The 57,671-nt window shown below is 50.5% G+C and carries 55 protein-coding genes and 1 tRNA gene (1 of these 56 cut by a window edge); 24 read left to right on the top strand and 32 right to left on the bottom strand.

Annotated elements, in window-relative coordinates; genetic code table 11:
- On the top strand, window positions 1-182 hold the 3' portion of the coding sequence (locus tag METPAY_RS11785; RefSeq protein WP_048152752.1) for a chloride channel protein. 1,606 nt of this gene lie to the left of the window's left edge; only the last 182 of its 1,788 coding nucleotides appear in the window; the start codon falls outside the window, past its left edge; it ends in the stop codon at window positions 180-182.
- 534 nt (window positions 183-716) lie between these two features.
- Here METPAY_RS11785 and METPAY_RS11780 read toward each other — a convergent pair.
- From METPAY_RS11780 to METPAY_RS11760, 5 genes are all read right to left on the bottom strand, one after another.
- Window positions 717-1,961: a Coenzyme F420 hydrogenase/dehydrogenase, beta subunit C-terminal domain gene (locus tag METPAY_RS11780; RefSeq protein WP_048152751.1), complete on the bottom strand. Its 1,245-nt coding sequence runs from the start codon at window positions 1,959-1,961 to the stop codon at window positions 717-719.
- A 2-nt stretch (window positions 1,962-1,963) separates the two neighbouring features.
- Window positions 1,964-4,018 carry a formate dehydrogenase subunit alpha gene (fdhF, locus tag METPAY_RS11775; RefSeq protein ID WP_048152750.1) on the bottom strand — a complete coding sequence of 685 codons (2,055 nt, stop codon included), beginning with the start codon at window positions 4,016-4,018 and terminating at the stop codon, window positions 1,964-1,966.
- A gap of 270 nt (window positions 4,019-4,288) precedes the next feature.
- A complete protein-coding gene (locus tag METPAY_RS11770; protein WP_048152749.1) occupies window positions 4,289-4,630 on the bottom strand; it encodes a hypothetical protein in 342 nt (113 codons plus the stop codon).
- A gap of 56 nt (window positions 4,631-4,686) precedes the next feature.
- Window positions 4,687-5,199, bottom strand: a complete 513-nt coding sequence (locus METPAY_RS11765; protein ID WP_048152748.1) for a hypothetical protein — start codon at window positions 5,197-5,199, stop codon at window positions 4,687-4,689.
- Between the two features lie 28 nt (window positions 5,200-5,227).
- On the bottom strand, window positions 5,228-6,097 hold the full coding sequence (locus tag METPAY_RS11760; RefSeq protein ID WP_048152747.1) for a formate/nitrite transporter family protein: 870 nt from the start codon (window positions 6,095-6,097) through the stop codon (window positions 5,228-5,230).
- 755 nt (window positions 6,098-6,852) lie between these two features.
- Between METPAY_RS11760 and METPAY_RS11755 the strand changes: the two genes are divergently transcribed.
- Genes METPAY_RS11755 through METPAY_RS11730 form a run of 6 tightly spaced genes read left to right on the top strand, consistent with a single transcriptional unit; the run spans window position 6,853 to window position 13,990 of the window.
- Entirely contained in the window at window positions 6,853-8,811 is a 1,959-nt protein-coding gene (locus METPAY_RS11755) for a proton-conducting transporter transmembrane domain-containing protein (RefSeq protein WP_048152746.1), read from the top strand.
- Window positions 8,808-9,758, top strand: coding sequence for a respiratory chain complex I subunit 1 family protein (locus METPAY_RS11750; protein ID WP_048152745.1), 951 nt, complete (start codon window positions 8,808-8,810; stop codon window positions 9,756-9,758). Before METPAY_RS11755 ends, METPAY_RS11750 begins: the two co-directional genes overlap by 4 nt.
- On the top strand, window positions 9,755-10,444 hold the full coding sequence (locus tag METPAY_RS11745; RefSeq protein WP_048152744.1) for a hydrogenase subunit: 690 nt from the start codon (window positions 9,755-9,757) through the stop codon (window positions 10,442-10,444). Before METPAY_RS11750 ends, METPAY_RS11745 begins: the two co-directional genes overlap by 4 nt.
- Complete coding sequence (locus METPAY_RS11740; RefSeq protein WP_048152743.1) at window positions 10,441-11,916, top strand: proton-conducting transporter transmembrane domain-containing protein; 1,476 nt, start codon at window positions 10,441-10,443, stop codon at window positions 11,914-11,916. Before METPAY_RS11745 ends, METPAY_RS11740 begins: the two co-directional genes overlap by 4 nt.
- Window positions 11,916-13,466 (top strand): hydrogenase large subunit, encoded by a 1,551-nt coding sequence (locus METPAY_RS11735; RefSeq protein WP_048152742.1) that lies wholly within the window; start codon window positions 11,916-11,918, stop codon window positions 13,464-13,466. Before METPAY_RS11740 ends, METPAY_RS11735 begins: the two co-directional genes overlap by 1 nt.
- Before the next feature lie 8 nt (window positions 13,467-13,474).
- Window positions 13,475-13,990, top strand: coding sequence for an NADH-quinone oxidoreductase subunit B family protein (locus tag METPAY_RS11730; protein WP_048152781.1), 516 nt, complete (start codon window positions 13,475-13,477; stop codon window positions 13,988-13,990).
- Window positions 13,991-14,008: 18 nt separating this feature from the next.
- On the opposite strand, the gene METPAY_RS11725 is transcribed toward METPAY_RS11730, so the two are convergent.
- The 3 genes from METPAY_RS11725 to METPAY_RS11715 form a co-directional block, all read right to left on the bottom strand.
- The gene (locus METPAY_RS11725; protein ID WP_048152780.1) at window positions 14,009-14,572 is read right to left on the bottom strand and encodes a carbonic anhydrase; all 564 of its coding nucleotides are present in this window, start codon (window positions 14,570-14,572) and stop codon (window positions 14,009-14,011) included.
- 157 nt (window positions 14,573-14,729) lie between these two features.
- On the bottom strand, window positions 14,730-15,974 hold the full coding sequence (locus tag METPAY_RS11720; RefSeq protein ID WP_048152741.1) for a Coenzyme F420 hydrogenase/dehydrogenase, beta subunit C-terminal domain: 1,245 nt from the start codon (window positions 15,972-15,974) through the stop codon (window positions 14,730-14,732).
- A 2-nt stretch (window positions 15,975-15,976) separates the two neighbouring features.
- Complete coding sequence (locus METPAY_RS11715; protein ID WP_048152740.1) at window positions 15,977-17,536, bottom strand: molybdopterin oxidoreductase family protein; 1,560 nt, start codon at window positions 17,534-17,536, stop codon at window positions 15,977-15,979.
- A gap of 124 nt (window positions 17,537-17,660) precedes the next feature.
- Here METPAY_RS11715 and METPAY_RS11710 point away from each other — a divergent pair, with 124 nt between their 5' ends.
- On the top strand, window positions 17,661-18,194 hold the full coding sequence (locus METPAY_RS11710; protein ID WP_048152739.1) for a hypothetical protein: 534 nt from the start codon (window positions 17,661-17,663) through the stop codon (window positions 18,192-18,194).
- A 66-nt stretch (window positions 18,195-18,260) separates the two neighbouring features.
- On the top strand, window positions 18,261-18,470 hold the full coding sequence (locus METPAY_RS11705; protein WP_013328995.1) for a TOBE domain-containing protein: 210 nt from the start codon (window positions 18,261-18,263) through the stop codon (window positions 18,468-18,470).
- A 466-nt stretch (window positions 18,471-18,936) separates the two neighbouring features.
- On the opposite strand, the gene METPAY_RS11700 is transcribed toward METPAY_RS11705, so the two are convergent.
- The 3 genes from METPAY_RS11700 to METPAY_RS11690 are packed head-to-tail and all read right to left on the bottom strand — an operon-like array spanning window position 18,937 to window position 20,976.
- Window positions 18,937-19,137: a hypothetical protein gene (locus tag METPAY_RS11700; protein WP_048152738.1), complete on the bottom strand. Its 201-nt coding sequence runs from the start codon at window positions 19,135-19,137 to the stop codon at window positions 18,937-18,939.
- Between the two features lie 5 nt (window positions 19,138-19,142).
- Complete coding sequence (locus METPAY_RS11695) at window positions 19,143-20,069, bottom strand: hydantoinase/oxoprolinase family protein (protein WP_048152779.1); 927 nt, start codon at window positions 20,067-20,069, stop codon at window positions 19,143-19,145.
- A 1-nt stretch (window position 20,070) separates the two neighbouring features.
- Window positions 20,071-20,976 carry an ATP-grasp domain-containing protein gene (locus METPAY_RS11690; protein ID WP_084600856.1) on the bottom strand — a complete coding sequence of 302 codons (906 nt, stop codon included), beginning with the start codon at window positions 20,974-20,976 and terminating at the stop codon, window positions 20,071-20,073.
- Window positions 20,977-21,092: 116 nt separating this feature from the next.
- Here METPAY_RS11690 and METPAY_RS11685 point away from each other — a divergent pair, with 116 nt between their 5' ends.
- Both METPAY_RS11685 and METPAY_RS11680 read left to right on the top strand, forming a co-directional pair.
- Window positions 21,093-21,605, top strand: a complete 513-nt coding sequence (locus METPAY_RS11685) for a hypothetical protein (RefSeq protein WP_048152737.1) — start codon at window positions 21,093-21,095, stop codon at window positions 21,603-21,605.
- On the top strand, window positions 21,526-23,604 hold the full coding sequence (locus METPAY_RS11680; RefSeq protein ID WP_084600854.1) for a type B DNA-directed DNA polymerase: 2,079 nt from the start codon (window positions 21,526-21,528) through the stop codon (window positions 23,602-23,604). Before METPAY_RS11685 ends, METPAY_RS11680 begins: the two co-directional genes overlap by 80 nt.
- A 14-nt stretch (window positions 23,605-23,618) precedes the next feature.
- Here METPAY_RS11680 and METPAY_RS11675 read toward each other — a convergent pair whose 3' ends face one another.
- From METPAY_RS11675 to METPAY_RS11665, 3 genes are all read right to left on the bottom strand, one after another.
- Window positions 23,619-25,274, bottom strand: a complete 1,656-nt coding sequence (locus tag METPAY_RS11675) for a bifunctional metallophosphatase/5'-nucleotidase (RefSeq protein ID WP_048152735.1) — start codon at window positions 25,272-25,274, stop codon at window positions 23,619-23,621.
- A gap of 96 nt (window positions 25,275-25,370) precedes the next feature.
- Window positions 25,371-27,041, bottom strand: coding sequence for a bifunctional metallophosphatase/5'-nucleotidase (locus METPAY_RS11670; RefSeq protein ID WP_048152734.1), 1,671 nt, complete (start codon window positions 27,039-27,041; stop codon window positions 25,371-25,373).
- 315 nt (window positions 27,042-27,356) lie between these two features.
- Window positions 27,357-28,580: a CARDB domain-containing protein gene (locus METPAY_RS11665; protein ID WP_169743672.1), complete on the bottom strand. Its 1,224-nt coding sequence runs from the start codon at window positions 28,578-28,580 to the stop codon at window positions 27,357-27,359.
- 183 nt (window positions 28,581-28,763) lie between these two features.
- Between METPAY_RS11665 and surE the strand changes: the two genes are divergently transcribed.
- Complete coding sequence (gene surE / locus METPAY_RS11660) at window positions 28,764-29,546, top strand: 5'/3'-nucleotidase SurE (protein WP_048152732.1); 783 nt, start codon at window positions 28,764-28,766, stop codon at window positions 29,544-29,546.
- A gap of 70 nt (window positions 29,547-29,616) precedes the next feature.
- Here the strand turns inward: surE and METPAY_RS11655 are convergent, their stop codons facing one another.
- From METPAY_RS11655 to METPAY_RS11645, 3 genes are all read right to left on the bottom strand, one after another.
- A complete protein-coding gene (locus METPAY_RS11655) occupies window positions 29,617-31,107 on the bottom strand; it encodes a sensor histidine kinase (protein ID WP_048152731.1) in 1,491 nt (496 codons plus the stop codon).
- Between the two features lie 114 nt (window positions 31,108-31,221).
- The gene (locus METPAY_RS11650) at window positions 31,222-31,698 is read right to left on the bottom strand and encodes a HEAT repeat domain-containing protein (RefSeq protein WP_048152730.1); all 477 of its coding nucleotides are present in this window, start codon (window positions 31,696-31,698) and stop codon (window positions 31,222-31,224) included.
- A gap of 48 nt (window positions 31,699-31,746) precedes the next feature.
- Window positions 31,747-33,051: a condensation domain-containing protein gene (locus METPAY_RS11645; RefSeq protein ID WP_048152729.1), complete on the bottom strand. Its 1,305-nt coding sequence runs from the start codon at window positions 33,049-33,051 to the stop codon at window positions 31,747-31,749.
- Between the two features lie 158 nt (window positions 33,052-33,209).
- Between METPAY_RS11645 and rsgA the strand changes: the two genes are divergently transcribed.
- The 4 genes from rsgA to pyrF all read left to right on the top strand — a co-directional run bounded on the left by rsgA (window position 33,210) and on the right by pyrF (window position 37,148).
- The gene (gene rsgA, locus METPAY_RS11640; RefSeq protein WP_048152727.1) at window positions 33,210-34,307 is read left to right on the top strand and encodes a ribosome small subunit-dependent GTPase A; all 1,098 of its coding nucleotides are present in this window, start codon (window positions 33,210-33,212) and stop codon (window positions 34,305-34,307) included.
- A gap of 51 nt (window positions 34,308-34,358) precedes the next feature.
- Window positions 34,359-35,738, top strand: coding sequence for an MFS transporter (locus tag METPAY_RS11635; RefSeq protein ID WP_048152724.1), 1,380 nt, complete (start codon window positions 34,359-34,361; stop codon window positions 35,736-35,738).
- An 89-nt stretch (window positions 35,739-35,827) separates the two neighbouring features.
- On the top strand, window positions 35,828-36,175 hold the full coding sequence (locus tag METPAY_RS11630; RefSeq protein WP_048152723.1) for a hypothetical protein: 348 nt from the start codon (window positions 35,828-35,830) through the stop codon (window positions 36,173-36,175).
- A gap of 151 nt (window positions 36,176-36,326) precedes the next feature.
- Window positions 36,327-37,148: an orotidine-5'-phosphate decarboxylase gene (pyrF, locus tag METPAY_RS11625; protein ID WP_048152721.1), complete on the top strand. Its 822-nt coding sequence runs from the start codon at window positions 36,327-36,329 to the stop codon at window positions 37,146-37,148.
- 125 nt (window positions 37,149-37,273) lie between these two features.
- Here pyrF and fhcD read toward each other — a convergent pair whose 3' ends face one another.
- On the bottom strand, window positions 37,274-38,182 hold the full coding sequence (fhcD, locus tag METPAY_RS11620) for a formylmethanofuran--tetrahydromethanopterin N-formyltransferase (RefSeq protein ID WP_048152720.1): 909 nt from the start codon (window positions 38,180-38,182) through the stop codon (window positions 37,274-37,276).
- Between the two features lie 4 nt (window positions 38,183-38,186).
- A complete protein-coding gene (locus METPAY_RS11615) occupies window positions 38,187-38,780 on the bottom strand; it encodes a 5-formyltetrahydrofolate cyclo-ligase (protein ID WP_048152719.1) in 594 nt (197 codons plus the stop codon).
- Between the two features lie 259 nt (window positions 38,781-39,039).
- Between METPAY_RS11615 and METPAY_RS11610 the strand changes: the two genes are divergently transcribed.
- Together METPAY_RS11610 and METPAY_RS11605 are read left to right on the top strand one after the other, a co-directional pair.
- Window positions 39,040-39,585: a nucleotidyltransferase domain-containing protein gene (locus METPAY_RS11610; protein ID WP_048152715.1), complete on the top strand. Its 546-nt coding sequence runs from the start codon at window positions 39,040-39,042 to the stop codon at window positions 39,583-39,585.
- On the top strand, window positions 39,582-40,007 hold the full coding sequence (locus tag METPAY_RS11605; protein ID WP_048152713.1) for a HEPN domain-containing protein: 426 nt from the start codon (window positions 39,582-39,584) through the stop codon (window positions 40,005-40,007). The genes METPAY_RS11610 and METPAY_RS11605 overlap by 4 nt, the downstream gene beginning before the upstream one ends.
- Before the next feature lie 22 nt (window positions 40,008-40,029).
- On the opposite strand, the gene METPAY_RS11600 is transcribed toward METPAY_RS11605, so the two are convergent.
- The 6 genes from METPAY_RS11600 to METPAY_RS11575 form a co-directional block, all read right to left on the bottom strand.
- Window positions 40,030-41,148 carry an isocitrate/isopropylmalate dehydrogenase family protein gene (locus tag METPAY_RS11600; protein WP_048152712.1) on the bottom strand — a complete coding sequence of 373 codons (1,119 nt, stop codon included), beginning with the start codon at window positions 41,146-41,148 and terminating at the stop codon, window positions 40,030-40,032.
- Window positions 41,136-41,642, bottom strand: a complete 507-nt coding sequence (locus tag METPAY_RS11595) for a 3-isopropylmalate dehydratase small subunit (RefSeq protein WP_048152711.1) — start codon at window positions 41,640-41,642, stop codon at window positions 41,136-41,138. The genes METPAY_RS11600 and METPAY_RS11595 overlap by 13 nt, the downstream gene beginning before the upstream one ends.
- 2 nt (window positions 41,643-41,644) lie before the next feature.
- Window positions 41,645-42,910 (bottom strand): 3-isopropylmalate dehydratase large subunit, encoded by a 1,266-nt coding sequence (locus METPAY_RS11590; protein WP_048152710.1) that lies wholly within the window; start codon window positions 42,908-42,910, stop codon window positions 41,645-41,647.
- Window positions 42,891-44,426, bottom strand: coding sequence for a 2-isopropylmalate synthase (locus METPAY_RS11585; protein WP_048152708.1), 1,536 nt, complete (start codon window positions 44,424-44,426; stop codon window positions 42,891-42,893). The genes METPAY_RS11590 and METPAY_RS11585 overlap by 20 nt, the downstream gene beginning before the upstream one ends.
- A gap of 164 nt (window positions 44,427-44,590) precedes the next feature.
- Window positions 44,591-45,106 carry a DUF6141 family protein gene (locus METPAY_RS11580; protein ID WP_052418798.1) on the bottom strand — a complete coding sequence of 172 codons (516 nt, stop codon included), beginning with the start codon at window positions 45,104-45,106 and terminating at the stop codon, window positions 44,591-44,593.
- A gap of 138 nt (window positions 45,107-45,244) precedes the next feature.
- Window positions 45,245-45,799 (bottom strand): TATA-box-binding protein, encoded by a 555-nt coding sequence (locus tag METPAY_RS11575; protein WP_048152707.1) that lies wholly within the window; start codon window positions 45,797-45,799, stop codon window positions 45,245-45,247.
- Between the two features lie 208 nt (window positions 45,800-46,007).
- On the opposite strand from METPAY_RS11575, the gene METPAY_RS11570 reads away from it, so the two are divergent.
- The 5 genes from METPAY_RS11570 to METPAY_RS11550 all read left to right on the top strand — a co-directional run bounded on the left by METPAY_RS11570 (window position 46,008) and on the right by METPAY_RS11550 (window position 51,588).
- Complete coding sequence (locus METPAY_RS11570; protein WP_048152706.1) at window positions 46,008-47,876, top strand: AMP-binding protein; 1,869 nt, start codon at window positions 46,008-46,010, stop codon at window positions 47,874-47,876.
- Window positions 47,877-47,961: 85 nt separating this feature from the next.
- Window positions 47,962-49,806: an AMP-binding protein gene (locus tag METPAY_RS11565; protein WP_048152705.1), complete on the top strand. Its 1,845-nt coding sequence runs from the start codon at window positions 47,962-47,964 to the stop codon at window positions 49,804-49,806.
- A gap of 154 nt (window positions 49,807-49,960) precedes the next feature.
- Window positions 49,961-50,045: transfer RNA gene (locus tag METPAY_RS11560), tRNA-Leu, on the top strand.
- 464 nt (window positions 50,046-50,509) lie between these two features.
- Window positions 50,510-50,758, top strand: a complete 249-nt coding sequence (locus METPAY_RS11555; protein WP_048152704.1) for a hypothetical protein — start codon at window positions 50,510-50,512, stop codon at window positions 50,756-50,758.
- Window positions 50,758-51,588: an ArdC family protein gene (locus METPAY_RS11550; protein WP_048152703.1), complete on the top strand. Its 831-nt coding sequence runs from the start codon at window positions 50,758-50,760 to the stop codon at window positions 51,586-51,588. The genes METPAY_RS11555 and METPAY_RS11550 overlap by 1 nt, the downstream gene beginning before the upstream one ends.
- A gap of 385 nt (window positions 51,589-51,973) precedes the next feature.
- On the opposite strand, the gene METPAY_RS11545 is transcribed toward METPAY_RS11550, so the two are convergent.
- On the bottom strand, window positions 51,974-52,852 hold the full coding sequence (locus tag METPAY_RS11545) for a LysR family transcriptional regulator (protein WP_211251534.1): 879 nt from the start codon (window positions 52,850-52,852) through the stop codon (window positions 51,974-51,976).
- 131 nt (window positions 52,853-52,983) lie between these two features.
- Between METPAY_RS11545 and METPAY_RS11540 the strand changes: the two genes are divergently transcribed.
- The gene (locus METPAY_RS11540) at window positions 52,984-53,874 is read left to right on the top strand and encodes a DMT family transporter (RefSeq protein WP_245611643.1); all 891 of its coding nucleotides are present in this window, start codon (window positions 52,984-52,986) and stop codon (window positions 53,872-53,874) included.
- 113 nt (window positions 53,875-53,987) lie between these two features.
- Here the strand turns inward: METPAY_RS11540 and METPAY_RS11535 are convergent, their stop codons facing one another.
- From METPAY_RS11535 to METPAY_RS11520, 6 genes are all read right to left on the bottom strand, one after another.
- Entirely contained in the window at window positions 53,988-55,097 is a 1,110-nt protein-coding gene (locus METPAY_RS11535; RefSeq protein WP_245611642.1) for an ATP-binding protein, read from the bottom strand.
- Window positions 55,021-55,275, bottom strand: coding sequence for an AlbA family DNA-binding domain-containing protein (locus METPAY_RS15545; protein ID WP_245611641.1), 255 nt, complete (start codon window positions 55,273-55,275; stop codon window positions 55,021-55,023). The genes METPAY_RS11535 and METPAY_RS15545 overlap by 77 nt, the downstream gene beginning before the upstream one ends.
- Before the next feature lie 651 nt (window positions 55,276-55,926).
- Window positions 55,927-56,583 carry a peroxiredoxin gene (locus tag METPAY_RS11530; protein WP_048152700.1) on the bottom strand — a complete coding sequence of 219 codons (657 nt, stop codon included), beginning with the start codon at window positions 56,581-56,583 and terminating at the stop codon, window positions 55,927-55,929.
- Between the two features lie 35 nt (window positions 56,584-56,618).
- Window positions 56,619-56,957 (bottom strand): carboxymuconolactone decarboxylase family protein, encoded by a 339-nt coding sequence (locus METPAY_RS11525; RefSeq protein WP_048152699.1) that lies wholly within the window; start codon window positions 56,955-56,957, stop codon window positions 56,619-56,621.
- A 3-nt stretch (window positions 56,958-56,960) separates the two neighbouring features.
- On the bottom strand, window positions 56,961-57,035 hold the full coding sequence (locus METPAY_RS14775) for a hypothetical protein (protein ID WP_084600866.1): 75 nt from the start codon (window positions 57,033-57,035) through the stop codon (window positions 56,961-56,963).
- A 245-nt stretch (window positions 57,036-57,280) separates the two neighbouring features.
- Window positions 57,281-57,671 (bottom strand): hypothetical protein (locus tag METPAY_RS11520; RefSeq protein WP_245611640.1); only part of this gene is annotated, 391 nt, incomplete at its 5' end.

Raw genomic sequence — 57,671 nt, 5'->3', positions numbered from 1 at the left:
TCATGGTTAAGGAACTAATAACCATCAACGCCGGTTCCTCTCTTGAAAAAGCCCTGTCCGTCATGATGTCCAACGCAATTCACCACCTTCCTGTAGTGGACGACAACGATCCTGAGAAACTGGAAGGATTCATTACATCTACTGATATCATGCGGGCTTATACAAAGAGGATGAATAAGTAATTTGGATTCTTTTTTATCAATTCAAGATTTTTTACTCGGTGATTTTTTTCTGGAGGCAACCTTTGCGCAGTTCGCTCCGCATCCGCTCCGTGAACACGCCCTGACCTCAGGGCTTGCGCTATCGCGATAGCCCGGCCTGGACGCTACCCTTTCGGGTAACCTCGGCCGGGGAAAAAAGTCATAATTATGAACCAGTGATCTGAGTCGCAAAGAATTTAAAAAAACAAGTCGGGAAAAGACCTGGAGCCGGAGGGATGCTTGCCCATCCCGACGGCGACCTATCGTCATGAGAGGGAGGGTCACAGGGAGGGGGATACCTCCCCCTCCCTTGTATAACGTCTGTTTTAACACCCCATTCAAGAATTTCAAAAATCAAAACAAAATTCAAAGAAAAAACAATCCTAAATTTGGGTAAAAAAGAGAAGGTGGTTTCCCTTTCCTCCTTCGCTTTATTATGAGCCTTTGTCCTGAGTTTTCGTGTTCTGAGGTTTACCTGAAAAAGTTGTGGAGGATCTTCAGGTAGTTATATTTAGTTTATTCTTTCTGCCCGAAGATGTCGAAGATCTGGTCGGTACCTGTGTCGTTAAGGCGCTTCCTTTCGGCCGGCTCCTCAACAAGTGCAAGCACAGGAAGATCCATGTTGACACCAGGTTCGTAGCCGAACATATCCTGCATCTCAAGCTGGATTGCGTGCATGAAGAGAGCGTTGGGGATATCCATCGCACAGAGCTCTTCGCACTGCCCGCAGTTTATACATGAGTCGGCAATGTGTGTGTAGCGAATCAGGTGGAACATGAAGGGCGGCGGAACCTGTCCCGGCGGAACAAGATGAGGCTTCCTGGTCGAACATTCCACGCAGTAGCAGATCGGGCAGTTCTCTATACACTGGTAGCACTTGATACAGCGGGAGGTCTCGGACATGATATAGTCCAGGCGCTCCTTGCCTTCTCCAAGCTCTCCGAACTGCTTCGCCCTAGACTTGTCGGCGAGTTTATACATCGAGTTCTCGATCTTTGCACGGATGTCGATTCCCGCGGGGTTCGGAGCTGCAGTCTCGATTGCACCTGCACTCTTCGCTTTCGTAACAAGATCCGCACCCTTGTCGGAGCAAATCTCGACGAATGTCGCCTTTCCGGCCTTGTCCCCGATAACTCCCCAGTTACCGCATGCAAGATCGCACTGGCGGGGGACTTTCGTCTTACAGCGCTGGCAGTTGGAACGACGGCCAAATCCTTCCTCTTCGAGCTCGTCGATCGAGATTCCCTTCTCGCCGCCTTCATACTCGATGATGAACTTGCCTTTGTCGATCTCTTCCTTGTGTACGGTGTCGGGGTCGACGTCGTACTTCTCTGCGATCATCCTTCGTCCTACACCGGGGGCGACCGATCCACCGCAGTTCAGACCGATCATGATAACATTGTCGAGATTGATCTGCTGCCTCTTTGCAAGCTCGTACATCGCCTTTGCATCACAGCCCTTGAGCGTGATCGCGATCTTCATGTCGCGTGCACCGTTGAAGTACTTCTTTATGAGCTTCGGGAGGAGGAGAGTTCCGCAGTGAAGCGAACCTGCCGCCTTTGCAATGTCCTCGGGGTCGGTGATGAACACGGGCTTTGCATCGTAGAGATCGACACCTTTTGCAACTGTAAGGACACCGTCGACCATCTTGCTTTCAAGTGCGTACTTCAGGAGCGATGTAACCGCTCCTCCGCATTCGCCGCTCTTCAGGCATTCTGGGTTTGAAGCCCATGCATATATCATATCGCCTTTTGCTGCCATCTTCAGGCCTCCTTCTTCTTAACATTTATAGCACAGGCCTTGTACTCCGGTGTCTTCGAGACAGGGTCATACGGTGTGTTGGTAATCCAGTTCGCCCTGCATTCCCAGAAGTGGAACGGCATGAACATGACACCCTTCTTGATATCCGGCGTCTTTCTTGCAGGCACGTCGACCTCTCCCCTGCGGGAGTATGCAGTGACAATGTCACCGGTCTCGATGCCCATCTCTGCCGCATCCTCTTCGTTTATCTCGATCCATCCTGTCGGGCAGTCCCTGTTCAGACTTTCGCTCCTGCGTGTCATCGTTCCGGACGGCCAGTGCCAGATTGTTGCTCCTGTAGTCAGGATGAACGGGTAATCGGCGTCCGTCTGCTCGGCCGGGGGCCTGTGTTCGATCGGTGCGAATACCGACTTTCCTTCGGGCATGCCGTTGAATGTCTCGCAGTGGAGAACCTTGGTTCCGGGGTGGTCGCATGTCGGACAGGGCCACTGGAGACCTTCCTTCTCGATACGCTCGTAGTTCATACCGCAGTACTGGGGCGTAAGTGCGGCCATTTCGTCGAAGACCTCGGATGCATTCTGCCACGGGAACTTGTCGCCCATTCCCATCTTGGCGGCGAGCTCTGCGATGATCTGCCAGTCATACTTCGACTCGCCGGGACCGTCCTGGGCCTTCCTCCAGCGCTGAACGCGGCGCTCCGTGTTCGTCTGCGTGCCGTCCTTTTCGGCATAGCAGACCGCAGGAAGAACGACATCGGCGTATTCTGCCGTCTCTGTCAGGAAGATATCCTGGACAACGAGGAACTCGATGTTCTTCAGTGCCTTGTCGACGTGTGCGATATCCGGATCTGAGATGATCGGGTTCTCACCCATAAGATACAGGCATTTCAGCTTCTCGGGTTCGTCCGCGAATGTGTCGAGCATTTCGGGGATCGTAAGACCGATCTTTGCCGGCATCTTGCAGCCCCATGCATCCTCGAACTTCTTTACGGCTGCCTCGTCGGTAACCTTCTGGTAACCGGGAAATACGTTCGGGAGTGCACCCATATCACAGGCGCCCTGGACATTGTTCTGTCCTCTCAGAGGGTTGACACCTGTGCCGGGTTTGCCCATGTTTCCTGTGAGCATCTGGAGGAAACCGACAGAACGGACGTTGTCGACGCCGACGGTGTGCTGTGTGATACCAAGCGTGTATACTGCTGTTGTCTTCTCCGCTTCGTGTATCCACTGGCATGCAGTCTTTATGTCTTCGACCGGAACGCCGGTGATCTTCGAGACGTTCTCAAGGCTGTACTTCTCCTGCATGACGTTCTTCTTGAACTCTTCATACCCGACGGTTCTCTTCTCGATGAAGTCCTTGTTCTCCCAGCCGTTCTGGATGATATACTGCATCATACCGTTCAGGAGGGCGATATCGGTTCCGGAGTAGTGCTGGATGTGAAGATGAGCCTGCTTGGCGGTGGGAGTTCTGCGTGGATCGCAGACGATAATCTTTGCTCCCTTCTTCTTTGCCTGCATCAGCCTGCGTCCTGCAAGCGGGTGGGCTTCGAAGTTGTTGCTGCCTATGATGAACGCACAGTTCGTATCGGCGAGATCCGAGACCGAATTCGTCATAGCTCCCGATCCGAAGATCTGGGCGAGTCCCGCAACCGTCGATGCATGGCAGAGCCTTGCACAGTGATCGATGTTAGGAGTCTGCATAACACAGCGCCCGAACTTCTGGAGTGCATAATTGTCCTCGTTGGATGCACGTGCACAGCATATCACAGATGACTGCTCCCCCTTGTACTGTGCAAATTTCTCAGCAACGAGATCAAGTGCCTCATCCCAGGAAGCTTCGACAAATTTGCCGTCTTTCTTGATCATAGGCGTTTTAAGCCGGTCCGGGGCATTTACAAATTCATGGGCATATGACCCTTTCGGGCATACCCTGCCCTCGTTGACGGGAGAGCGCTGGAACGGGGCCGTTCCTACTACTTTTCCGTCAACGACTACCAGGTTGAATGAACATCCCGTACCACAGTAGGGGCAGGTGGTCGGGACATACTTGAAATCCATAGTCATTTGTACCTCTCTACAATAGAGTTTTGAAAAAAAATTGCTTATAAACATTGTTAAATGAACTTATGAAAATCGAATGAATTTCGATTTTTTAGCTTTTGTTAATAATTTTGACAATTTTTAAACAAGTTTACATTTTTTGTTTGTAAATTCAATATCATTAACAGAACTGTATTGTAGTGACTTAAAAAGAGAATTAAGCCCCAAATTCCCCGTGATTTGTATTTGCGCGGCTTTACTGCACTACTTATTTGATATGCAATAGTGTCACTCAGATTGAAATCTCAATACGAACCTCACGGTTACAACCAAAATCGTCAGGGAATAAAGTATCTGCATCAAATAACCGGTGTTGTATTCACTCCACGGATTGAATATTATGACGGCGTACAAGGGTGCAAGAAGAGCCACGATATCTTTCTTCTCGTTGACGAAAGCCATTCCTCCGAGAATGAATGAAGATATGATGCATCCTGCAACACCGAGATATCCCAGAACCGGATTTTCATTAAAGATAAAACCGATAATGATGCCGGCAAAAGAGACCAGGGGCACTACGACCCAAATCTTTTTTTTGGCAGAGAGATCCTGCAATACTGAAGAAACCATAATTAATAATTAAAATTGCATTGAAGTAATTTAAACTGATACAAATTAACCGGAAGTCACTCCGGCTTCTTTTTGCGATCCGTTTTACGTATGATTACCGCATTGATTACGGGATCTCCGACAAGGACATAACGCCTTATGACCTGGCCATATACTTCGACATAGTCCTCGGCATCGACATCTTCTTTCGGTGAAGTGAACATCTTTACAGATATCTCGCCGGTCCTGTCGGCAACAACATACTGCGGCCGGTTCAGGAATTTGAACAACGCTCTTTCAACCACGCCCTCTATCCTCACTACATTTCCGATCGACGAAGGGTTGATCATCTTTATCTTCGTGTTTTTCGCCTCGGCCTCGTATATGGGTTCGAGCCCTGCGTACTGGCTCTGGCTCATATGGTTCAGTCCGATCGGGATCAGAACCAGAATAATGATGGAGACAATGCCCCATATTAAAACGAAATAATCCCTGCTTGCCACAAAGTAAAGGGCAAGAAGAAAGATGAGGATTGCAGCCACAATCAGGCTGACGAAAGAGATCCTCACCCGCGTCCCTTTGATTTTCATCTGAATCAGTATTTATTCTGAAACCTAATTATTTGCTCGCTTCAATCTCTTTCTTGAATGCGTAGTAATACAGGACTCCTACGAAGAACAGTCCGCCTACGATGTTTCCTATGGTTACGATGATGATGTTGTTAGTCCACATCGTGACCCAGTTAAGGCCCTGGATTTTTGCAAGACCTATTGAAGCAGCCTGATCGGCCGTAAGGTAGGGGGCGGTCATTATCCCTGCAGGGATGAAGTACATGTTCGCTACACAGTGCTCGAATCCTGACGATACGAAAGCCATGATCGGGAACCATATTCCGACAATCTTGCCGATCGCATCGTCCGCACAAATTCCAAGAAGAATTGCGAGGTTAACGAGCCAGTTACAACAGATCGCCTTTAGGAATGCAGAGAACATCCCGAAGAAACCTGCATAAGATACTTTTCCGACAGCAATATTGACGGCCGTTAAGCCGAAAACAGTTGCCGTACCCGTGCTTCCAGACCAGCTTGTGAGCGGGCCGTAGGCCATGAAGAACGCGTAGACCAGCGATCCGATCAGGTTTCCGATATAAACCCAGACCCACAAATTCAGGACAGAAGCCCAGCTCACCTTATGGATGAAAGCTGCCATCGGGGCAAACATCGCATCTCCGGTAAAGAGTTCAGCACCGGTAAGAACGATGATAATAAGCCCGACAGGGAAGACAGCACCCAAAACAAGTTTTGCAATACCCGCACCAAGCGTTGCCGAGACTCCCGTCGAACAGACTGTCGCCAGGGCACCTCCTATTGCGATATATGCTCCGGCCATGAATCCGCGGAGGAGCATATTCCATGCAGGCAGGCCTACTTTATACTTGCCTGCATCTCCAGTTTTAGCTACAATAGTAACAGGGGCATGAAATACCATACTATACAACCTCTAAATGCCTTTATCTGCTTCGTGAAACCCATGAACAAATATAGGCAATTAAAATTCATAAAATCTCCATATATAAATCTTTTTAAATTTTTACGTGAAAAATGCGATTTATTTCCAAAAAATGCCTTTTTTTGAAGAGTTTTGATTTTAATTCTAATTTACAAAATTTAAAAGTTAAGTTATATAAGATACCTTTTCATCTGGCACGCATATTGGCAACACGCCTATGAATACCATAGTGATATGCAATTGTGCCTAATAAAAGGGAGATCTGTTTCCAAATCACGTCCGGAATAAACATAAAATAACGGGACTTCAAAATTAGAAAAATGGTATCACTATATAATCCCTGAAAAATTATAGGGGCCGAACAGGATGCCTAAATTTCAAAAGTAAAAGATTAAAATATTATTATATCTTTTAGGGCTGCCGAACGGGAAAGATCTTTTATTTTTTAGTGCGCGTCATTCGTCCGGGAGAAAATTAATTTCACAAGACTGGCCCTTTCGACAGTACACAACACCTGTCTCAAATAGATTTATCTTGTGACAGAAATAATCTACTTTTCAGCAATATTTTTAAATTAACCGGCGTATCCGACAGTAATTATTCTTAACAAACATCAGGGATGAGACACCATATTCAGCCGGATTTTTTTCAGTACAACACTTGAGAAAATTATATTATATCATGCTCATTATCCCGGCATAATGCAGGGGAGTATTTTCAGGGGATCATAAAAGATGGAATCGGAATTAATAATCACAGGTCTGGCTTTTCTGGCTTTGGCCTGTGTCTCTGCGACTATCGCAACATTCGCCGGAGAAGGCAAAGAGTCATTAAACAAATTCTCCTCATTCACGGGGATCTGCGGTTCGCTGCTGACTGCATCGGGGTCTTTTCTGGCTTTTGCAGGAGACAGGGAGATTATTCTCGGCACTTATCCGCTTGCTCCGGGACTCGACCTGTATTTCGGGATAGACAGACTGTCGGGAATTTTCCTTCTCCTGCTTGGAATTGTGTCGTGCGCAGTATCTCTCTATATACTCGGCGACCTGGGAGCAGGAGAAAATAAGAATCTTCAAAACCGCATCAGTACGCGAAACGCCCTGATGTACGGATTCATAATATCCATGGCGCTGGTCCTCATATCGAGGGACATCGTCGGGTTCATACTCAGCTGGGAGCTCATGGCGGTATCCTCGTTTCTTCTTGTAATGTTCGAATACGAGGACAAAAAAACGCAGAGGGCCGGGATGTATTATTTTGCTATGACCCAGCTTTCGACCGTGTTCATAATTTCCGGGTTCCTGGCGCTGGTAAGTGAATCGGGGAGTTATACCTTCAGCGGGATCGCTCCCGTATCGGGAGATCCCGGTAGCCTGATCTTCTGCCTTCTTCTGGTCGGTTTTTCGATAAAGGCCGGTGTGATACCGCTGCACAAATGGCTTCCGTATGCACACCCGGCTGCACCTTCGGCAATATCCGCACTGATGTCCGGCGTAATGCTGAATATTGCGGTCTACGGTCTCCTGAGAATTCTCCTTGACATCACTGAAATCGAGATCTGGTGGGGCGGAGTAATAATCGTGCTCGGCCTGCTTTCCGCCGTTCTCGGAGTCATGTACGCGATGAAGGAATCCGATATAAAAGCACTTCTGGCATACAGCAGCATCGAAAATATCGGGATCATATTCCTCGGAATCGGATTGTTCGTCCTCTTTACCGCCTCCTCCTATGAATTTCTCGGGATGCTCGCACTTGCAGGAGCCATCTTCCATGCATTCAGCCATGGAATCGTCAAGTCGCTCCTGTTCATGACAGCCGGGTCCGTGGTTCATTCCGTTCATACGAGAGATATCGACGAGATGGGAGGGCTCATAAAAAGAATGCCGAAGACAGGTCTCATCTTTTTTGTCGGGGCGATCGCGATATCTGCAATTCCCCCTCTATGCTGTTTCGCCGGGGAACTGATGATATTCGAATCACTGATCTACTCGTTCCAGGAGGTCGGAGCATATATGCGGCTTTTAATCCTGGTAATCCTCTCCCTCTTCGCCCTCACGAGTGCGATGTCAGCCGCATGCTTCGTGAAGGCATTCGGGATCTCCTTCCTGGGGCTCCCACGGTCAAGATGTGCCGAAGAGGCGGAAGAGGTCCATTCCGGAGCGGTAGCCGGCCCCGCGATCCTTGCAGGCGTGTGCATCCTTACCGGAGTGTTCTCCGGGATGATTATGGATTTTGCAGGCTACCCCGGATTCCTTCCGGACATGCTCTCAGTCAGCCTCCTGCTGCTCCTGGTTGTTTTATTGGTCTACGCTTCGCTTAAGACCATTAGGCATCCTTCCGACAGGATCTCGGTGACATGGGACTGCGGAATACGAAGGCCGGCATCACGAATCGAATATACATCCGAGGGATTTTCACAGCCCCTCGTAACAATATTTTCGTCGATGTTCAGGACAAGGCAGTGCCTTGAAAAAGAATATTGCGATTCTGAAGGATGCATCTTCAAATCCGGCACCGGCGGGATCAGGCTCATCCGGTTTTTTGAAGAGTACATATACATCCCTGCCGGACGTGCCGTCGAAAGATTCGCAGAACTCATATCAAGGCACCAGAACGGCAGTCTCGATACATATCTCCTGTACCTTTTCATCACCGTCGTTTCGGTTATAATATACCTGGGGCTGATGCAATGATCACCTTTGAAAGCGTTATCTACTGCCTGTTGAACGCAGGCGTGGTGATTCTACTCGCACCGCTCTTCATGACAGTCGTCAAAAAAGTCAAGGCGAAAATGCAGGGAAGGCAGGGGCCACCGCTGTTCCAGATGTACTACAATATCGCCAAGCTTCTTTCAAAGGAGGCCGTCTACTCGGACACGTCTTCATGGGTAACGCGTGCTGTCCCCGTAGTTTCACTGGCGGTAATGATTCTTGCGGCCCTCTTCGTGCCTGTAATATTCATCCCTGATTCATTCGGGGGAATCGGAAACATAATCCTGTTCCTCTACATCCTGGCGATAGGGCGGTTCATGATCTCCCTTGCCGGACTCGATGCCGGGAGCACCTTCGGCGGGATGGGAAGCTCAAGAGAGATGAGCCTTTCGACCGTAATCGAACCCACGATCATAATCGTAGCGGCGGCACTTGCAACAGTCCTCGGAACGCTCGACATATTCGAGATGTTTGAAAAGACGACCGCACTCGACATTGCAACGATGCCGACCCTCCTCCTGATCTCGATATCCGTGTTCCTTATACTCATTATCGAGACATCACGTGTTCCGGTCGACAATCCCGAAACCCATCTCGAACTCACGATGATTCACGAGGGAATGATCCTCGAATACTCGGGAAGGAACCTCGCACTGATGGAGCTCTCGCATGCAGTCAAACAGGCGGTATACATGGGACTTTTGATCGGGATCATCGTTCCATTCGGGATTCTGGGCAGCGGGGACCTGCTGGTGCCCGGAATTTTTATCGCTGCACTCCTGTTCCTAGGGAAGGGGCTGATCCTTGCGGCGATCATAGGCCTTTTCGAGTCGTCGATGGCCAAAATGCGTTTCTTCAGCATACCCACGCTCTTCATGACCGCATTCTTCTTTTCGGCGCTGACCATCATCATCGAGGTGTTCGCATGATCGACGCAGTCATGTCAGATACGGTCAGGGTAATACTCGTCCTGATACTGATAACAGCGGCGCTGATCATATCCACGAGGACTCTTTCCGCACTTGTCAGGGTATATTCGATACAGTCCCTGCTCATCACGATTTTGGCATGCATTCTCTGGTTTATGACAAGAGAGGACACGCTTCTCCTGATCGCCGCAATCACATTCGCGGCAAAAGTAATTCTTATTCCGTCGTTCATTACAGGAATCCAGAAAAAGATCCATATCAGGAGAGACCTCGAATTCAGCTACCTCAAACCGGCCGGTTCGATTGTCGTGTCGCTGATGCTCATGCTCCTGGTATACGTGGTGTTTTCAGGAGTCTTCGGCAGCTTCGCGACGGAAAACCCCCTCTTCTTCCTGGGTTCGATAGTCGGAGTATCGCTGATGCTGATGGGGATGCTTGTAACATTCAGCCGCAAAAAGACGATCACGAAGGTCATGGGATACCTTTCGATGGAGAACGGAGTGCTCGTATTCGGGTGCTTCGCCACTGAACTCCCCTTCATCGTCGAAGTGATGATCCTCGTAGATCTCATCATCCTCGTAATTCTTACGACAATCCTGACGATAGGAATCGACTCTTCACTCGAGGAGTTCCAGGAACGCCTGGTCAGGTATCACATCTGGCCGTCGGGGGAGGATGAACAATGACCGCCATTCTCTATCTCATCGCGGGAATCATCGCGTTCTCCCTCATAATGATCCTGAAAGGCCACAGATCGAAGAAAGTCATCCTCATCCTTCACTCCGCGGCAAACATCGCGATATCAGGGTACATCATGTTCGCCTGCGCCATCCCGGAGACCTCGGGATTCTTCAGGGTCGACCATCTCTCCGCATTCGAGGCGGGGCTCTCGTCCGTCGTGTTCTTCGCGGCATCCCTCTACGCGGGAGGATATGTCACACGCCTGATTGAAACCGGCGAGCTGAACCCGAAAAGCCTCAGGCTCTTCTACGGCGGATTCTCCATATTGATGACCGTAACGCCGCTGGTCTTCCTCTCCGACAACCTCGCATTGTTCTGGATACTCGCAGAGATAACCACCGTCGTCTCGGCGATGCTCGTTGCAAGCCTCGCGGCGAGGGAGAATATCGACGCGGCCCTGAAGTACATCTTCATCGCATCAACCGCGATGCTGTTCGCATTTATCGGGCTCATCTTCCTATTCGAGATGTCGAGAACCGGAGGGGGAGCGGGAACCCTGAACTGGTCGGAGCTTATGACCATGTCGCAGGGCTTTGATCCCGCAGTGTCGCTGGCGGCGTTTTTCTTCGTGTTCATCGGATTCTCGGCAAAGAGCGGTATCGTTCCGTTCCATACCTGGCTCCCGGATGCGCATTCAAAGGCCCCGTCCGCAGTTAGTGCAGTACTCTCGGGCGTTCTGCTCAATATAGGGATATACGGAATTATCCGCGTATATGCGATAATAAGGCAGGTCCCTGAGACAGAGACCGCAGGTATGTTCGTCCTCTTTTTCGGAATCCTGACTGTATTCGTCGCATCGATGATGATGCTCAGGCAGCACAACCTGAAGAAGCTGATCGCATGTTCGAGCATAGAGAATATGGGCCTGATCTTGATCGGCCTCTCGTTCTGGACGCCTTTTGCAGTATTCTGGGTATTGTTCCAAACCCTTGCGCACTCACTGACAAAGGCTGAGCTCTTCCTTTCGGCAGGAATCATTCACAGGCAGTACAAATCGGAAAACCCGGCAGAGGAGGACGTGATCTGCGACGCCTTCGATATGCAGCCCGCCGCTTCGGTATTCCTTGTTGCAGGCGCCCTTGCGATAACCGGAACTCCCCTCTTCCCGGTCTTCCTCCCGAAACTGTTCATACTGCTCGAAGCGATAAGATTCGATCCCCTGATGGGACTTCTAATACTGCTCTTTATCGCAATCGCCTCCTTCGCCCTGTTCAGGTTCATCTGGAACGCCCTCTCATGCAGGTCCGACGGTGCCGGCATCAAAAAGCCCGATCATTATCCGGTCGCAAAAGGCATGCACATCGGCATTGTGTTCCTGCTGGTGCTCATGCTTTATTTCGGGATCATGGTCCCGGACTGGTTCTACAATTACTTAAACATGATAATCTCTGAGCTCGGACTGGGAGGTGCATTGTAATGGCAGATTCCTGCAAACCAACAATGATTGCAAACAACGGCGTAATGGATCATGAATTCCGCCTTGCCGAAAATGACACGGATTTCGGTGAACGGATAGAATACCTGAAAAGATCTGGCTATGTCCTGCTCTGCCTCTTCTGCCGGGAGGACTATGCAACAAGAGATCTTTTCAGGCTGACATACATCTTCGAGAGCCAGGAGAACAGGCATATTTACGAGATGGAATACGGGACATCCTGTAATGCGGTCTCGATTGCAGAACTGTTCCCGACGGCATCCCTGTATGAAAGAGAGATCACCGACGGTTTCGGCATTCCTTTCAGCGGCTCTTTCGACACGAGGAGGCTGATCCTCCATGCCGCCTATCCGAAGGATTTCCACCCTCTGAAAAAATCGTTCCGCAACGGACCCGTAAACGTCAGGGAGTATGTCCCGGAAGAGGAGCTTTATAAATTCAGGAGGCTCGAGGGAAAAGGAGTCTACGAGGTCGCCGTAGGGCCTGTTCACGCAGGAGTCATCGAGCCGGGGCACTTCAGGTTCAGCGTAATCGGTGAGGCGATATTCAACCTCGAAACCCGCCTCTATTATCTCCACAGGGGGATCGAAAAACTCGCCGAGGGTAAAAAACCGGCAGAATGCCTGAAGATTGCCGAATCGATATCCGGAGACGAGAGCGTTGCAAACTCCGTCTGCTTCTGCCTTGCGGCCGAAAAGATCGCAGGCATCAGGCCGTCCCTTCGTGCGGAGACGCTGAGAGGCATCGCACTCGAGATGGAGAGAATCTGCTCGCTGTTAAGCGACTGTGCAGGGATGCTGACCGATGTGGCCTACCCTGTAGGAGCAAGCCGGTTCATGGCCCTGAAGGAGGAGTGCATGAGAATGAACAAAAAGCTCTTCGGCCACAGGTTCATAAGGGGTTATATCACCATCGGCGGCGTGTCGGCCGATATCGGATCTACCGATCTCCTGCTGCTGGAGTCCTTTGCAGACAGGATCGGCGAATCCGTAAAAGAGGCATACGATTCCGCGGTAACCTCCTCGTCGGTCATCGACAGGCTCGCCACAACAGGAATCGTCAGGCAGTCGCTTATCAGACCATTAAACCTGACCGGACCCGTTGCAAGATCTTCGGGAGGCAGAAGAGACGTGAGAACAGACTACCCCTACGGGATCTACAATCACCACACTCCTGAGATCCCTTCACACGATACCGGCGATGTGCTGTCCCGTTTCATGCAGAAGGCAGAAGAGATCCAGGCATCGGCACGGTTCATAAAAAGCATCACCGGGGAGATGCCGGCAGGAGAGATCAAAACCTCCGGAACGGATATCCACGACGGATGTGCATTCGCGATGGTCGAAGGTGCACGGGGCCAGAACCTGCATTACCTGGAAATTCGCGACGGAAAGATCTGGAGATACAAGGTTCGGACCGCATCTTTCACGAACTGGCTTTCGATCGAGCATGCCGTTATCGGAAACATCGTTCCGGACTTTCCGGTGATCAACAAGAGCCTGAACCTTTCCTATGCGGGGAACGATCTGTGAGGCGGAAAATGAAGGGATTCTTTGGTAAACTTATACAAAAACCTCTGACAGAGAGGATCGAAGTAACCGATTCGGACTTCGAAAGATACGGATCGATGCTGAAGGCCGAAATAAATTCGGTCTTCAAGAGGAGCATTGCTATAAGGGAGGTCGACTGCGGGAGCGACAATGCCGCCGAGATCGAGATCAACAACCTCAGCTCGCCTTACTACGACATCGAACGCTTCGGGGTGACATTCGTTGCATCCCCGCGTCATGCCGACGTCCTTTTCGTAACCGGTGCCGTGACCCACAATATGAGATACGCCCTGAAGAAGACCTACGATGCAACCCCGTCCCCTAAATTCGTCGTTGCAATCGGAGACGAGGCATGTACAGGCGGCATATTCAAAGACAGCTATGCTATCTGCGGCCCGGTGAGTTCGGTCGTTCAGGTGGACCTTGAGATCCCCGGGAACCCTCCCGAACCCGTGGAAATGATTAAAGGCCTTCTGACCCTCATGAAGAAGGCAAAAACAGATTAAAGCCTGAAAGATTATCTTTCAGGCCACTTCTTCGATCAGGCCCGTTTCGAGATCGTAATACATCCCGTGGACCTCAAGTCTGCCCCTGTCGATTGCATCACGGACCATGTAATATTTTTTCAGGTTTTCGAGCTGGTGTTTTATATTCTCGATCTCAAGGGTTTTCATCTTTTCAGGGCACCCGCGTGACACTGCATTCTCGGCGGCCGGCTTCGCTTCCTCAAGCCACTGCGGAATATACTGATCGCCTGTGCCGCCTTTGGATACGAGCGCCTTCATGGCCCCGCAGTTTGAATGCCCGCATATTACAATCTGCCCGACCTTCAGGTGGTTCACCGCGTATTCGAGTACCGTTGCAATATTCAGGTCATCTTCAGGAACGATATTGCCGATATTCCTGTGAACGAAGATCTCGCCGGCCTCGGCCGAGGTAATTCTTTCAGGATTAACTCTCGAGTCGGAACACGTAATCCAGAGCGATTTAGGGCTCTGCCCTTTTGATAATGAAGAATAGTGATCCTTCTTCTGCCTGAACTCCTTCTCTACAAATTTTTTGTTACCTTCGATAAAAGCATCAATCATAACATCTCTCAAAATCTTTTATTACCAAAATATGATTTATAGCTTATCATTATTGCCCGGCAATAAGAAAAAAGACAGATTGCAGCGTATTAAAAGAATCACTGGAGAAAAAAAGCTAAAAAATATTGGGCCTGTTGATATAACAGGTGCGGTATGATTATTCTTTCTGGCCGAAGATGTTGAAGATCTGGTCGGTGCCTGTGTCGTTAAGGCGCTTTCTCTCGGCCGGTTCCTCGACAAGCGAGAGTACCGGGAGATCTAGGTTGACACCAGGCTCGTATCCGAACATGTCCTGCATCTCGAGCTGAAGTGCGTGCATGAATAATGCATTGGGTATGTCCATTGCACAGAGTTCCTGGCACTGGCCGCAGTTTACACAGGAATCTGCAATATGCGAATAGCGGATTAAGTGGAACATGAATGGCGGGGTAACATCGCCGGGATCTACAAGGTGCGATTTCTTGGTCGAACACTCGACACAGTAGCAGATCGGGCAGTTCTCAATGCACTGGTAGCACTTGATGCACCTTGAGGTCTGGTCCATGATGTAGTTGAGACGTTCTTTGCCTTCGCCGAGCTTTTCGAACTGCTCCTTGCGGCACTTGTCTCCGAGCTTGAACATCGCGCCCTCGACCTTTCCGCGGATATCCAGTGCAGGTCCTGCGGGCTTTGCTGTCTCGATTGCCTTGCCTTCCGCCTTCGTAACGAGGGCTGCACCCTTGTCCGAGCAGACTTCGACGAATGTCGCCTTTCCGGCCTTGTCGCCGATAACTCCCCAGTTACCGCATGCAAGATCGCACTGGCGCGGGATCTTTGTCTTGCAGCGCTGGCAGTTTGCACGGCGTCCGTATCCTTCCTCTTCAAGTTCGTCGATCTTGATGCCCTTGTGCTCGCCGTCCTTTGTGAGAACGATGAACTGACCCTTGTCGATCTCTTCCTTGACGATGTCGTCGGGGTTGAGGCCGAATTTCTCCTCGATCATTACGCGTGCTTCGATCGGGCTTACCGATCCTCCGCAGTTGAGACCGATCGTGAGGACGTTGTCGATATTGATCTGCTGCCTCTTGACGAGTTCGTAGAATGCCTTTGCATCGCAGCCCTTCATGGTTACCGCGATCTTCATGTCGCGTGCACCGTTGAGGTACTTCTTGATGAGTTTAGGCATGAGAAGCGTACCGCAGTGGAGCGATCCTGCCGCCTTTGCAATATCCTCGGGGTTCGTGATGAACACGGGTTTTGCATCGTAGAGATCGACACCCTTCTCGACTGTGAGAACACCGTCGACTTCTCCGCTTTCAAGAGCGTATTTCAGAAGAGCGGTTACTGCACCACCGCACTCTCCTCTCTCGAGAGCAGCGGAATCTTTTGCCCATGCCCAGAGCATGTCGCCTTTTGCTACCATTTTCAGGCCTCCTTCTCAATCTTTGCAGCTACTGCCTTTTCTCCGCCTGCAATCTTGCAGATGCATTCTTCGCCCATGCTCATGGTCGGGACGAAGATTACTCCCTCGTCGAGATCCTTAGAGATTCTGACCGTCGCTTTGATGCTTCCCTTCTCGCTTGAGACAGTGACCGTCTCGCCCTTCTTGACATCGAGTGCCTTTGCGTCGGCGGGGTTGATCTTCACGAACATCGAGGGGACTTCCTTAACGAGTGAGTGGCAGTTCTCCGAGAGTGTGCCTGCTGCGCCGTAGCCGTGCCAGATCGAGGGTCCTGTAACAAGTGCGAACGGATAGTCGCCGCCGGCCGAGACTGCTGCGGGTGCAACGCCTTCTGCGACTACTGCGGCTGTTGCCTCTTTAACGAATCCGTCCTTCTGGAGTGCATCGTAGGAGAGGTCGCCGTACATTTCGTTGAAGATTGCTTCTGCAGATTCGTATGCAATCGATCCGCCGAGCTTTCCTGCGACTTCGGAGACGATCTGCCAGTTTGCCTTTACGCCCTCTGCAGGCTCCTGTGCCTTGCGTACGAGCTGGATGCGGCGCTCTGCGTTGGTCATGGTTCCGTCGACCTCTGCATATACTGCTGCGGGAAGAACGACGTTTGCAGACTTTGCGGTTCCTGACAGGAACGAGTCCTGGACTACTATGAATCCGCCTTCGACGGGTCCGAGGTCCTCGCCCATCACGTAGCAGGCTTTGTATTCCTTTCCGAATACGTCATCGAAAGGTGCGACACCGATATCGAGTGCTCCGCGGCCGTTTGCCTGGGCGGGAAGTGCACAGAATGCGGCCTTCTTCTCATCTGCAAGAGCCTTTGCGGCTGCTGCGACTGCTGCCTCACTCTTTGTTGCGCTGACTGCGTAGAGAACTACTGCAGCGCTGCCTTCGACAAATGCTGCTGCTTCTTTGATTGCCTCGATCTCTCCGCCGGGTGCGGCCTTGACGAACTGGTCTGCAAGTTTTGCCATCGAGCTGTTGACCGAGTCGATTGCAATTACCTTTGCTCCCTTGTCCTTCGCGTTTACGATCCTGCGGGCAATCAGCGGGTGCGACTCGAAGATGTTTCCGACGGCGACGATGCAGTCGGCCTTCGCAATATCCCTGATTGTTCCTGCGGATGCATCGATGCCGAGTGCTGCACAGCTTGTGAAGTTCTCGGTCTTGAACACATCGGATGCAAGCTTCTTGAGAGCGTAGATGTCCTCGTTTGTTGCGTTTGCAGATGCGAAAACTGCGATATCCGCACCGGAGACGCCCTTAAGGCCGTCTGCAACTGCTGCGAGTGCTTCGTCCCATGATGCTTCGACGAGTTCGTCGCCCTTTTTGATCATCGGGGTGGTGATTCTTGCTTCGCTGTTCACGAGCTCGTATGCATAGTGACCTTTCTGGCAGGTCTTTCCGTCACATACGGGTGAACGGTGGAACGGTGCGGATCCGACAACTTTGCCGTCTTTGACGACGAGGCTGAAGGAACAGCCTGTTCCACAGAATGGACATACTGTAGGTACGTATTTTAATTCCATAGTCTATACCTCAGAACACAGAAGTTTTGGATTTTGATATATTTAAGAACCTTGTTTGGTAAACCTAAATATGCACAATATCGGTGGAATTTATCATATATGAGGATCAATCCCTAATCAGGATATGAAAAAAGTTGCAATACCTCCGATGATAGCGGACATCACAATAAGCGGGATATTAAGCCTCGAGGGGTTCCTGTTTGAAGATGCGGACAGGTGCCCGTTCTGCGACGGAGAGCTCAGGGCACACGATGTAAAGAAGAAAAAGTTCGCAACGATTATGGAGGGGGACTCGAGGCGGAACATCACGGTAAATGTCAGGCGGTTCAGGTGCACAGAATGCGGGAGACTCGTGTATGCCGACTCCCCCTTCTATAATGACATCAGGATGGGGGCTCCGCTTGTAGATTTCTGTCTCCTGAACCTGAGACTCCACCCTGCAAACCATATCTCGAAGATCCTCCGGAAGATGAATATCATAGTAAACCCGTCGACTATCAGGAGCCTTTCGGATTTCAACCCGGGCGAGGTCCCGTCGGTCGAATTTCACGAGGTTCTCTTCCCCACGTCCCTGCTCAACATATCCGAGGCGGTGATGAAGCAGGAAGGCTCTGAAAGGAACAATATTCTGCTTTATATGTTACAAAAACGCCGCTGACAAAGAACTTTTTTTAACTCAAAATATTTATCAGATGAGAGTGTATATGCAAACGAGGTATCGAAAATGAAATACAGTGCAAGAAATGCCTTAAAAGGCAAAGTAAAAGAGATCGAGATTGGACAGGTTGCAGCTGAAGTAGTAATCGAGCTTCCGGGCGGAGCACAGGTGGTCTCCATGATCACAAAAGAGTCCGTCGACAACCTCGGACTTAAAGTCGGAAAGGAAGCCTACGCTATAATCAAAGCAAGCAACGTCATTCTTGGCGTCGACTAAATATAACCCTTTTTTGATATCACGGTTCATGCAATTTTCGGTTCTTCGCTGTTTCATGTGGGCAAATAATTTTTGGGCAGCAAACAATTGCCAGAAAATGCGAAGCATTTTCTCATCCTTGCATACGTTTGGATATTGTGTACATATCTTACCCAGGCGACCTCGGCACCGGCGGCCATGCCGCCGGACGGCCCCTACCCAGGGGCCTTGCCATAAGATACTCATCTCACGGCACGCTCGGGGACCGGCAAGGGTCCCCGGAGCTGTTGAATTTAGTTTTTGGAGCATATTTCATTCCGTACACGCCATGAGTTTACCGCGTCTTGCCACTCAGGGGATACTTGTCTATCCCCTGAGCGGCCTATCATGATAGAGAGGCCCCGAGGTCGGGGCCGATCCGTGAGCCTGCTGTGCGGCTCACGGCGATGGGTTGCCGAAAGTAGTGAAATCAGCGAAGAGCCTGATTTTATTCCTCTTCAAGTGCTGTTCCGTCATACGGACAGTATATCTCGTCGCCGTAGGTCTCCCACCCGCACAGCGGACACTTTTTGGCCCTCCGTTGCCGGCCGAAGAGCGGGATTAACGGTATGAACAGGAACATGAAGAAGAACGGCAGTCCGGCCATGAAGAAGACTGCCGAGATTGCGAGGGAGCCGGCGAGGAGCAACAGGCTCAGAATATACCGGTTCGTTCAGCCACCTCGCATACGGCCTGTGCAGGGAGGGCATCGGGGTAGATTCCCGGTTCGCAGGATAGATCGATGCAGTCGAACAGTCCGGATATGATATTCGATCCGATCCCGGCTGCAATAACTCCCGAGGATCTGGTTTCATCCATGACTCTTTCCACCTGCTCTTTTATGAGATTCATCTGCTCACTGTAAAATGCCCTTGCGATCTCAAGTGCGCCAGACTCCCCGATCTCCTCGAGATCCGAACATACAACCCGCGAAAGCCTCTGGAGCGAAGCTTCGTAGGATGTCGTAGCACCGTCGGGAGTAGGGACGGTGTAATCGGCTTCATCGATATTGCCGAGGACCAGATGAACGTCCGCACTCTGGGCGAAATATTCGCTGCTTACAAGAGTGTCGTAACCGTTGACGGATACCGATCTCAGGAGCGAGGGAACCGTAGACCGCAGGGTTCCGGTATACACGAGATACCCTTTCCTCAGGCGGTCGAGATCTCTCATGCCCTTCAGGGCTTCGAAAGAGTTGAGCGGGATAATGTCGGTAGTCGTGCTCCCGAGATCGACAAGGACCTGATCCGGGTATCTCTCCCTGAGGAAATCGGCCGATGCCAGCCAGTTCGCGGCTGCAAGAAGGGATGTCGGCCCTTCGTGGAACCCTCCATCGGTCCCGTAGAATAAAGACTCCGGAATCGCTCTCTTCACAGATTCGACAATGAATTTTATACCCTCTTTTTTATTCGCAAAACCGTCGGCAAGCTCACCGCTCATGACAACCGCCGCCTTCTTTCCAGAATAAGACTTGAGGATCTCTGTAATCGGGGCCTTCTGCCACATCGGACAATAATGAATCGTGACAGTATCGTTTTCGAATACCTTCAGGTTGGCACCGCCCACATCTATGCCTATAATATCACTCAAGTCTCTTCACCACGCCTTTCGTATCGAACGAGACCCGGCCGTTCAGGTGAACGCAATCAGGTACATTGCCCTTTGACGACTCCACGAGAATATCGGCGATCTCCTCCTCCATGATCGCACAGATCCCGACAAGGCTTGTTGTCGGCCGGGGGTTCACGTCAACGACATATATATCGTCGGCCACTATAACATCGACGCCCGTGTAGCCCTGGCATCCGAGGATGTTCATGGACTTAATCGCGGTTTCGACGATCTCATCCCTACGCGGGTGATCGACCGGTGTCTCACCGCCGCGGTAATAGAACCTGTTCCCTTCCCTTTCGATATACTGCCTGTTGACCGAGAGGACGACCGGCCCCTTTCCAGAGTACGAGAGGCAGGTATCTCCCGTCACACGCCCGCCGACTAAGCTTACGCTGATATTGTCGCCTTCGATGAACTCCTGCCCGAACTCACCCTTTTCGGGTTCCTCGTCCGCCAGCCTCATATTCTGCCCGTCGACGCCGTTGATCTTTTTGATGAGCCTGATACCTTCGTCTATCTCTTTCGGGACCGCGATCTCCTGCGACGAAAGCATTTCCCCGGTCCGGCGCTTGTTCGAACAGAGCGCAATATTCAGGCTGCCGCAGCCGATATTTCTCGTATTGTCCTCCACGATCTTCGTGAACCGCCATAGTATGTCGTCCGGTGCGATTACAAGCCCGACATCGCACTGGGGAGCCAGACGCCCGATCTCCTCTGCAAAGTCACCTTTCTCTGGGGATAAAACTTCATACCCGCAGCGTTCGAAACTCTCGCTGAGCACCCTAAGCATCGCTCTTCCCTCCGGTGCAAGGCCGGGATCGTTGAAAACGGTATATTCGGCAATGAGCGCCTTCATTCCTTTAGGATTGATCATTAACACACATGAGCGTGACGATTGGGGTGGTGCAGGGAGACTGCCACCAGACGGATTATACTTTCGCACCGCACACGACCCGCGGTTATACCTGAATACACCGGAACAGATCCTCGATGATCAAAGACCGGAACGGAATACCCGAATTTTCAGCCGGCACATTCAGCATCCTTGCCGCCCCGCACGGAACTCTTGTCCCCGCGATAGCGTCGGCTATCCCGCCCCACGAGACAAACCTCTGCCTCTATCTCTGCGGCAACTACCCCGTGCTCCTCCCGAAACTCGACCGGAGGAGAAGGATATTCCATGTCAGGCGGGCGATCAATCCTTTCCAGGTCTTCGAGATACTCGACGAATCCAGCCATTCGCTGATCCTTTTCGAGCACGACCCGAGCCTTTACGACGGCGAACCGGAACTCGCGGAGGCTGTAGGAATGAAGTGCAGGGAGACTGCAGAGAAGGCCGCGGTCGTCCTCTTTCACAGGCGGTTCGATTCGGCCCTCACGATGATGGAGAAATATGCAGACAGGGTGGTGGTGATAGGGGAGGCTGACGCACCGCGGCCCGCGGAGAAGGGCAGAACAGTCCTGTCCGGGCAGACTACTCTCGGGAGCTGGGAGAACGGTTGAAAAAAACACGGGGGGCTGGATCTTCGACGCATACTACAGGAGAGACACAGTCTTACTATGGGTAAAAGACAGGGACGGCGTCAGGTGCCACACGAAAAAGTTCCCGCCGTCATTCTGCTTCCACCTCCCCGATCCCGACCTTCACTACATGATGACAGGCGAACTGGAAGACCGCGGCTTCGCCGAAGAATGCAAATTTAAGACCATCTACGGGGAAAAACGAGGCTGGAGAGTCTTCGGGGGCCGGGAGATCGCGGATACGATCGAGAAGCAGACGCGATACACGGCCGATCTATACAATGTCGACATACGAAACGAGCAGAGGTATCTTGCGGAGAACGGACTCAGGCTCTGCCTGAACTCCGGAGAAGACGTCTTTTCGGCCACGCCGGAGATCCCACTCTCCATAATGGATATTAAGGCAGGAGCTGCTCCGCACAGGGAGACTGAGATGCGTTCGCTCTCGGTGGAGTCTGAAGGGAAGGAATGGAAATGCTTCGGGGACAATGCCGAGCTTTCCGAATGGCTGATCAACCGTGTCTCGGATAGCGAGCCGGATGTCATCCTGTTCGAGAACGCGGACGGCTGGATGCACAGGATCTGCAGGATCGCAAATAACGCGGGAATCTTCAACTCACTCAGCAGGACCGGGCGGTTCCGGGAGCTTAAGAGCAGGTCGTACTTCTCGTATGGAAGGACCGAGTACAAACCGCCGGCGATGATCCCAGAGGGTAGGATCATAATCGACAGTGCCCAGAGCTTCATATACCACGAAGGAGGTCTCAGGGGTGTCTTCCTTGCGTCGGCACTCTCCGGCGTTTCGCCCAACCTCACGAGCAGGTTCACACCCGGAACGGTCATATCGAAATACGAAGAGTTTGAGGCATTCAAACGCGGGATTGTGGTTCCATACAGGAAACGGGACGCCGAGATGATCCGCCCTTCGGACAAGATCAGGATCGAATACAGGGGCGGGCTCATATTCCAGCCGGAGCCGTCGGTATACGAGAACGTCCACCAGCTCGACTTCACTTCATTCTATCCCGCGATAATAGTGAATTACAATCTCTCGCCGGAGACGATGGAGAACAGGAACATCGTCGGATTTCTCCCGTCCGTGCTTGACCCCCTCCTGGAGTTTCGCCTGAAGACGAAAGCCCTGAAAAAGACCAATCCCGATTATGCCGGGATGGATGGACTCCTGAAATGGATGCTCGTCACGTGCTTCGGGTATACCGGCTACAAGAACGCCAAGTTCGGGAGAATTGAAGTGCACGAGGAGATCACGACGATCGCGACCGATATACTGGGCGGAGTCGCCGATCTCGCTGAATCGATGGGGATGCCGGTTCTCCACGGGATCGTCGACTGCGTTTGGGTGCAGGGCGGAGATATCGTCGAATTCAAACGGCGGGTCGAAGAGAAGTATTCGATCCCGACGGAGTATGAGTCCTACGACTGGATCTGCTTCCTCCCGCAGAAGGACGGATCAGGATCGTATACAGGGTATTTCGGGAGACTTGCCGGCGGAAAACCGAAGATCAGGGGTGCGGCGGCGAGGCGAAAGGACATGCCGCCGTATGTCCGCCGTATGCAGGACGAGATGATTGCACTGCTATGCACCGGGAAGACCGCCGGCGAACTCCTCGGGCTTGAGGATGCCGCCAGGGAGATCTACGACAGGTATTACGAAGGCGCAACAGAGGCACCGGCGGCGGAATTTCTTCTCAGGCGAAGGATCGGGCGTGAAAGTTACGAGAAACGTTGCATTGCCGGAACGCTCCTTGAGGTTTGCCGGGAGGACGGTATCTCCGTATCTCCCGGGATGGACATTCGCTACGTTGTCAGGGACGCCGGCAGGCGGGCCGCAGATCCCGAATGGAACCTGAAGACAGCCGATATGAAATACTACAGGGGGCTCATCGACAAGGCATACGGGGAGATCGAATTCGTATTCTCTTCGATAAAGAAAAGGGGTATTTCCCTGAATCCGGAATAGAGATGATTATTATATCAAAAAACCCGAATCCTCCCGTCAGTCCCCGGGGAGATCGGAGAATTCTCTTCGATATCGGTGGCAAGAAGATTGATCAGGTTGATCTCGGTATTCGTTTTCCTGTCGTTGGGAATATCCTTAAGATTCGAATAACCGTCGCCCCCGCCGGCAATATAGTCGTTTACGGCAACTACATAGACCGCATCCGGATCAACCGGCACCAAACCGGATTCGGTTACAAACGTGAGATTTTCGATCCTGTTTCCTGCGTAAAGCACTGTACCCGTATCAAAATCGGCGGAAAAAGGCTCGCCGCTCGTGTTGAGATCGAATCTTACCCCGGAGACCTGCAGAAATCCCCCCGACGGAACCCTGCTTTCACTATCACTCTCATCACCGGCGGCAACAAGCGCCGATGCGGATCTTTCAAGGGTATCCTTAATCTCCTGCCCTGTCATCCTGATCTTTATGATAATATCCTCAAACGGGAGAAGGGTCTCCAGAGTAAGATACGATATATTCCCTGCCGGGATTATGCAGTCCCCGCGGAATGAACCGGAATTGATAAACGCAATATCGACACCGGGAACATCTTCCCTCATTATGCCGGTAACAAGATCACCGAGATTAGTCTCACCGGTTTTTATGTTCTCCGTAGCATCGAGCGGGACAAGGGTTTCACCGATCGGCCCGGAGAGACCTGCGGTATAATTCACATAATAAGGCATTACGAACGAAGTGATCCCTGAATCATCAGGCAGGTCTTCGGTTATTTCATACCTGCCTATGGATGTCCCGGTAACTTTACCGTCACTGAATGTGAGATCAACGGAATCGGTCTCCTCGCCGTACTTCCCTGCATGAACTATAAGGGTCTTCCCGCCGTCGGGCGCAATGACTGTCTCGTTCCAGACAAGGTGATCGTGGCCGCCGATTATCAGATCGATTCCCGCAACTGATTCGGCGAGTTCGATATCCTCGTCGCCATACTGGTGGGTAAGGGCGATAATCACATCGACACCCTGCTCTTCAAGATCATCTATTACCGATTCCGCGATCGCCGAGGTGTTTTCATACAGGATCACGCCTTCGGGAATTTCAGTGACTTTCCCGAGCTGCGGGGTAATGATCCCGAAAACCCCGACCTTCGTGCCTGCGGTATCGAGAATCAAGTAATCTTTTATGCTCTCGTTCAGCTCCGCATCAGTGAAATCCATATTGGCGCAGAGCACAGGATACGACGCATTCGTAACCCATTGCTTCAGAACTGAAACCGGGAAGTCGAATGCATGATTCCCGAGAACCGCTGCGTCGATTCCCGCCATAGAGTATGACTTCGCCTCCGGGACGCCGGAGTACATATTGTAGAACCCTCCCTCACCAAGATCTCCTGCAAACAGATACAGGGTATCGTCGTTTTCTTCCCCGAGAGTACCGGCAAGTGCGGCAATCCTGCCGATCCTTGTTCCCGTATCGTTATCGCTCATCGGGAATAGATGGGAATGAATATCCGGAGTCGTGAGCACGCGTAAATCCCCCGAATAACCCGATCCGGATGAACCGGTATTCCCGTTGAACGCGACACCCGGGACAAATGACGAGAGGAAAACTGCTACTATTACCAGTACAAAAGTTACGACAATTACGGATTTCAGGCCGGACGATTTCTGCATATTATCTCAAAAATGAAGATTGCCGTCTGATTTGATTAACATGACGGTTTGACCCTGAAACAAAAAGAAGTAACAGGATTTCTGCAGAGCCATAAATTATCCCAAAACCCGAATCCTTCCGTCACACTCAGGGGAAATCGGAGAATTTTCCTGGATATCGCTTGCAAGAAGACCGATCACGTTGATCTCGGTATTCACTTTTTCGTCATCGGAGATCGCCCCGATATTCGAGTAGCCGTTGCCGCCGCCGGCCAGGTAATCATTTACGGCGACTGTGTATACGGCATCTGGATCTATGGGGACAATCCCGTCCGTAGTTACGACAGTCAGATTCTCGATACGGTCTCCCTTCGAGATTATCGTATCATTATTAAAATCGGCAGTAAAAGACTCCCCGCTTGAATTAATATCAAACCTGACGCCTGAAACCTGCAAAAATCCCCCAGTAGATAATTTATGCACATTGCCTTCCTCTTCCCCTGGAAAAACAATCGCCGACGCCGAGCGTTCAAGAGTATCCTTAACCTCGTCCCCGGTCATCTGAACAGTCACGATCATGTTCTCGAAGGGGAGAAGGGTCTCGAGCGTAAGGTATGACATCTCTCCTGCGGGAATAGTGCAGTCCCCTCGTATGGAACCCGAGTTGATGAGTGCAATATCGACACCGGGCACATTCGTGCGTATTGCATCCGTGATAAGATCGCCGGCATTTGACTCGTTTGTTCTTACAGTTTCATACGTAGCATCGAGAGGGACAAGAGTTCTTCCGATAGGCTCCGAGAGGCCGGCAGTATAATTCTCGTAATAAGGCATTATAAACGAAGTAATCTCCGGGTCGACCGGCATATCCTCCGTTATTTGATACCGTTCTATCGATGTACCGGCCACCTCACCGTTCTCGAACACAAGATCGACGGAATCCGTCTCCTCACCGTATTTGCCTGCATGAACTATCAGCACGCTGCTGCCGTCAGGGGCAGTCACAGTCCTGTTCCAGACAAGATGATCGTGGCCGCCGATTATCAGATCGATTCCTGAAACGGACTCTGCAAGTTCGACATCTTCATCCTCATACTGGTGGGTGAGTGCAATAATCACATCGACATCCTGGTCTTCAAGCTCCTTTATTACGGATTTTGCAATGGCCGTAGTGTTTTCATAAATTACCACTCCACCCGGAATTTCGACGAACTCTCCAAGCTGGGGGAGCAGAATCCCGAACACGCCAATCTTTGCATCCCCGGAATCAAGAATTACGTAATCCTCCACCGTTTCATTCAGGACGGCATCGCTGAAATCGATATTCGCACACAATATTGGAAATGATGCATTCGTAGCCCATACTTTAAGAAGAGAATTATTGAAATCAAACGCGTGATTCCCCAAAACAGCGGCGTCAATCCCGGCCATAGAATAGGCCTCAGCTTCAGGAACCCCCGAGTACATATGATAAAATCCCCCTTCCCCGAGATCGCCCGCAAAAAGGTAGATAGTATCTTCGTTCTTCTCCCCGAGAGTTTCGGCGAGTGCACCTATACGCCCGATCTTTGTTCCCGTGTCATTATCGCTCATGGAAAACAGATGACTGTGAATATCCGGGGTTGTCAGGACTCTCAGATCGCCGGAATACCCTGCGATTTCCTCATCATTCCCTTCATCACTACCACTGAATGCAGTTTCCAGAACAAATACCGACAAGATCAGCAGAATGACAACAAGCAACAGGCTAAGTGCAGTAACAAATTTTAAACCGGATGACTCTTTCATGAAAATTCCTGAATTTAAATTAGCCCTTATTTTACATGAAAATCACGTTGTGATTTACATGAAACAGTCCATGAACCTTTGTTTAATAAACTTTTTTAATTAAACAGGCTGTTTCAGGCAGAACATTTTAAAAAAGTGTTATCGGGCTTTTGGTTCCTGCTGTGTCGAACAGTGGATTCCGCCTCCGCCGAAGTTGATCGCGATCGTATTCACCATAATTAGAATAAAACAAAAGAATATAAAAAAAAGGTTCCTTTAAGATTCCATATCAAAAAACCGGGTTTTTGTTCAGAAAAGAGAGTGATAAAATATAATTTATTCTTTCTTCTCTTTTTTATCGCCGCTTTCCGCGTCAGCGGATTCTTCGGTCTTTTTTTCTGCCGGCTTCTCCTTATCGCCTGAATCCTCCTTTCCGGATTTCCCTTTCAGGACCATTTCCGCCTCAGCTATATCCTCGTCAGGGAGAACCTCCTCGGCCTTAATATAACTGTGATCGATCGTCTCTCCGGCCTCCAGCCTCTTGATCTTCGCGTACATCCACCCGAGTTCGTTCTCGCATTTCTTCGACTGGCAGTAATAATAGCCGAGTGCGAACGAGAACACGCTCATAAGAACTGCGATTATACCGAGAATAATGAACTGGGCCGTGACATCGCAGCACACCGCAGTTGTGGCAGGATAGTAGACAACACTACTTGTCTCGTTCGAACTCTGCTCAGGCTCTTCGGAAACTAAATCCGAAGAATCCACGGCGTCGGATGTCTTGGAGACATCGTTCTTGAGATTTACAGCAAACGACCAGTCGTTATTATCCTCGTCAAGTTCGTCCTCGGTCCCTGCAGCATCAAGAAATATAGTTATCTTATCGCCTTTCGAGACATTGGAGAGCGTAAAGAAAACCTTCTGCGATTCACCGGCAGGCAGGATTCCTACAGGATTCTCGATGCCCAGATCCTCATCGTTAAGCAGTATTCCGCTCACCGTAGTATTTGCATCAAAGGGTCCGGTGTTTTTTACAATGTAATAAAATCTCAGATCGTCGCCGTTCTCACTGCTCCCTGCTGTTCCTGCCTCAATAATCGTGAGATCCGCGAGCGGTATTTCTTCCTCCTCGACGTATATATCGGCAGCAGCCCATTCATCAGGATTATACTTGACTATGCCATTGTTGTTCTGGATAGTGTATGAAGGCCAGATCTTCCAGGTTCCGGGTTTGTCAACCGTCAGCCTTGCCTTCATTATAATCGAATCGCCGGGAGAGATGAACTGGCCGGTAAACGCCTTCCCTGCCTCCACAAGATTGCCGTCGGGATCAAGTGCGGTAAAGTAAAGGCCTTTCGGAAGACTGATCATGCTGTCGTAAAACCCTTCCGATGTAATTACATAGGACATTTCAAGAGTGTCGCCGGGATAGATCTCAGGTCTTTCGGATGTTATTGTAAAATCACTCGCCACAAACCGGTCCGACGACATATTCTCTCCGGATTGGGAATACTGGACGGTCTCTGCGGCAGAAATGCACGGGAGAACAAAAACCATTAAAAAAATAATTAAAACGAATGAAATTTTTTTATTCACTTTAAACATCTACAATCCTCCGAAATTAAGAAATATTTATCGGGTCTGCATATAACCTTTCCCAAAACCGGATTCTTAAGTGTATGAGAAAGTCTTCGGCCTTATCAATCCACTTTTATTCTAACAGAACTAAGTTAAACTAAAATGAAACCCAAAGTCCTGCTTACAAACGACGACGGAGTAACATCCGCCGGCCTGTGGGCCGCATATGACGCACTCTCCTCAATCGCCGATGTCACGGTCGTGGCTCCCTCCACGCAGCAGAGCGCCGTCGGCCGCTCGATATCCATATTCGAGCCGATAAGGGCGACGAAGATCAGGATAAACGGTGTAGAAGCATATTCCGTCGGGGGAAAACCGACCGATTCGGTGATAATCGGAATATATGCGCTTGGAATAAAGCCGGACCTTGTCGTTTCAGGCATAAACATAGGCGAAAACCTCTCGTTCGAATCCATTATGACCTCGGGCACGATAGGAGCGGCGCTCGAAGCAGCAAACCACGGGTATCCTGCAGCCGCCTTTTCGCTCCAGGTCGAGGACCAGGCTGATAAATTCGACGATCCGTTTTATTTCGACAGCAGTTTCGACGAGTCAAAAGAGATTGTCAGGAAGATCTGCGGAAATATTTTTGAATGCGGTTTCCCGGAGAACATGGATCTCATCAATGTAAATATCCCGAAAACAGTTACCGAAGGAATAGAGATCACGAGACTTGCAGAGAAGCTCTTTGAGACAGGTGTCGAGAAACGCCTCGACCCGCGTGGGAAGCCTTATTACTGGATCAACGGGCCTCTCTACGATGAAGCTGAAGAGGGAACTGATGTCAATGCCGTTGCAAACGGCAGGGTTTCGGTAACACCGATTACTCTTGATTCAACTGCTTTTAAAGGAATGGAGCCGCTGAAAAAACTGCTCAGGGAATAAGTTAATCCTGTCCCGGAAGAATGAACGGCTTTGGTGTCCGTTAATCCGGTCATCATATTAATTTTTAGGATTAGCCGGGAACAGAGCCATGTATGGCATTCGAAGCCGTAAAATCAGATCCGCTGTACGCAAACCTGATGATAACGGCTATTCCGGAATCCCTGTTCATCCCGATATTGCCTTTGAGGCCCTTTTCCACGATTAATGATAGAAGCCTGGCTCCCAGCTCGTTTGAACAGGATATGTCAAAATCATCGGAAAATTCCAGGTCTTCGGAAGAGACAACCAGTTTAACTATTTTCTCTCCATCCCATTCCATTGAAATTCGAATAGTCACCTCTTTTGCGGCGCCGGCCGGACACATTAGGATAAAGGAAAGCAATTCATTCAGTATAAGGCCGACTGAAACCGATGTATCCAGATCAAAGTATTCATCGAATATATTCATATCAAAGGATAATTGGTATGGGACCGGTTGGAGAAAGGACAAACCGGGTAAGAGGCTGTTCACCAGGTTTTTGACATTTATACGGCAATAATTTGTATCTTTGTTATCCAGGAGCATCTCGTAGGCCGTTGCCATTGTAAATATACGGTTATTCAGTTTATCCAGTTCGGTTTTTAGATTTTCATCCTCGGATTCTGACTGCTGGAGCTGAATCAGGGCTGATATGATCTGGAGGTTGTTTCTGACCCTGTGATGAATCTCTTTGATCATTACATTTTTCTCCTCAAGAGCCTCAGACAGGCAGGCCTCGTTTTTCCTGAGTTCGGTAATGTCACGAATGGATTCGATGGCTCCCGTCATATTTCCGTCCGGACCGTAAAGAAGGGAAGCCTTTCCCCAAAAATAGCCTCCTGTACCGCCTTTTATAATCGGAAGATGAACCTCGCCGCTTATTGTCCCTTTATCCCTTTGTATATTTTTATAACCAAACTCTGCGTAATCACCTATGCTATCGATCAGATCGACAAGCATAGGCCTCTTTTCGCCGTAAATAGCCTCTGAATAAATATTGTGATCTTTTCCCAGTGTCCGGTGCCCGGGAATTCCTGTCATCTTCTCCATTTCGCTGTTTGAGACGATTATTCTCCCTCCGCTATCGATAACAAAGGTTGCGTCGGGAAGGAATTCAGTGACGTTTCGGAACTGCCGGCTGACTTCCGGCAATTCTTTTTCTATCATCTTCATATTTACAACATGGCGAATTAGTCCTGTAAGCATCGCAATCCGGGCCTTAGGATCTCCTTCTGTCCCGGGAGAGAAATCGGCTATCTCGTTAAGGGCATCCAGGCCGAGGTCCTCCCTGCTTCTTCCGGTTAATATAACAAGGGGCATATCGAATCCGCTGTTGCGAATTGTCTTTAAAAAATCAGGTTCGTCTGTCCCGGGCATTCGGCAACCGGAGAGTACAACATCATATCTGGAGTTTTTCATCAGCTTCAGGCCATCATATGCCGACTCTACGGCATCAACAGAGAAGCCGGGATTATTTTCAAGATATGCTTTAGTTGCATCAAGAACCGGGTTCTGATTATCTATGACCAGTACCTGCATCATGTGCCCCACAGGTTCATAGAAAATCCAATTATAAATCTTTTCTGGTAATTACGACCTGATTATTTCAAAATTGATCCAAAATGGGAATGATGTCGTAAAAATCCGGAAGGAATTCTATGAAATTTTCTCAAGAGCCTGTTTCATTGCATCAAGCGCTGAAGAGTCTTTTTCGATCTTTACGGCCGTTTCAAGAGCTGCCTTTGCGCTTGACGAAGTTCCAATATTACCGAGTGAGACCGCGGTTATCCTCCGGACATATTCGTTTTCATCCCTGAGGAGGGGGAGAAGCGAGATCGACGACTCCTTCTTTCCGAACATCCCGAGGCCCTTTGCCGCCATGTAACGGACATGGTCCTTTTCGTCATGGAGCGATCCTGTAAGTGCAGTCACCGCCCGTTCGTCTCCGATCAGGCCGAGGGCCTCCGCAGCCCTGTACCTGATAACCCAAGAATTATTGTCGAGGAGATTAATCAGGGGTATGACGGCGGTCTTCCCGCATTCGACAAGCCCGTCCATGCATTTTGCCCTCTCGGCTTTGTCCGGCCCGTAAAGCCCTTCGATCAGGAGACTGACTCTCTCGCTTTTACACATTGGATAATACTTGGTGCGAACAGGAGATATAATTGTAAGATCAGGAGTTCAGGGAAGAAGCCTGTCGATAAGGTCGAGAAACATCCCGATCTTTTCAGCTGAATACGGCCCGTCCTCATATCCGCACTGAAGGGAAAGCGATCCCTTCCACGTGGACGCACACAGCAGAAAACCGAGCGGCCAGCATATCACCGGGAGAAACATTGCATATTCTATATTCAGGGCAGATCCGTCCCGTCCCGGTCCGGGGTCGAACCTCCCGTCGTCGATTATGCCGATGTTTGAAAAGACAGGGTTCTTGAGCGGGATCGTATCATAACCGGAGATTATCTCGTTGAAAAAGTCCCTTATGGCACCTAACCCGCTGGCATAGAGGTCTTCGTAGAATTTTATATCGAATGCACCGAACGCCCCGGCTTTCCTCTCCTTTGTTATCTCCGCGACCTTCCGTACGGCATCTCCCAGTCCTTCACCTTCCACTGCCACGATCTCGATCATCTCGGCGATCGAAAGATTTTCGACCGAATACTCCCCTTTTTCCCGGAGATGCCGCCTCATATCGGCGGAAGAAAGAACGCCCCTCTGATTATTCCTGTCGGACGGATCGTCCCTGATTTCAATGAGAGCGAGGATGTATGCCGCGATCAGGACATCATTTACAGTCGCACCATATCTCTTTCCGAACTCCTTCACCGCCGACAGCCTCTCTTCGGGAAAGATCCTGAACGCGTACCGGGGAGTCCCGCGTCCCCTGTACTCGAACGGAAACGCCCACCGGTCGACAATCCTCTTCTCCCTTCCGGCCTCTTTCTCTATATCCTCTTCAGAAAACTTTTCCAGGATCTTTTTTGCATCCCTGTCGTACCATCCCCTGAATTCAGGGACGTAAGCAGGATCTTCACCGAGCTTCCGGTAGACCGTAAAGAGGAAAGATGCGAGATCGATAAGCCCGCGAACATCGCTGCACCCGTGGTGGATACTTACAGTGACGACATCACCTTTCCCTTCCGCCCGGAATACCGCAGCAGCAGCCGGAGGGCCGGAGTATACATCCACGAATCCCGGCGGAACGTCAGGCGGTGCCAGGTCGCCCTCGCCCACAACATGGAAGCTGAACGCCTTTTCGTATTTTTCCCGCGAGATTCTCTCCCAGTACGCGGCACCGTTCTTCTCCACGTAACGCGACGAAAGATACGGATCTGAATCGAGGGCGAGCATGAAGGCGGACCTGAATCTCTCCTCGTCGATCCGGCTGTCGAGGCTGAAGCAGAGATGCATTGTCGGGTCGTAGATCTTGTCGAAGTATATATTGAATATGTCAAAAGGCGGGGCAGGGGCTCTTTCGGGATTCATGAATTCACTGTATAGAGATTGCTTCCGGGATTATTAGAAGGTAGCTTAAATCATAAGTTGAGGCATAGCCCGGGAAATCAGGTAATCTTTCCGCGTCCGGCATATTGTATTTTTTTAATGCTTCACGGCCGATCAATATGGTACAAGATTGTGATATTATGAGCACCGGTTCCGGACAGGATGGCGGGCTTCCGCCAAAATATAAATTAGAAGACCTGGGGTGGGACGATTCGCTTGCTTCGGCATTTAAAAAATACGGAGATCCCTATATTCCGGGAAGAGTATCGAGCCGGCACAAGACGGTCTCTGATGTATTGACGTCTTCCGGACTTGTGCAGGCGGGTGCCTCGGGAGCACTCCACAGGATCGGAAAGCTCCCGGCGGTCGGCGATTTCGTGGTTCTTCTCCCGGTGCCTGAAGCGGGAACATATACTATAGTGGATATCCTCCCCAGGAAGACGGTGTTCACACGCGGAGTTCCCGGAAAGGACGGGAGCGACCAGGTGATCGCCGCAAATATCGATACTGTCTTTATAGTTACGGCGATCGGACCCGACTTCAACTCCCGGCGAATTGAGAGGTATCTCGCCATCGCCCACTCCTCCGGTGCGAAGCCTGTTATTCTCGTCAACAAGGCCGACCTTTCGGAAGACCCGGACTCGGTTATCGAATCGCTTTCCCGGTCCACATCCGGGGTACCGGTAATCGCGATCAGTGCTCTCACGCACTCGGGATTATCACAGCTCGAGCCGTTCCTCGCACCCGGCACGACTGTCGCACTCATCGGGTCTTCGGGAGTCGGCAAATCCACGCTGATAAACGCCCTCCTGGAAAAAGAGATCCAGGCCACAGGAGTTAACCGCGAATCCGACGGGAAAGGACGCCACAAAACCACCGTCCGCCAGCTGTTCATTCTCGACAACGGAGCGCTCGTCATCGACAACCCGGGACTGAGAGAGGTCGGACTGGGTACTTCGGGGTCGGGAATGAGCGAGGCATTCCCTGACATCATTGAACTTGCAGCAGGGTGCAGGTTCTCGGACTGCAGGCACGAGAACGAGCCGGGCTGTGCGGTTCGACAGGCGGTTGCAGACGGCATCCTCCCGCAGGAGCGGCTCGACAACTTTATCAGGCTCTCAAGAGAGCTTGAATTCCAGCAGGAAAAGGCGGAGATAGGCTCTGCAAGACTTGAGCGGAAAAGATGGAAGGGGATCAGTAAGGCGGCCCGTGACATCGGCGAACTTAAAAGAAGATAATCAAAACCAACACCTTAATTTCCACGGGTACCGCACAGATCTCTATAATTTATGAAAAGCCGGTTCACTGCCAGGGTCGCACTCTTCATCGCGGTTCTGGCCGGATTCCTGACGCCGTTCGATTCTTCGGCGGTAAATATCGCCCTCCCGACGATCGGGGCCGAATATTCGATGGATGCTATAACCCTGAGCTGGGTTGCTACCGCTTACCTGCTTACATCCGCCGTATTCCTTGTACCGGCAGGGAGAATCGCGGACATAGTCGGGAGGAAGAAAGTCTTCAAGATCGGGCTTTCTGTCTTCACGATCGCTTCGTTTCTGATGGTCTTCTCGGTATCCGAGGTGATGATCATAGTCCTCCGCGTTATACAGGGAGCAGGGTCGGCGCTGATCTTCGGAACCGCCGTCGCTATACTAACTTCGACGGTGGCCCCGGCCGAGAGAGGAAAATCGCTCGGCATATACATAACGTCGGTTTACCTCGGCCTCGCTATCGGACCGTTCCTCGGCGGTCTGCTCACCGGTTATTTCGGGTGGAGGTCGATATTCCTGATCAACGTCCCGATCGGCCTCTTCACGCTGGCGATGATCCACCTGATGATGAAGGAGGAATGGGCGGATGCAAAAGGGGAGCGTTTCGATCTTGCCGGCTCGCTGCTTTATGGCTTTTCACTTGTCGGGGTCATGTACGGGCTCTCACTCCTTCCGGACGCGGCAGGCTACATCATCGCACTTACCGGCGCCGTCCTCCTGGCCGTCTTTGTATGGTGGGAGATTCACGAGAAGAGCCCGCTTTTGGAGATGAAGCTGTTCATCGAAAACAGGGTGTTCGCCTTCTCCAACCTTGCCGCACTGATCAATTACAGCGCCACGTTCGCGGTGACTTTCTTCATGAGTCTCTATCTCCAGTATGTGAGGGGGCTTTCGCCTGAATTCGCAGGGCTGATTCTCATAATACAACCGGTGACACAGGCGGTGATCTCGCCGTTCGCCGGAAAGCTTTCCGACCGCGTAGAACCGGGAATTATCGCTTCGGCCGGTATGGCCTTGAATGCATTCGGCCTTTTTCTGCTGGTATTCATATCCGACAGCACCCCGTTCGTTCTTTTCGCTGCGGTGCTCGCCGTACTGGGTCTCGGCTTCGGTCTGTTCTCCTCACCCAACCTGAATGCGATCATGACATCGGTGGAGAAGAAGTATTACGGAGTCGCTTCGGGGATGCAGGGCACGATGAGGCTCATCGGGCAGATGCTCTCCATGGGAATGGCCACCATGATCCTCGCCTTCTTCATCGGCAGGGTAGTGATCACGCCCGACAATCACGTCCAGTTCATATCGGGTATGCATGCCGCTTTCGCCCTCTTCACAGTGCTGTGCATCGTAGGCGTTTTCTTTTCGCTGATCAGGGGAAAGCTGAGGGCCGGGGAATAGAAGATTTCCGGCGAAAAACTTCCCCCTCAAAAAATTATAAATACCATTGTGCCAGATTTCCCGCCATCGCAAAACAGGAGGATTCAAAAATGGCAGTCGCAGAAGGGGCCAGGAAACTTACACCTGCCCAGAAGGAATTCGTCGATCAGGCAAAAAAACGCATGAAAGACATCAGGGGAATGGAGAAGGACATCAGGACAAGGATGAAGACATGCTCTTTGGAGAGGTGCAAATTGATCGAGGAATGGTTCGAGAAGGTAGAGAGCAACAAGAGCCAGGCTGCGGTCGAGATCGAGATGATCGAGCATGCTTCCGAGAACGAATGGGCGGAAAGGCGCCAGAGGGTCGACTACTTCCTCGGGGAGACCGAGAGAGAGTTTGAAACCGGCTACGCGATACTCGAGCACCCCGATGAGCCGGCGCACAGAAGGATCTGAGAGATCCGTTCTAACTACTTTTTTGCATTGATTCAGTAACAGGAACATCATCTTCCGGATCAGGATTTCATATGAGCCCCTGTTTCCGGTTACAAAATAATAAGAGTAGATCCTATAAAAACCAAAAAAATTCAATTAGATATGAGATCTTATGGGACGGCTTCAGAAGACATATACGGAGCGGGCGGATCACGCAGATAATCCTGCAGCAAAAAGGCTGCTTCTGCTCATGGAGGAAAAAAAGACCAACCTGTGTGTTGCTGCAGACGATACGTGTGCGAACCGCATTCTTGAACTCGCCGAGGCGTTGGGACCGGATATTGCAGTTTTCAAGACCCATGTGGACATAATAGAAGATTTCGATCAAAGCTTTCCGTCCAGGCTGCGCGAGATCGCAGAGAAATATAATTTCATGATATTCGAAGACCGCAAATTCGCGGATATCGGAAATACCGTGCGGCTTCAGTACTCAAAGGGTATCTACAGGATATGCGAGTGGGCGGATCTGGTCAATGTTCACGCAGTTCCCGGAAAAGGTGTCGTCGAAGGCATAACCGAAGTCAACAGGAACCTTGACGACGGGATCGCACGTGGTATACTGATGATCTCACAGATGTCATCAAAAGGGACTCTTGCGACAGGCGAATACACCCGGGCTGCAGTCTCGATGGCAAACCAATACAGGGAAGACTGCGCAGGCCATATCGGTGCAGGTTCCGACCCGGCGATGATCGCAGAGCTCGCGGCCATCTCGGATGACGGGCACCTCATAATGACGCCGGGCGTCAGCATTTCAGTCGATTCCGACGGTTTCGGCCAGAAGTATGCAACTCCCGGGGATGCGATATCTGCAGGTTCAGACTGCATAATCGTCGGCAGGGGGATATATGCGTCCGAAGACCCGGTGTCCGAGGCCGGGAAGTACCGCAGGATCGCGTGGGAAGCTTACCTTAAGAGAACCGGCAAAAAGTAACGTTCCTCTTTACCGGAGAATATACCTTCCGGAGATTATTAGAATTTTATAGATAATCTGGAAAATAATTATATTGAATTTACATGAAAATCACGTTGTGATTTACATGAAACAGTCCATGAAACCTATGTTTCATAAACATTTTTAAGGATTTCATAAAGATAAAAATTATTTGTGCCGAGTTTCCCGTCGTAATTTCCGGCACCGATATACAGGACTCCCTCTTTTTTCGTCGCGGCAAGTATCCCGTCTCTCATGGCAGCTTCGATAACTCCTGTATCGGTTCCGTTTATGACAATCTCATAGATTGAATTCACGCCGTCGGGGACGAGGGAATCTTCGATCTTACCTTTTAGTGTCGGGCAGAGCCTGTGATTTGTGCTCGCGGACATAGGGAACCTGTAATTTTTGCTTGCAACCTTTGACCCGCTTGCAACAATCCCGCCCGGAAACCCTGTTATAATTCCCTCCCGGTTTCTGATTGCCTCAATTGCCGCCTGTGCAGCCGAGAGTGCAGACTGCTTATCCTTACCCATGATAAGAAAATTTCCGCCTGCAATTCCTTTGACCGCACCAAAGGACTCTTCCCCGATATAATCTCCTTCCATCACAGGAATCTTCCAGCATTTTCTGCCACTGACAGTGCAGCGGCTCTCGTGCGAGTCACCGAAATAGTGCATCTTAATATGGAACCTTGTGCCCGCTACATCAGGAAATCCGTCAAATGCAGATGCGGTTGCAGCCGTAAGAACGCACTGGGATATTCTTGCAGCGACATTCTCCTTCATGCTCTTTCTGGCAGTGCAGATGAATATCGATACCCCCGGACGTTTGTCCGGTGTCTCTTCCGGGGAGTAATATCTCTCGATCCCCGCTTCGCACGGGCACATGATGGTCGAGGTTGCAAAGCCGGTGGCCTCCGTCGCCGCAACCATTGCAAGCTCATGTGTATCGGCTGTTATTATCACTCTCGAGAGCCAGATCGGAAATGCCTCTGCATATGTATCGACAATTTCAGTGCCGTTTATCTGCATTGTTTCACTCCTGTTTTTCGGTTTTGATTACACCGTCTTCAGTTACAATGTAATCCATCATCACATCATTATCCTCAAGCGGCAGTTCATCCGCCTCCTGGCAGGCAAATGCAAGTGCAATTTTAATTACATCGGGATTTTTCTCAAGGAACCTGTCATAGTATCCCGATCCGTATCCGAGTCTTCCGCCACGCCTGTCGAAACCGAGCATCGGCAGCATTACAACATCCACTGCACCTTCAGGAACGGGGATCTCGTTTCCGATAGGTTCGGGAACATTGAACGTGCTGGGAACCAGATGCGAAAGATCCCTTAAATACGAAAGCCTGAGGCTGTAATCCTCTTTTACAATGATAGGAACAACCAGATCATATCCCTCGTCAAGAAGCCTCTGGAGGATAGGAGTTGTATTAACTTCAATATCCTTTGATGAAAAACCCATGACTGTCTGGCCGGGTTTAATAAGTGCGAAAAAGTGCCTGCAGATGGCTTCTCCTTTTGTTTTTTTCTCCTCAGTAGTAAGCGAATCACGCCTGTTTCTCATAATATCGCGGATTTTGTTCTTCTCTTCACGTAGGCTGGAATATTCCTGAGACATACGCATTATTTCCCGGTAAATGTATTTATGGTTATAGTTCCGGGAAAATTGCCGTAACCAAATAGAAACAATATGCGGAGAGGGAATTCAAAATCGGCTATGAAATTCCCGGGCGGCCGGAATAACCGGAGAATGAAAAGGACCTGTAAATCAGATCCTGACTACTTTTTTCCTGGTTTCCTGCATAGTCCTGAACCGGCATTTCATTCAACATATTGAATAATCATTTTATACATTGAACAACCATTCAATGTATTGAATGATCCCGGAATTCAATAAGTTTGCAGGAAACAAAATTCTCGGGTGGCTGCTGATGAACCCGGATGCCAATATCGGTATCAATGAACTCGCGAGAGAACTCGCCGCATCCCCGGCTACCGTAATGCGTTATTCAAATATTTTTTCAGGCTCAGGGCTTGTTACGATAGAAAAAGCCGGAACCGCACATCTCATCAGGCTTAACAATGAAAGAGCGGTCGTCATCGAGCTGAAGAAATGTGCCGTTATCCTTCTCCTGAACGATTACGGTATCTGTGATATCGCCGGTGAAGTTGTTTCGATCGCATTATACGGGAGTGCTGCATCAGGAAAATTCACCGGAGCAAGCGACCTGGATATACTGGTCATCGGGGAAGAAAGTCAGGTTGACAGGGATAAGGTTCTTGAAATACAGGAGAAAATTGGGAGAGAGATCCAGTTAACCGTCATCCCCTGGCACAAATTCGAGAGGATGAAGAAAGAAAACGATCCTTTCATCAGGAGCGTAATCGAAGATCACATACTATTATCGGGGGCTGAATTATGAAACTCGAAGAATGCATGGCAAAAGGATTGATCAGGAAGGACGATTCCGCAAAAAGCAGGATTCCGGCTTCTCTTGAATCATCAAAAAGATTCCTGAATGCGGCGAGGAAAAATTTGGATATCGGCGAACTGGAGATGACAGAGATTGCCGCATACAACAGTGCCTTTCACAGCGCAAGGTCGATCCTTTTCAGCATGGGATATACCGAGAGAAGCCATGCCTGCCTGATAACAGCCTTAAAGGAGATCTCTTCGGACAAAGAACTGATATCATACCTGAAGACCTTCGACAAACTAAGGCTCTCAAGACACAATATCCAATACGGCGGATCCCTGACAGGAGAGGATGAGGCGTCTTTTTCAATCGAATTTGCACAGGATTTTCTTGGGTTTGTTGAAAATAAACACAAACGGGATATTTAAAAAATAGAGGTTTTACGGGCATTCACCCGTTCAAAACATCCTTCGCGATCCAGTCGCCGACATCTGAGGTGCTCAATGATCCTCCCATGTCTTTGGTAACCGCTCCGCTGGTAATCGATCTTTCGATCGAAGAGACGATCGCATCCGCCGCTTCTTTCTCCCCGAGCGTGTCGAGAAGAAGAGCACCGGCCCAGATCGTCGCAAGCGGGTTCGCAACATTCTTGCCCTTGTACTTCGGGGCAGACCCGTGTATCGGTTCGAACATCGACGTTCCCTTCGGGTTGATGTTTCCGCCCGGTGCAAGGCCCAGTCCGCCCTGGATCATCGCACCGAGATCGGTTATGATGTCGCCGAACATATTCGGGGTGACGACGACGTCGAACCACTCCGGGTTCTTGACGAACCACATCGTTACCGCATCGACGAAGTTGTATTCGGTTTTCACATCAGGGTAGCCCTTCGCGGTCTCCTCGAAGACCTCACGCCAAAGGCCGTAGACATCCGTCAGAACGTTCGCTTTGTCGACCGAAGTGAGCTTTTTGTCGCGGGACTGTGCAAGATCGAACGCGTACTCCATCACACGCTTCGAGCCCTGCCTGCTCAGGACACCGATCTGGTATGCAAGCTCGTCGGCATCCGTCTCGACATCGATCCCGAACTTTACATTATACAGATCGCGGACGACCGAAAGCTCGTCCCTCTGCTTCCCTGCCTTCGCACGTGAGCCTATTCCTACATAGAAGTCCTCGGTATTCTCGCGGACCACTACGAAATCGATGTCCTCCGGCTTCTTGTTCGCAAGCGGGGTATCGACTCCCTTCAGGAGCTTGATCGGCCTGAGGTTCACGTACTGGTCGAAGTAGAACCTGAGTGCAAGCAGAATCCCTTTCTCAAGGATTCCGGGCTTCACACGCTCGTCGCCGATCGCACCGAAGTAGATCGCCGGAAAACCGGAGAGCTCCTTCAGCTCGTCCTCCGAGATCAGCTCGCCGGTCTTTAAGTACCTGTCAGCACCGATATCGTAATCAGTCCAGTCTATATCGAACCCGAACTTCTCACCTGCTGCATCCAGGACCTGGATTCCGGTCGCGAGGATCTCCGGCCCTATACCGTCTCCGCCTATTGAGGCTACTTTATACATGTCTCGACCTCGTCTATTCCTTTTGCATATTCGACCAGACCGCCGGCCTCGATTATCTTCGAGAGGAATTCCGGCACAGGCTCGGTCGCGAATTTCTTCCCCGAAACCTCAATATATCCCTCGTCGAGGTGGGGCGTTATCGTGTCATCCTCTGATATCTTGTCCGCCTCCGGGCAGACCACGGGGAGGAGACCCGTGTTGATGCAGTTCCTGTAGAATATTCTCGCAAAGGACTTCGCGATGACCATCTCGATCCCCGCTCCCTTCAGGGCGATCGGTGCATGTTCTCTCGACGACCCGCATCCGAAGTTCCTTCCGCCGACTATCACGTCGCCCTGCTTTGCATCCCTGGAAAACTCATCGCGGGTCCCCTCGAAGGCATGGGATGCAAGCTCCTTCGGGTCGTATATCGTCAGGAACCTTCCCGGAATTATCGCGTCCGTATCTATGTCGTCCCCGAACTTCCAAATTCTGGCATCTTTCATATCGCTCATATTCACATCTCCCTCGGGTCGGCAATCTCGCCTTTGATCGCACTTGCCGCCGCAGTCGCCGGGGAACAGAGGTAGACCTCGCCCTTCGTGCTGCCCTGCCTTCCGCGGAAGTTGCGGTTGGACGTCGAAAGCGAGACCTCCTCGACACCGATCAGGCCGAAGGCGCCTCCCATGCACGGCCCGCAGCACGGGGCCTCGAACAGGGCTCCCGCCTCGACGAACTTCTCGATGATTCCGGCACGAAGACACTTCAGGTATTCCGTCCTCGATGCGGGGATTGCGATCACCCTGACATCCGGCGAGAAATTCATGTCGCCCATGACCTCTGCGGCCTCGGCGAAATCCTCGAACCTTCCGTTCGTGCAGGAGCCGATGAAGACCTGGTCGAGATGCGTCCCCTCGACCTCGTCTATATCTACGACGTTGTCGACATTATGCGGGACCGCGACCTGCGGAACCAGATCGCCTACATCATACTCCACCTTGCCCGCATATGCAGCACCCTCATCGGCCTTCAGGTCGAAAGAACCCGGCTTCGCGGCATCGACATCCCCGTATTTGGAGAGCCACTTTCTGGTCTTCTCGTCCGGCGGAACGATGCCTGCCTTTCCGCCCATCTCTATTGCCATATTGCAGCATGTCATCCTCCCGGGAATCTCCATCTCCTCGAACGCCTGCCCGGTGAACTCAACCGCACGGTATGTCGCACCGTCGGCACCGATATCCCCGATAGTCTTCATAATGAGGTCTTTCGCTCCGACACGGGGTGCGAATTTCCCGTCGGCTTCGATGCGGACGCTCTCGGGAATCCTGAAATACAGAGCCCCAAAACGGAGGACGAAACCCATATCCGTCGAACCGATTCCGGTCGAAAATGCACCGACCGCACCATATGTACATGTGTGCGAATCGACTCCCACAACGATATCCCCGGGCATGATCTTTCCCGTCTCGAGCGCGACCTGGTGGCAGATACCCTCCTTTACGTCATAATTATAGATCCCCTGCTCCTTCGCAAACTCCCTCATCATGATGTGGTTCTCGGCCGCGGTAATCGAGTCGGCCGGGACCTGATGGTCGAAGATCATGATAATCTTCTCCGGGTCGAAGACCTTCTCGCCCTTCATCCTGTGGAACATGTTGACGGCGAGCGGGCCGGTAATATCGTGGACCATCGCCGCGTCAACGGGCACAACCCTCATTTCTCCAGCCGATACGTCACACCCGCATTTACGGGAAAATATCTTTTCAGTTATCGTTTTTGTCATATCTGTACACCATATTCAGTGCGTTGACCATCGCCTCTACCGAAGCCATCACAATATCGGAACTCGAAGCCCCGGCGTCGAACACACGGCCGTTCTCGTCCTCGACCGCGATAGAGACGTGGCCGATCGCGTCGCTTCCGCCCGATATCGCGGCCACGTTGAAGTCCTTTAATATGACCTCCTTCGGGACCACGTTCAGCAGGGCCTTCATCGCGGCATCGACCGAGCCGTTGCCGGTCATGCACGAGACCTTCTCCTCGCCGTTGACGATCGCCTTGACCGTCGCGGACGGCAGAACATGGCTTCCTGTCATCACCGCGAAGCCGTCCAGGGTTATATCCTTCACCACCACGCCTGTCCCGCAGACGTTATCGGCGATCTCGTAAAGGTCGTTCTCCTCGATCTTCTTTCCGTGCGATGCGATCTCCTTGATCTTTGCGACGATTGCATCCAGTTCGTTCTCCGAAGGATTCATCCCCACCTGGTCGAGCATCTGGCGGACGGCGTGCTTGCCGACGTGCTTGCCGAGCTTCAGCCTTCTCCTGTGGCCGACCATCTCGGGGGTCATGATCCCGGGCTCGAATGTGCTGGAGTTTGCAATAACTCCGTGCGAGTGGATTCCGCTCTCATGTGCAAAAGCATTGTCGCCGACGACGGGGTGAACGGGCAGAACGGAAATTCCCGAGTATCTCGATACCATACGCGAGACCTTCACCAGGTTCTCGGTCTTAACACCCGTATCGAATCCGAGGATCGATTCAAGCGCCATGACAGTCGAGGCGAAGTCGGCATTGCCTGCTCTCTCGCCTATTCCGTTGACCGTGACCTGCACCTGCGAAGCCCCGGCCTCTACGGCGGAGACCGAGTTCGCGACCGCCATCGAAAAATCGTTGTGGCAGTGAACGTCGATCGGGCATTTCACATCCCCGCGGATGACCGATATCAGGGCGCTCATCGACGAAGGAGTCGCGACTCCCACGGTGTCGGGCACGTTTATCGTCGTCGCTCCGGCATCGACCGCGGCCTTAAAGACCTCGATCAGGTACGGAACTTCGGTCCTCGTCGCATCCATCGCAGAGAAGAGAACCTTGTCGACGTTCTCCCGTGCATAACCGACGATCCTCGACGTGATCTCGAGAACCTCTTCGCGGGTCTTCTTAATGGTATTCTCCCGCTGGACGTCGGAGGTGGGTATGAACACGTGCACCATATCGACATCACACTCGATGCACCTGTCGACATCGGAAACAACGGATCTTGCCAGGCCGCAGATATCCGCTTCCAGTCCGAGCGAGCTTACCATCTTCACGGTCTCGAACTCGGATTCCGAAGATGCCGGAAAACCTGCCTCAATTACGGATACGCCCATCCCGGATACAGCTCTTGCAATATCGAGCTTCTGGTCGAGAGTGAACGAGACACCGGGCGTTTGCTCCCCGTCTCTTAAAGTCGTATCAAAAACAGAAATTTTCTTCGTAGAACTATTCTTATCGCCAAAGAAAGCGACCTGCCGCATCTGTTGCGACTACTCCTGCATCAAAACGTTTTGATGACATGCAGATTACATTAGCTCCATATAATATTTAAGAGTGTTGCAATTCGCACCGAAACTCAATATCTGAACAACTTTGGTGCACCAGAAAGTGTGGGTTGTAATTTTTACTGCACCATATCTCTAGATCATTCGCTTCGCCGGTTTAAAGCCGTCAGGAGCTCTTCCGGCCTCTTCGAACCGAAAAGGATCTCTTTCTTTCCCTTAAGAGTGAACCGGACACCTCCCCGGCCTGCAACGGTGTACGCCTTTCCGCGCCTGTTCCACCTGATTCCCCACCCACCGAACTCACGGAGCCCGCTGTAATCCACGACTTCCGCCTTTTTGATCTCGCGGGATTTTATGTTTCTCCATTTCAGGTGCACCGGGAAGTAGCGGTAGCCGAACACCCCGTTCATTACTTTCGTTTCGAGACGGAGGGTGAACATGAACAACGGAAAGAGGATTCCGAAAACGATCATTATCACCCACACGGCACTGTCAGGAGCGGGATTATTCCCGACGGGGATGCCGAGGATTACCTGGACGGCGAATACGCCCCATGAAAATATTGTGATGGCCCATACGACGATGGCCATCAGGGGCTGGTCCTTCGCCATGTACTGGGCCTCGTAGAATTCCGCAGGAGATTCTTCTTTCTTCATATCTTACCTTAAATTCACATTTCGGCGATTTAAAACTTTCAGGAAGATGACATGGAACCCTTGTCCCCGCGATAGCAGCAAAATTCAGGAAATTTAACTTCAAAGAAAAAAGTCTGAATGAATTTAATTAAATTGAAATCAGAGTATGCTTTCCAGCTGTTTTTCGAGTTTGTCGAGTCCTGCCCTGACATCGTCGAGGTTTCTTCCGCCCGTAAGGATGACCTTTCCTGATGAGAAGAGAAGTGCTACAATCTTGGGATCGTCGAGACGGTATACGAGTCCCGGGAACTGCTCGGGCTCGTATTCGATGTTTTCAAGATTCAGGGCGACTACGATCCTGTTGAGGTTGATCTGCTTTTCGGTATCGTAGGAGCAGACCATGTTCGTTATCGCAACGTCGGGTACATCGAATGTTGAAACTCCGGCCGCTTTCAGTTCCTTCATGAGGTAGTCGAGGCCGAGCTTGAGGTCTTCTTCTCTCCTGATTCCTGTCATTACGATCTTTCCCGATGAAAAAACCAATACGGCAACCTTCGGGTTTTCAATCCTGAAGACCGCGCCCGGGAACTTCTTCTTATTGAGTTCGCAGTTGTCAATTTTTTCTGCGATATCCTCGAGATCTATGGAATCGGCAATCACACCGGATGCTACGATATTTTCTATCTTCAAATTCTTGTATTTGTTATCAGACATCTCTTATTCATATTAGGGCATTTGACCATAAGACTAACTAATCCGGGTCGGGATTTTGTCTTGTGGGATCGGTTGGCGGTCGGCTGTTCGCTCATTTTCATACACTGTCCGCGTGTACGCGATGTGCCTGTTTGTCGGAAGTTTTGTTGAATGATGTATGTTCCCGGATCTGAAAAAGATTATAGGTGATTTTAACTAACATTGATGTATGAGTACGTCAAAGGCTCCTTTCTACACCCCGCAGGAGGTTGCAGACAGGCTCAGAGTTGAGACGAGAACTGTTCATGCATGGCTGCGTGACGGTACAATGAAAGGTATGAAAGTCGGCCGGCTTTGGAGAATCCCGGAGACCGAGATCGATCGTGTCAGGAATAATATCGGTCCTGTAAATGGTGATCTGGGTCTTGATATACGCTACAAGCCGCAGAATATGACCGACTACGACTATGCATACAAAAATTTCAGGATCGAAGTCCCCGAGAAATTCAACTTCGGGTATGATGTCATAGATCAGTGGGCCGACAGGGAGAGAAACAAACTCGCTATGATCTGGGTGAATACCCTGGGCAGCGAGAAGAAGTACTCGTTCCGCGACCTGAAGAATCTCTCTAACCAGGCGGCGAATATTCTCCTGAAATACGATATCAACAAAGGGGACCGCATTCTTATAATGCTGCCACGTATCCCCGAGTGGTGGATCTTCGTCATAGGAATTATCAAACTCGGTGCGGTCGTCTGCCCGTGCCCTGTTCTTCTTACACCAAAGGACCTCAGGTACAGGATAAATGTAGGAAAGTTCAAGATGGTCATCACCGATCTCGAGAATGCTCCGAAGATCAATGAGATCTGCAAGGAGTGTCCGTCTCTTCGTTCGAGATTCGTAGTCGACGGCGAGCTCGAAGGCTGGGCGAGTTATCCTCTCGAACTGCTCTATCCTGCACCGGTTTCCCACAAATCGGTCAGCATGCCGGAAAGTTTCACCACATATGCCGACGACCCGATGCTGATCTATTTCACATCCGGGACTACCGGCGAGCCGAAGATGGTTCTTCATAATAATGCATATCCTCTCGGGCACAGGGTGACAGCCGAACTGTGGCACGACCTGACCCCGAACGACGTCCACTTTACATACTCAGACACCGGCTGGGCGAAATGTGCCTGGGGCAAGATCTTCGGCCAGTGGATTGCAGGCGCCTGCCAGCTCATCATCGACGTAAGGGGGCATTTCGAGGCCACGAAACTGCTTCCGTTTATAGAAAAATACGAGGTGACGAGCTTCTGTGCACCGCCGACCGTATACAGGATGCTCATTCTTGCAGACCTGAGCAAGTTCGATCTCCGCGAGCTCCGTCATTGCACCAGTGCCGGCGAACCGCTGAACCCGGAGGTCATCAAGGTCTGGAAGGAGGGAACGGGCTGCACAATCTATGAAGGATACGGGCAGACTGAGACATGCTGTGCGATCTCGTCGTTCCCCTGCATCAGGAACAAACCGGGTTCGATGGGCAAACCCTCCCCCGGATGGCATATCGAGCTTCACGATGACGACGGGAAACCTGTCGGAATTCACGAGGAAGGAAGGATTGCCATCTCTCTCAACCCGAGGCCGGTTGGGCTTGTCGTCGAGTATATCGACAACCCCGAGGCGAACGCGGAATCTTTCCGGAACGGATTTTATTATACCGGCGATAAGGCGTACAGGGACGAGGACGGATATTTCTGGTTTGTCGGCCGCAACGACGATGTTATAAAGAGTTCGGGCTACAGGATTGGTCCGTTTGAGGTCGAATCAGCTCTCCTCGAGCACCCTGCTGTCCAGGAGTCAGCCGTCGTAGGATCTCCCGACAGGATACGCGGTCTTATCGTCAAGGCGTTTGTCGTACTCAACAAAGGATACACACCGTCGGAAGATCTCGTGAGGGACATCCAGAAATACGTTAAGACAGTGACGGCACCGTACAAATACCCAAGAGCGATCGAATTTGTCGATGAACTGCCCAAGACCCTCTCCGGAAAGATCAAAAGGAACGAACTGAGGGACAGGGAGCTCAAGACATTCAAGAAAAGTGAATAAACTTCTTTTTTCCAATTCAATTTTTGCTGTTCTGGTGCGTCAGACTGATTAAACCTAAATACTATGCACCATAAATTTTATTGATATGGTGCGCTTCTCCGTAACAATGGATGATGGTCTCGTCGGAAAAATCGACGAACTGTCTGAAAAAAAAGGGATATCACGTTCCGAATGGATCGGCCGCTCCTGCCTGAATTCGGCGGACGAGAGCGTTCTTCCGGACGGCCAGGGACTGTCCGATCTGCTCTCCCTGCGGGACAGGATTCCTGAAAATATTCCTAATGTAACAGATTATGATGATCTGTATAATAATTTCCATGTCACAGTCCCGGACTTTTTTAACTTCGGTTTCGATGTAATCGATGCCTGGGCGAAGATCGACAGGAATAAGATCGCGATGATATGGTCCAACCTGGCCGGCGAGGAGAAGATATTCACCTTCCGCGATCTGAGGAACCGTTCGAACGAGGCGGCGAACATGCTGCTCAAATACGGGATCAAGAAAGGCGATCTGGTGGCGATTATGCTCCACCGTGTCCCTGAATGGTGGTTCTTTGCGATTGCATGCATCAAACTTGGTGCGATCTTCGTCCCGTGCCCGACGATGCTGACGACAAAGGATCTTGTCTACAGGATCAACGCCGCGAATATCAAGATGATCGTAACCGACATGGAGAACGCCCCGAAGATCAACCAGATATGCAGCCAGTGTCAGTCTCTCAAGTCCAGGCTTGTCGTCAATGGAGACATGGAGGGCTGGGTCAGTTACCTCGTTGAGCTCGATTATCCCGCCCCGGTTTCGAGCAAACTCGCGGTAAGCGGCCTCGAAAAGACCCGCTCCTCGGACCCGATGGTCATATACTTTACATCCGGGACGACCGGCGAGGCAAAGATGGTTCTTCACAACCATGCATTGCCAATAGGCCACATCACCACCGGTGCGTACTGGCTCGACCTGAAGAAGAACGACATTCACCTGACGATCTCCGACACAGGCTGGGCGAAATCTTCATGGGGCAAGTTCTTCGGTCCGTGGATCCAGGGATGCTGCAGCGTGGTGTATGATTCCCGCGGGAAGTTCAACGCGACCGAGGTTCTGCCTGTTCTTGAGAAGTATGGGGTTACAACATTCTGCTGTCCGCCGACGATATACCGTATGCTGATAATGGCGGATCTCGATAAGTTCGACCTGACTGCTCTTCGCCACTGCGTGAGTGCCGGCGAGCCGTTGAACCCTGAGGTCATCAAGATCTGGGAGGAGGGAACCGGCCTTAAGATCTACGAAGGTTACGGCCAAACGGAACTGACTCTTGTTCTCGGCACATTCCCTACGATGAAAGTGAAGCCGGGTTCGATGGGCAAACCCTCCCCCGGCTGGCATATCGAGCTTCACGACGAGGACGGAAAACCTGTCCCGACCGGAGATGTGGGGCGGATTGCGGTAAGAACGAACCCGAGGCCTGTCGGGATGTTCGTCGAGTACCTCGGAAGTCCGGAGACAACCGCCGAATCTTTCTACGGCGGATTTTATTATACCGGCGACAAGGCATACATGGACGACGACGGATACTTCTGGTTCGTCGGCCGCGACGATGATGTCATAAAGAGTTCGGGGTACAGGATCGGTCCGTTCGAGGTCGAATCGGCGCTTCTCGAACACCCCGCCGTCCAGGAGTCCGCGGTTATCGGCACTCCCGACCCGATAAGGGGCATGATCGTAAAGGCTTTTGTTGTCCTCAAAGGAGGATTCGAGCCGTCCGAAAAACTCGTCCGCGACATCCAGAAGCATGTCAAGACCGTGACTGCACCGTATAAGTACCCAAGAGAGATAGAATTCGTCGAGGAACTCCCGAAGACGATTTCCGGCAAGATCCGGAGGAACGAACTTCGCGAAAAGGAGAAGAAGCATCTCAGGGAAGCGGAAGACTAAAACCAATCTTTATTTTAAAGGAACAACAATAACATAGAGGAATATCGGTGCGAGGGTTGCCGAGCTTGGCCAAAGGCGCTAGGTTCAGGGCCTATTACATAAATAGGTTACTAGTGCACCCTTATAACTGAAAAAAAACAAAATCATATTGAAAGCGAGAGTTGCCGAGCTTGGTCAAAGGCGTCAGGTTCAGGGCCTGATCTTGTAGAAGTTCGCAGGTTCGAATCCTGCCTCTCGCACTTTTACTTTTTCGAGATTCTTAAAAGGCAGATGTTTACATTTCTATAAAAAAATTCTAAGTTGAAATCTCACATCTGGAAATCTTGTCCCAGGAAAAAACCGCCCGAAAGCCTCTATTGAATAACCGCCCAAACAGCCGTGCGAATCCGCTCCTCAATTCTTTTCGTCGCTCCCCTGCACGGCACTGTAAACCTCCTCTTGCAAACGCGGGTCTCCGTCAAACGGGTAAGCCGGTCGCTCTGATGAGCGACAGCCATACTCCGTTTGCCGTTTTACCCCCGCATTCAGTCGGTCGCGGTTGAGCACCGGCTGAGGTAGATCTAAATGACTACAAAAATGAATAGAAACGGGGCAGCTTCCCCGCAAAAGTTGGCTGCCCTTACAGCTCTCGTCGAGCTAAGTATCGATTTCGACCAGAAAACATATCAGCTTTTCGCTGACCTGCCCGCCGAGGTGGACTGAAATGTCCCGGCTGAGTGACGCGATTCCTCTGCAGGCCCTTGAAGACATTGCACTCCTCGATGAGCGTGCAATCGAGCTTGAACGAAGGGCACACTCGATGCTCTACGAGGCCGAAGACCTCCGCCGGCGTGGAGATTACATCCGTGAACACTACCGCGACGAGGTTGAGAAGCACGGATACGATGAATGTGTTCGCCGGGCCCAGGCCGATGACAACTGCTACACCGCAAGGGCAAGGGGTGTTTGCTGATGGTGAATGTCTACGAGATGGTCCGGGAAAGGATCATCTCCTCTCTTTCCTCCGGAACGATCCCCTGGCATCAGTCGTGGAAGAACTTATCACCGTGCAACCTCCTGACGGGAAGGCCCTACCGGGGCATTAATCGTCTCCTGCTCTCCGGGCATGAATGGTGGGGGACGTACCGGCAGATCAAGCAGCTCGGCGGGTATGTACGAAAAGGCGAGAAGGCATCCGGGCTTGTTGTCTTCTGGTCCTTCGAAGAGGCAAGGCCGATTGTGAATGACCAGGGCGACGAGGTCCTCGTGATGTCTCAACGGGAAAAGCCGCTTGTCAGGTATTACTGGGTCTTCAACCTCTCGCAGTGCGAAGGGATCGAGAAGGAGGAGGTCGGCGAGATCCGGGCGATCACGTCCTGCGATGAAGTAATCGAAAGGAACTGCCCGAAAGTCACGCAGGGACCGCCGGCTTATCTCCCAACTCCGGATATCATCCACATGCCCGATATGGAGCGGTTCGAATCTCCGGAAGAATACTACTCGACCTACTTCCATGAATTGACTCACTGGACCGGGCACGAATCCCGGTTGAAGCGTCCGGGGATAACCGGGCCGATCCGATTCGGGAGCGAACGGTATTCGCGTGAGGAGCTGACGGCCGAGATGGGGTCTGCCTTCCTGTGTGCGATGACCGGGATCGATATGCCCGTCATCGACAACCAGGCGGCCTATGTCGCGGGGTGGCTCCGGCACATCCGGAACGGCACGGCCGTCGATGTAATCCGGGCCGCGGGCGATGCACAGCGGGCGGCCGACTTCCTCACCGGGGGCGGGGAGGAATGAATTCTCTTTTTTTGTGTACCGGCCGGGATTGCTCGCTCTCGCACTAACTCTTCGAGTAAGTGCTTCGCATGAAACAAGTTCATGCTCAATGCCGGAACCCATTCGGATTCCGGCGAGCTTCGCAACACCGGCCTTGTTTTTCTCCGGTTGAGCTGGTTTGTGTTACGCCCGCAGGAACCTCGACTTTTCGTCTCGGCCCCTGCCGGCTGTGTGTGGTGTGCCCCCGCTCCGCATCACCGGCCCATGGCCGGGCATGCTCCGCGGGGTTGTATTTCCTTCTGTATTGTATATTATGTGCATCTCTTACACATTTTTGCAACTTATTTTGTGATGACTTTTACACATTTTTCTAACTTAATCTCTAAAACGCAATTGAGCTCCTTTCTTATTTCATATCCTGATTATTTCTGTATGGCAGATATTCCAGAAAACGCCTGACTGCAAGTGATGCGGATTTCATATCTTTCATAGCAAGACCAATGTCGCGATAGGCGGGGACATCGAGTTCCCTGACAACAACATGGTAAGGTATCCTCTGCAAAATCAGTTCAGGCAGAATGCTGATTCCAAGTCCGCTTTCAACCATTGACATAACGGCGTAATCGTCCCAGGTTATGAAATGAACCTTTGGTGAAATATTATGTCGTTCAAAAATTTCTGAAATCTCAGCTTTTGCTCCTTTTTCCAGAAGCATAAACGGATCATTGCATAATGCTTCAACAGGAAAATGAACACAGTCCGCCAGCGGGTGGTTTTCGGGAAGTACCACTTTTAACTGGTCCCGCTCTAAAAAGATCGTCTCAAGGTTGGGATTTGTAGGAAGCCTGATAAAACCGCAGTCCACACGTCCCTCAAGAATCCACTTTTCAATCTCTGTATAATCCCCGAGTAAAAGCTCGTACTCAATATCAGGATACTTTTTCTGAAATTCTTTAATGATACGCGGCAGCCAGTGTGTAGCCACACTGGAAAAAGTTCCGATTCTAATCAATCCCGACTGGAGTCCTTTTAATTCATTTATTTGTGTCTGAAGATTCTGATATTCGGTGCATACGCTTTCGACATAAGGCAGAAGTTTAAGACCGTCGGAAGTGAGATTTCCTCCGGAACGTCCACGCTCAAGAAGTGAAATATTCCATTCTGTTTCCAGATCGTTGATCATACGACTTATTCCCGACTGGGAATAACCCATGATTTTTGCAGCTTTGGTAAAGCTCCCGCATTCCACCGTTTTAACAAATGCAAGATATTTTTGTATATTCACGTTTCTGTCCTCCGCCAATTATCCGATTATGTCATGATATCTATGAGACATATTTGATATTGTAATAATAAGATATTACTGGGACACATCATCAAAAAACTAATGTGAAAATCGGGCGGAGATAGCTGAAATTGTACCTGAACAGTAATTACTTCAAATACATAGCCGCATTACTGCTGTTCGGCTCCAACGGTATTGTGGCGAGTTACATCTCCTTAAACAGCAATGAAATTGTTCTGCTGCGTACACTGACTGGTTCTTTATTTCTGCTTCTGATTTTCCTATCCCTGCATGGAGAGGTGCATGTCCGTAGATATCCGCAGGACTTTTTCTATATCGTCATTTCGGGAATTGCGATGGGTATCAGCTGGATGTTCCTTTTTGAAGCCTATAACCAGGTAGGTGTCGGTATTGCCTCACTTGCCTATTATTGCGGCCCGGTTATTGTGATGCTGGTATCTCCGATTATCTTCCGTGAAAAGATACACATTTCAATAATACTTGGATTCATCAGCGTTTTTATTGGCATGATCTGTGTGAACAGTCCTTTCATATCGGACGCCGGATTGTCTTTCGGACTTCTTTGCGGAATAATGTCCGCCGTCATGTATGCGGTGATGCTCATCTTCAACAAAAAGGCGACGAAGATACAAGGTCTTGAAAATTCTCTCTTTCAGTTATCGACGAGTTTCGTTACTGTTGCCGTATTCACTTTGATTACTCAGGGAATTCCGATCTCGATACCTGCGGAGAGCATTTTACCACTCCTTATTTTGGGGGTCGTAAATACCGGTTTTGGCTGCTATCTGTATTTCTCGTCTATCGGTGGACTGCCTGTTCAGACTGTAGCGATATGCGGATATCTCGAACCGCTATCGGCAGTGGTTCTGTCGGCTATAGTCTTGGGGGAGTGCCTGAGTTCCCTTCAGGAGATCGGTGCTGTGCTGATTATTGGCGGGGCTGCGTTTGGGGAACTATTTAGAAACAGGAAATTAATCGGGGATAATAAAGCTGAAGTTTAAATCTCAGCCACCCCGGAATCTGAGGGACCATTCTCCAATATCTCACTGGGGTGGGGAAGAATGAATTCTCTTTTTTTATACCGGCCGGGCATGCTCCGCGAGGGATTGACCATTTACTTCTTTATTGTATAATATGTATGTGAACCCGAACCTTTCTTCTCGGCGAGACCGAGCTTTTCCAGTTTTTCGATCCTCCTGAGAACCGTATTTTTGGAGATCTTCAGTCTCGCTGCGATATCTCCGCTCTTCATTGGAACATTTATAATCTTGAGGATCTGATTGTCCGTATCGTCAATTGATGAAGACAGCACTTTTTTGAATATCACTGAAAATGTGGAGGGGCCCGGCTTAAATTCAACCGAGCACATCGGGTGGTTCTCAACCTCCTCTTCGATCATCTTTATTCCGAATCCGTATCTTTCGATGTAGCCCGAATCATAGAGGAGGTTTGACAATGACGGATTTCTCGGGATGTGTTCGGGATCTTTGATATCCACTCCGGGCATGAGGCCGCCGGGATTTTTTATCTCGAACCTGTCAGGATATACGAGGATCTTCACATCCGCACTGATCGTATAGTTCCTATGGCAGACGGCGTTTATGAGGGCTTCACGAATCGCCCGCGGGGGATATTCCTCGACTTTTATTCTTCTTGTCCCTGCCACTACGTCGATCTTTTTGATCTCTCTCATCAGGTTCTCGTATGCCTCTTCGATAACCTTCCAAGCCGGCCCTTCATACTCCTCGCTCCACATGGGCCCGTCTTCACTCATGCCCACCCTTCTTATCTTCGCATAGGCGATATTCCCGGTGGCTTCAGTGAAGAACAATATTCCTGCGTTTGTGAGTTTGTCGTTTCTTATAGCCCCGGCACTCCTGAGGTATCTGGATCTGTTGTCGTCTGCGATTGTTTTCCCTCTGGTTTCTTTCACCCTCTCAAAGAACCAGTCGATGTAATCGGAGCGGGCGTCTTCCTTCGGGAGCATGGAGATCTCGTCCCAGTTGATGGTTCCCATCTCCGATGAGAGCATTACAATCTCCTGGAGTGAGAGGGGTCTGACTCCTGTGCCTGTTCTGATATATACGATTCCGCCAATCGAGCAGAGGTTGGAACTTTTGTCGACGGTGATTACGAGGAGGTCTTTGTCATCTACCGATATCTTCTGTGCCTTTATTGCGGAGGAGTACCGACTGAACCGGGTTTGTAACCTTCTCGATCGCATCTTTTACATCTGTACCGACGATCTTTCCCGTATCCGATACTCCGACGATTATCTTTCCGCCGTCGGAGTTGGCAAAGGCGGCGATCTCGTGGTGGATATTCTTCCCTGCCGATTCCCTGAATTCAAGGACTTCGGATTCTCCGGATTGTATCAGATAGATGAGCTCCTCCAGATCCATGGTTACTGTTGCACCACATTTGTAGAGAAATGTAACGGCAGGTAAGTTACTGTTCCATTTTTGAAGTGAACAGTAGTGAACGGTAGATAGTGTGATGAATAGGATTTTCTTTTTTATTGTTACGGCCTGGATGCCCTGCCACCGACCCAGTTACCGACCCAGTTACCGACCCAGTTACCGACCCAGTTACCGACCCAGTTACCGACTCAGTTACCGACCCAGTTGGCGACCCAGCAGGAAGATCCTGTCAGGAGATTACTGTCGGCACTTGCCGACGGGGAGAAATCTTCGGGGAGGATAAAACCTGAAATAGCTTTTCCCGGTAATGTACTATTACGATTTCTGCAATAATGAATCTGTTATGCGGGCATTATGGATCTTTGTTAAAATCTGACTGTTCTCGTTTTTTCAGACCGGGACAGTCACGGATATTGCGATTGAAATTACAGCAAATCTTAAATATATCCAAAAAAAGCCCGGATCACCATTTTTTGGGTCCACACAGAAGCCTCAGAATGGATTATTTCATGCCCGGAAGGGGTAAACATCGTCTGAAAAATTTGAGGGCTTCTATTTGGCTCTGCTAAAAATGAATAATTAGTGGGTTAATTCAGGAAAAATCCCTAAATTAGGGAATTTTAAAGATGGGGGTTAGATGTCTTTGAAACAGAGATAGAATTCCTTGCAATCGTAGCCTTCAGAGAGCCTCTTTTCCATCTCTTCCTGGTTTGAAGGTGCCGGGATTATGACCTTGTCGCCCGGCTGCCAGTTGGCAGGTGTTGCAACATGATGCTCGTCGCTGGTCTGGAAAGCCTTCAATAATCTCAGTATCTCCTGCATGTTCCTGCCGTTTGAAAGCGGGTAGTACAGCATTCCCCTGAGAATTCCCAGTGGATCGATAAAGAATACAGCTCTTACCGCCGCAGTGGTGCTCTGTCCCGGATGAACCATCCCGTATAACCCTGCGACCTTCATATCAAGATCGGCAATTATCGGGAACTTGATCTCTACACCCATCTTTTCCCTGACATTTCTCACCCATGCAAGATGCGAGTGGACACTGTCTATCGAGAGGCCGATGAGATTCGTATTTAATGCCCTTAAGTCATCGTAAATCTCTGAAAAGGCAATAAACTCTGTAGTACATACCGGGGTAAAGTCTGCAGGATGGGAGAACAGGATGACCCAGGAACCTTCAAGATCGGAAAGGTTCAGTGGACCGTGGGTTGTTACTGCCTGAAAATCAGGAGCTTTTTCTCCGAGAACAGGCATTCTTGGGATTTTTTCGTTGTCTGCTTCTTCGTACATGATACTACCTCCATCTTCATACATTATAATAATTCTTACCTATAGGCCTCTTCGAGTTTTGTTTTGCCATAGACATATGCAGGCATTCCCGAGAGAATGAAAGCAACCCGAAGACCTTCCTCGATCTCCTCTTTCTTTACACCGAGTTTCTTTGCTCCTGCCATCTGGGCGTAGACAGCATGTTCATCACGAAGCGCTGCTGCAATAGAGATCGCAATCACTTTCTTCGTCTGTTTTGAAAGTGCCCCGTCTGCCCAGATCATATTATCAAGCGACAGTATCTTGTCATGAAGCTCGGGGTCTGTCTCTGCAAGCTCTTTGAATATTACAGGCACCTTTCCAATCTTTTTTTCCAAATCTTTTATTCCTGACATTTTTCATTCCTCCTGAAGAGTCATTGGTTCACCGCAGCAGACCAGTTCGCCTGCCTTCACCTTTTTTACTTCAGTTATAACTTTCTACCTCAGATTTTGATTAAGGAACATTCTATTTAATTGTTATGTTAAAAAACCAGATTTAGAGAATTGAAGGTTTTTAAGAGGATTTGCGGCAGTTTGGATAATTGCCCTTATAATTCATATTGAAATTGATAACGAAAAAGCCGGATGGATAATTATCTAAATTTAGAAGATTTATTTTTTTAATCCCCGGAAAGGGAGTCGAAAAGAGTCTCCCTCCCCGGTGTTCGAAATTCTGTTCAGGCAAGAGCGGCCACAGTGTCGGCCCAGGTCTCGACAACGGTCAGGATGGCGTCGTCCTCGTAGGAACTGACCCTGACCTTGTCACGACTGAAAGTGACATAGTAGGTCTCGCTGTTTGCGTCATGGCACTTGAGCTGGCAGGAATAAGTATCGCTGTCTGCATCGCGGACGGGATCACCGCCAACGGCAACGGCAAGATCCGCGTCTGCGAGGATTGCGCCGGCAGCACTGTTCATTGAAGAGACAGTGGGGCACTTGACGGAAAGAGTTCCGACCTTTTCTGCCGCATTATCCTCGAAGACGATCTTCGCGGTATAACTCTCGCGGTTGATCTCGACCCCGTTATGCGACACACCACTCAGGGTATAAGCGGTGCAGCCGAAGGGA

This window comes from Methanolacinia paynteri, assembly GCF_000784355.1.
In the GTDB taxonomy this organism is placed as follows: Archaea; Halobacteriota; Methanomicrobia; order Methanomicrobiales; family Methanomicrobiaceae; genus Methanolacinia; species Methanolacinia paynteri.
This window is presented reverse-complemented; position numbering and strand designations above follow the sequence as displayed.

Excerpts from the sequence above, each read along its gene's own strand:
- METPAY_RS11735 (WP_048152742.1), top strand. The coding sequence starts at position 11,916 with ATGGCAGATTCCTGCAAACCAACAATGATTGCAAACAACGGCGTAATG.
- METPAY_RS11780 (WP_048152751.1), bottom strand. The coding sequence starts at position 1,961 with ATGGCAGCAAAAGGCGATATGATATATGCATGGGCTTCAAACCCAGAA.
- METPAY_RS11650 (WP_048152730.1), bottom strand. The coding sequence starts at position 31,698 with ATGTGTAAAAGCGAGAGAGTCAGTCTCCTGATCGAAGGGCTTTACGGG.
- pyrF (WP_048152721.1), top strand. The coding sequence starts at position 36,327 with ATGGGACGGCTTCAGAAGACATATACGGAGCGGGCGGATCACGCAGAT.
- fdhF (WP_048152750.1), bottom strand. The coding sequence starts at position 4,018 with ATGGATTTCAAGTATGTCCCGACCACCTGCCCCTACTGTGGTACGGGA.
- METPAY_RS11750 (WP_048152745.1), top strand. The coding sequence starts at position 8,808 with ATGATCACCTTTGAAAGCGTTATCTACTGCCTGTTGAACGCAGGCGTG.
- METPAY_RS11670 (WP_048152734.1), bottom strand. The coding sequence starts at position 27,041 with ATGAAAGAGTCATCCGGTTTAAAATTTGTTACTGCACTTAGCCTGTTG.
- METPAY_RS11725 (WP_048152780.1), bottom strand. The coding sequence starts at position 14,572 with ATGATTGATGCTTTTATCGAAGGTAACAAAAAATTTGTAGAGAAGGAG.
- METPAY_RS11575 (WP_048152707.1), bottom strand. The coding sequence starts at position 45,799 with ATGTCTGATAACAAATACAAGAATTTGAAGATAGAAAATATCGTAGCA.
- rsgA (WP_048152727.1), top strand. The coding sequence starts at position 33,210 with ATGAGCACCGGTTCCGGACAGGATGGCGGGCTTCCGCCAAAATATAAA.
- surE (WP_048152732.1), top strand. The coding sequence starts at position 28,764 with ATGAAACCCAAAGTCCTGCTTACAAACGACGACGGAGTAACATCCGCC.
- METPAY_RS15545 (WP_245611641.1), bottom strand. The coding sequence starts at position 55,275 with ATGGATCTGGAGGAGCTCATCTATCTGATACAATCCGGAGAATCCGAA.
- METPAY_RS11645 (WP_048152729.1), bottom strand. The coding sequence starts at position 33,051 with ATGAATCCCGAAAGAGCCCCTGCCCCGCCTTTTGACATATTCAATATA.
- METPAY_RS11590 (WP_048152710.1), bottom strand. The coding sequence starts at position 42,910 with ATGACAAAAACGATAACTGAAAAGATATTTTCCCGTAAATGCGGGTGT.
- METPAY_RS11630 (WP_048152723.1), top strand. The coding sequence starts at position 35,828 with ATGGCAGTCGCAGAAGGGGCCAGGAAACTTACACCTGCCCAGAAGGAA.
- METPAY_RS11570 (WP_048152706.1), top strand. The coding sequence starts at position 46,008 with ATGAGTACGTCAAAGGCTCCTTTCTACACCCCGCAGGAGGTTGCAGAC.
- METPAY_RS11740 (WP_048152743.1), top strand. The coding sequence starts at position 10,441 with ATGACCGCCATTCTCTATCTCATCGCGGGAATCATCGCGTTCTCCCTC.
- METPAY_RS11610 (WP_048152715.1), top strand. The coding sequence starts at position 39,040 with ATGATCCCGGAATTCAATAAGTTTGCAGGAAACAAAATTCTCGGGTGG.
- METPAY_RS11550 (WP_048152703.1), top strand. The coding sequence starts at position 50,758 with ATGGTGAATGTCTACGAGATGGTCCGGGAAAGGATCATCTCCTCTCTT.
- METPAY_RS11710 (WP_048152739.1), top strand. The coding sequence starts at position 17,661 with ATGAAAAAAGTTGCAATACCTCCGATGATAGCGGACATCACAATAAGC.
- METPAY_RS11675 (WP_048152735.1), bottom strand. The coding sequence starts at position 25,274 with ATGCAGAAATCGTCCGGCCTGAAATCCGTAATTGTCGTAACTTTTGTA.
- METPAY_RS11685 (WP_048152737.1), top strand. The coding sequence starts at position 21,093 with ATGATCAAAGACCGGAACGGAATACCCGAATTTTCAGCCGGCACATTC.
- METPAY_RS11585 (WP_048152708.1), bottom strand. The coding sequence starts at position 44,426 with ATGCGGCAGGTCGCTTTCTTTGGCGATAAGAATAGTTCTACGAAGAAA.
- METPAY_RS11705 (WP_013328995.1), top strand. The coding sequence starts at position 18,261 with ATGAAATACAGTGCAAGAAATGCCTTAAAAGGCAAAGTAAAAGAGATC.
- METPAY_RS11715 (WP_048152740.1), bottom strand. The coding sequence starts at position 17,536 with ATGGAATTAAAATACGTACCTACAGTATGTCCATTCTGTGGAACAGGC.
- METPAY_RS11760 (WP_048152747.1), bottom strand. The coding sequence starts at position 6,097 with ATGGTATTTCATGCCCCTGTTACTATTGTAGCTAAAACTGGAGATGCA.
- METPAY_RS11580 (WP_052418798.1), bottom strand. The coding sequence starts at position 45,106 with ATGAAGAAAGAAGAATCTCCTGCGGAATTCTACGAGGCCCAGTACATG.
- METPAY_RS11665 (WP_169743672.1), bottom strand. The coding sequence starts at position 28,580 with ATGGTTTTTGTTCTCCCGTGCATTTCTGCCGCAGAGACCGTCCAGTAT.
- fhcD (WP_048152720.1), bottom strand. The coding sequence starts at position 38,182 with ATGCAGATAAACGGCACTGAAATTGTCGATACATATGCAGAGGCATTT.
- METPAY_RS11635 (WP_048152724.1), top strand. The coding sequence starts at position 34,359 with ATGAAAAGCCGGTTCACTGCCAGGGTCGCACTCTTCATCGCGGTTCTG.
- METPAY_RS11720 (WP_048152741.1), bottom strand. The coding sequence starts at position 15,974 with ATGGTAGCAAAAGGCGACATGCTCTGGGCATGGGCAAAAGATTCCGCT.
- METPAY_RS11690 (WP_084600856.1), bottom strand. The coding sequence starts at position 20,976 with ATGATCAATCCTAAAGGAATGAAGGCGCTCATTGCCGAATATACCGTT.
- METPAY_RS11755 (WP_048152746.1), top strand. The coding sequence starts at position 6,853 with ATGGAATCGGAATTAATAATCACAGGTCTGGCTTTTCTGGCTTTGGCC.
- METPAY_RS11530 (WP_048152700.1), bottom strand. The coding sequence starts at position 56,583 with ATGTACGAAGAAGCAGACAACGAAAAAATCCCAAGAATGCCTGTTCTC.
- METPAY_RS11765 (WP_048152748.1), bottom strand. The coding sequence starts at position 5,199 with ATGAAAATCAAAGGGACGCGGGTGAGGATCTCTTTCGTCAGCCTGATT.
- METPAY_RS11730 (WP_048152781.1), top strand. The coding sequence starts at position 13,475 with ATGAAGGGATTCTTTGGTAAACTTATACAAAAACCTCTGACAGAGAGG.
- METPAY_RS11615 (WP_048152719.1), bottom strand. The coding sequence starts at position 38,780 with ATGTCTCAGGAATATTCCAGCCTACGTGAAGAGAAGAACAAAATCCGC.
- METPAY_RS11605 (WP_048152713.1), top strand. The coding sequence starts at position 39,582 with ATGAAACTCGAAGAATGCATGGCAAAAGGATTGATCAGGAAGGACGAT.
- METPAY_RS11555 (WP_048152704.1), top strand. The coding sequence starts at position 50,510 with ATGTCCCGGCTGAGTGACGCGATTCCTCTGCAGGCCCTTGAAGACATT.
- METPAY_RS11535 (WP_245611642.1), bottom strand. The coding sequence starts at position 55,097 with ATGCGATCGAGAAGGTTACAAACCCGGTTCAGTCGGTACTCCTCCGCA.
- METPAY_RS11770 (WP_048152749.1), bottom strand. The coding sequence starts at position 4,630 with ATGGTTTCTTCAGTATTGCAGGATCTCTCTGCCAAAAAAAAGATTTGG.
- METPAY_RS11655 (WP_048152731.1), bottom strand. The coding sequence starts at position 31,107 with ATGATGCAGGTACTGGTCATAGATAATCAGAACCCGGTTCTTGATGCA.
- METPAY_RS11565 (WP_048152705.1), top strand. The coding sequence starts at position 47,962 with ATGGTGCGCTTCTCCGTAACAATGGATGATGGTCTCGTCGGAAAAATC.
- METPAY_RS11525 (WP_048152699.1), bottom strand. The coding sequence starts at position 56,957 with ATGTCAGGAATAAAAGATTTGGAAAAAAAGATTGGAAAGGTGCCTGTA.
- METPAY_RS11600 (WP_048152712.1), bottom strand. The coding sequence starts at position 41,148 with ATGTATAAAGTAGCCTCAATAGGCGGAGACGGTATAGGGCCGGAGATC.
- METPAY_RS11595 (WP_048152711.1), bottom strand. The coding sequence starts at position 41,642 with ATGAGCGATATGAAAGATGCCAGAATTTGGAAGTTCGGGGACGACATA.
- METPAY_RS11745 (WP_048152744.1), top strand. The coding sequence starts at position 9,755 with ATGATCGACGCAGTCATGTCAGATACGGTCAGGGTAATACTCGTCCTG.